49 protein-coding genes, 1 tRNA gene and 1 other RNA gene (1 of these 51 running past the window's edge) are annotated in these 57,671 nt (G+C 68.3%); 25 read left to right on the forward strand and 26 right to left on the reverse strand.

Annotated elements, in window-relative coordinates; translation table 11 throughout:
- Window positions 1-885 (reverse strand): LGFP repeat-containing protein (locus RZ1_RS30875; RefSeq protein ID WP_507763205.1); only part of this gene is annotated, 885 nt, incomplete at its 3' end.
- A gap of 429 nt (window positions 886-1,314) precedes the next feature.
- Between RZ1_RS30875 and RZ1_RS31465 the strand changes: the two genes are divergently transcribed.
- From RZ1_RS31465 to RZ1_RS23040, 3 genes are all read left to right on the forward strand, one after another.
- A complete protein-coding gene (locus RZ1_RS31465; protein WP_238071651.1) occupies window positions 1,315-1,419 on the forward strand; it encodes a hypothetical protein in 105 nt (34 codons plus the stop codon).
- 5 nt (window positions 1,420-1,424) lie between these two features.
- Window positions 1,425-2,432 (forward strand): RNA-guided endonuclease InsQ/TnpB family protein, encoded by a 1,008-nt coding sequence (locus RZ1_RS23035; protein ID WP_238071647.1) that lies wholly within the window; start codon window positions 1,425-1,427, stop codon window positions 2,430-2,432.
- Window positions 2,433-2,533: 101 nt separating this feature from the next.
- On the forward strand, window positions 2,534-3,508 hold the full coding sequence (locus RZ1_RS23040) for an endonuclease/exonuclease/phosphatase family protein (RefSeq protein WP_072814846.1): 975 nt from the start codon (window positions 2,534-2,536) through the stop codon (window positions 3,506-3,508).
- Between the two features lie 76 nt (window positions 3,509-3,584).
- On the opposite strand, the gene RZ1_RS23045 is transcribed toward RZ1_RS23040, so the two are convergent.
- From RZ1_RS23045 to RZ1_RS23055, 3 genes are all read right to left on the reverse strand, one after another.
- Complete coding sequence (locus RZ1_RS23045) at window positions 3,585-4,733, reverse strand: thiolase family protein (protein WP_072814847.1); 1,149 nt, start codon at window positions 4,731-4,733, stop codon at window positions 3,585-3,587.
- 33 nt (window positions 4,734-4,766) lie between these two features.
- Entirely contained in the window at window positions 4,767-5,186 is a 420-nt protein-coding gene (locus tag RZ1_RS23050; RefSeq protein WP_072814848.1) for a Zn-ribbon domain-containing OB-fold protein, read from the reverse strand.
- A 189-nt stretch (window positions 5,187-5,375) separates the two neighbouring features.
- Window positions 5,376-7,055, reverse strand: coding sequence for an MBL fold metallo-hydrolase (locus RZ1_RS23055; RefSeq protein ID WP_072814905.1), 1,680 nt, complete (start codon window positions 7,053-7,055; stop codon window positions 5,376-5,378).
- Window positions 7,056-7,258: 203 nt separating this feature from the next.
- Here RZ1_RS23055 and RZ1_RS23060 point away from each other — a divergent pair, with 203 nt between their 5' ends.
- The 3 genes from RZ1_RS23060 to RZ1_RS23070 all read left to right on the forward strand — a co-directional run bounded on the left by RZ1_RS23060 (window position 7,259) and on the right by RZ1_RS23070 (window position 9,860).
- A complete protein-coding gene (locus tag RZ1_RS23060) occupies window positions 7,259-8,386 on the forward strand; it encodes an NDMA-dependent alcohol dehydrogenase (RefSeq protein WP_072814849.1) in 1,128 nt (375 codons plus the stop codon).
- A gap of 35 nt (window positions 8,387-8,421) precedes the next feature.
- Window positions 8,422-9,249, forward strand: coding sequence for a serine hydrolase domain-containing protein (locus RZ1_RS23065; protein WP_072814850.1), 828 nt, complete (start codon window positions 8,422-8,424; stop codon window positions 9,247-9,249).
- Window positions 9,250-9,353: 104 nt separating this feature from the next.
- The gene (locus RZ1_RS23070) at window positions 9,354-9,860 is read left to right on the forward strand and encodes a DUF3145 domain-containing protein (protein WP_072814851.1); all 507 of its coding nucleotides are present in this window, start codon (window positions 9,354-9,356) and stop codon (window positions 9,858-9,860) included.
- Between the two features lie 144 nt (window positions 9,861-10,004).
- Here the strand turns inward: RZ1_RS23070 and RZ1_RS23075 are convergent, their stop codons facing one another.
- The 6 genes from RZ1_RS23075 to aceE form a co-directional block, all read right to left on the reverse strand.
- The gene (locus RZ1_RS23075) at window positions 10,005-11,438 is read right to left on the reverse strand and encodes an acyl-CoA carboxylase subunit beta (RefSeq protein ID WP_072814852.1); all 1,434 of its coding nucleotides are present in this window, start codon (window positions 11,436-11,438) and stop codon (window positions 10,005-10,007) included.
- Between the two features lie 98 nt (window positions 11,439-11,536).
- Entirely contained in the window at window positions 11,537-12,778 is a 1,242-nt protein-coding gene (locus RZ1_RS23080) for a KasA/KasB family beta-ketoacyl-ACP synthase (RefSeq protein ID WP_072814906.1), read from the reverse strand.
- A gap of 8 nt (window positions 12,779-12,786) precedes the next feature.
- Window positions 12,787-13,065: a meromycolate extension acyl carrier protein AcpM gene (gene acpM / locus RZ1_RS23085; protein ID WP_068162700.1), complete on the reverse strand. Its 279-nt coding sequence runs from the start codon at window positions 13,063-13,065 to the stop codon at window positions 12,787-12,789.
- A gap of 119 nt (window positions 13,066-13,184) precedes the next feature.
- On the reverse strand, window positions 13,185-14,102 hold the full coding sequence (locus RZ1_RS23090) for an ACP S-malonyltransferase (protein ID WP_072814853.1): 918 nt from the start codon (window positions 14,100-14,102) through the stop codon (window positions 13,185-13,187).
- A 128-nt stretch (window positions 14,103-14,230) separates the two neighbouring features.
- Entirely contained in the window at window positions 14,231-15,544 is a 1,314-nt protein-coding gene (locus RZ1_RS23095; RefSeq protein WP_072814854.1) for a PucR family transcriptional regulator, read from the reverse strand.
- A gap of 49 nt (window positions 15,545-15,593) precedes the next feature.
- Window positions 15,594-18,449 (reverse strand): pyruvate dehydrogenase (acetyl-transferring), homodimeric type, encoded by a 2,856-nt coding sequence (gene aceE / locus RZ1_RS23100; RefSeq protein ID WP_072814855.1) that lies wholly within the window; start codon window positions 18,447-18,449, stop codon window positions 15,594-15,596.
- A 355-nt stretch (window positions 18,450-18,804) separates the two neighbouring features.
- Here aceE and RZ1_RS23105 point away from each other — a divergent pair, with 355 nt between their 5' ends.
- From RZ1_RS23105 to RZ1_RS23120, 4 genes are all read left to right on the forward strand, one after another.
- On the forward strand, window positions 18,805-19,227 hold the full coding sequence (locus RZ1_RS23105; RefSeq protein ID WP_072814907.1) for a DUF3052 domain-containing protein: 423 nt from the start codon (window positions 18,805-18,807) through the stop codon (window positions 19,225-19,227).
- A 63-nt stretch (window positions 19,228-19,290) separates the two neighbouring features.
- Window positions 19,291-19,755 (forward strand): peroxiredoxin, encoded by a 465-nt coding sequence (locus tag RZ1_RS23110; RefSeq protein ID WP_072814856.1) that lies wholly within the window; start codon window positions 19,291-19,293, stop codon window positions 19,753-19,755.
- Between the two features lie 31 nt (window positions 19,756-19,786).
- Window positions 19,787-19,861, forward strand: a tRNA-Val gene (locus RZ1_RS23115).
- Between the two features lie 660 nt (window positions 19,862-20,521).
- On the forward strand, window positions 20,522-21,793 hold the full coding sequence (locus tag RZ1_RS23120; RefSeq protein ID WP_139281943.1) for a hypothetical protein: 1,272 nt from the start codon (window positions 20,522-20,524) through the stop codon (window positions 21,791-21,793).
- Window positions 21,794-21,917: 124 nt separating this feature from the next.
- On the opposite strand, the gene otsB is transcribed toward RZ1_RS23120, so the two are convergent.
- On the reverse strand, window positions 21,918-25,571 hold the full coding sequence (otsB, locus tag RZ1_RS23125; protein ID WP_072814858.1) for a trehalose-phosphatase: 3,654 nt from the start codon (window positions 25,569-25,571) through the stop codon (window positions 21,918-21,920).
- Between the two features lie 277 nt (window positions 25,572-25,848).
- On the opposite strand from otsB, the gene ppsA reads away from it, so the two are divergent.
- Genes ppsA through RZ1_RS23140 form a run of 3 tightly spaced genes read left to right on the forward strand, consistent with a single transcriptional unit; the run spans window position 25,849 to window position 29,773 of the window.
- The gene (ppsA, locus tag RZ1_RS23130) at window positions 25,849-28,134 is read left to right on the forward strand and encodes a phosphoenolpyruvate synthase (protein WP_072814859.1); all 2,286 of its coding nucleotides are present in this window, start codon (window positions 25,849-25,851) and stop codon (window positions 28,132-28,134) included.
- Window positions 28,135-28,138: 4 nt separating this feature from the next.
- Complete coding sequence (locus RZ1_RS23135) at window positions 28,139-28,723, forward strand: hypothetical protein (protein WP_083583862.1); 585 nt, start codon at window positions 28,139-28,141, stop codon at window positions 28,721-28,723.
- A 51-nt stretch (window positions 28,724-28,774) separates the two neighbouring features.
- Window positions 28,775-29,773, forward strand: coding sequence for an Acg family FMN-binding oxidoreductase (locus RZ1_RS23140; protein WP_072814860.1), 999 nt, complete (start codon window positions 28,775-28,777; stop codon window positions 29,771-29,773).
- A gap of 14 nt (window positions 29,774-29,787) precedes the next feature.
- Here the strand turns inward: RZ1_RS23140 and RZ1_RS23145 are convergent, their stop codons facing one another.
- The 4 genes from RZ1_RS23145 to RZ1_RS23160 all read right to left on the reverse strand — a co-directional run bounded on the left by RZ1_RS23145 (window position 29,788) and on the right by RZ1_RS23160 (window position 33,570).
- Entirely contained in the window at window positions 29,788-30,540 is a 753-nt protein-coding gene (locus tag RZ1_RS23145) for a pirin family protein (RefSeq protein WP_072814861.1), read from the reverse strand.
- Window positions 30,541-30,628: 88 nt separating this feature from the next.
- Window positions 30,629-30,982, reverse strand: a complete 354-nt coding sequence (locus tag RZ1_RS23150; RefSeq protein WP_238071648.1) for a type II toxin-antitoxin system Phd/YefM family antitoxin — start codon at window positions 30,980-30,982, stop codon at window positions 30,629-30,631.
- Window positions 30,983-31,063: 81 nt separating this feature from the next.
- A complete protein-coding gene (locus RZ1_RS23155) occupies window positions 31,064-32,791 on the reverse strand; it encodes a SulP family inorganic anion transporter (protein WP_072814863.1) in 1,728 nt (575 codons plus the stop codon).
- A 140-nt stretch (window positions 32,792-32,931) separates the two neighbouring features.
- A complete protein-coding gene (locus RZ1_RS23160; protein WP_072814864.1) occupies window positions 32,932-33,570 on the reverse strand; it encodes a TetR/AcrR family transcriptional regulator in 639 nt (212 codons plus the stop codon).
- Window positions 33,571-33,709: 139 nt separating this feature from the next.
- Here RZ1_RS23160 and RZ1_RS23165 point away from each other — a divergent pair, with 139 nt between their 5' ends.
- Window positions 33,710-35,188 carry a DHA2 family efflux MFS transporter permease subunit gene (locus tag RZ1_RS23165; RefSeq protein ID WP_072814865.1) on the forward strand — a complete coding sequence of 493 codons (1,479 nt, stop codon included), beginning with the start codon at window positions 33,710-33,712 and terminating at the stop codon, window positions 35,186-35,188.
- 59 nt (window positions 35,189-35,247) lie between these two features.
- Here the strand turns inward: RZ1_RS23165 and RZ1_RS23170 are convergent, their stop codons facing one another.
- The 4 genes from RZ1_RS23170 to RZ1_RS23185 are packed head-to-tail and all read right to left on the reverse strand — an operon-like array spanning window position 35,248 to window position 37,663.
- Window positions 35,248-35,607, reverse strand: coding sequence for a DUF5655 domain-containing protein (locus RZ1_RS23170; RefSeq protein WP_072814909.1), 360 nt, complete (start codon window positions 35,605-35,607; stop codon window positions 35,248-35,250).
- A 41-nt stretch (window positions 35,608-35,648) separates the two neighbouring features.
- The gene (locus RZ1_RS23175; RefSeq protein WP_072814866.1) at window positions 35,649-36,479 is read right to left on the reverse strand and encodes an SURF1 family cytochrome oxidase biogenesis protein; all 831 of its coding nucleotides are present in this window, start codon (window positions 36,477-36,479) and stop codon (window positions 35,649-35,651) included.
- Window positions 36,480-36,507: 28 nt separating this feature from the next.
- On the reverse strand, window positions 36,508-36,975 hold the full coding sequence (locus tag RZ1_RS23180; RefSeq protein WP_072814867.1) for a low molecular weight protein-tyrosine-phosphatase: 468 nt from the start codon (window positions 36,973-36,975) through the stop codon (window positions 36,508-36,510).
- Entirely contained in the window at window positions 36,965-37,663 is a 699-nt protein-coding gene (locus RZ1_RS23185) for an HAD hydrolase-like protein (RefSeq protein ID WP_072814868.1), read from the reverse strand. The genes RZ1_RS23180 and RZ1_RS23185 overlap by 11 nt, the downstream gene beginning before the upstream one ends.
- Window positions 37,664-37,718: 55 nt before the next feature.
- Between RZ1_RS23185 and RZ1_RS23190 the strand changes: the two genes are divergently transcribed.
- The 3 genes from RZ1_RS23190 to RZ1_RS23200 all read left to right on the forward strand — a co-directional run bounded on the left by RZ1_RS23190 (window position 37,719) and on the right by RZ1_RS23200 (window position 40,794).
- Window positions 37,719-38,876 (forward strand): Nif3-like dinuclear metal center hexameric protein, encoded by a 1,158-nt coding sequence (locus RZ1_RS23190; RefSeq protein ID WP_083583863.1) that lies wholly within the window; start codon window positions 37,719-37,721, stop codon window positions 38,874-38,876.
- Window positions 38,877-38,962: 86 nt separating this feature from the next.
- Window positions 38,963-39,697: a zinc ribbon domain-containing protein gene (locus RZ1_RS23195; protein WP_072814870.1), complete on the forward strand. Its 735-nt coding sequence runs from the start codon at window positions 38,963-38,965 to the stop codon at window positions 39,695-39,697.
- Window positions 39,694-40,794 carry a bifunctional RNase H/acid phosphatase gene (locus RZ1_RS23200; protein ID WP_072814871.1) on the forward strand — a complete coding sequence of 367 codons (1,101 nt, stop codon included), beginning with the start codon at window positions 39,694-39,696 and terminating at the stop codon, window positions 40,792-40,794. The genes RZ1_RS23195 and RZ1_RS23200 overlap by 4 nt, the downstream gene beginning before the upstream one ends.
- A 30-nt stretch (window positions 40,795-40,824) precedes the next feature.
- Here RZ1_RS23200 and RZ1_RS23205 read toward each other — a convergent pair whose 3' ends face one another.
- Both RZ1_RS23205 and RZ1_RS23210 read right to left on the reverse strand, forming a co-directional pair.
- Entirely contained in the window at window positions 40,825-42,096 is a 1,272-nt protein-coding gene (locus RZ1_RS23205; RefSeq protein WP_072814872.1) for an alpha/beta fold hydrolase, read from the reverse strand.
- 88 nt (window positions 42,097-42,184) lie between these two features.
- Entirely contained in the window at window positions 42,185-42,703 is a 519-nt protein-coding gene (locus RZ1_RS23210) for a DUF1697 domain-containing protein (RefSeq protein WP_072814910.1), read from the reverse strand.
- 56 nt (window positions 42,704-42,759) lie between these two features.
- Between RZ1_RS23210 and rnpB the strand changes: the two genes are divergently transcribed.
- The 4 genes from rnpB to RZ1_RS23230 all read left to right on the forward strand — a co-directional run bounded on the left by rnpB (window position 42,760) and on the right by RZ1_RS23230 (window position 45,716).
- Window positions 42,760-43,181: RNase P RNA component class A (gene rnpB, locus RZ1_RS23215), an RNA gene on the forward strand.
- 252 nt (window positions 43,182-43,433) lie between these two features.
- Complete coding sequence (locus RZ1_RS23220; RefSeq protein WP_072814873.1) at window positions 43,434-43,613, forward strand: hypothetical protein; 180 nt, start codon at window positions 43,434-43,436, stop codon at window positions 43,611-43,613.
- 52 nt (window positions 43,614-43,665) lie between these two features.
- Window positions 43,666-45,099 (forward strand): RNB domain-containing ribonuclease, encoded by a 1,434-nt coding sequence (locus tag RZ1_RS23225; RefSeq protein ID WP_072814874.1) that lies wholly within the window; start codon window positions 43,666-43,668, stop codon window positions 45,097-45,099.
- A gap of 68 nt (window positions 45,100-45,167) precedes the next feature.
- Entirely contained in the window at window positions 45,168-45,716 is a 549-nt protein-coding gene (locus RZ1_RS23230; RefSeq protein ID WP_238071653.1) for a CHAP domain-containing protein, read from the forward strand.
- 16 nt (window positions 45,717-45,732) lie between these two features.
- Here RZ1_RS23230 and pip read toward each other — a convergent pair whose 3' ends face one another.
- From pip to panB, 4 genes are all read right to left on the reverse strand, one after another.
- On the reverse strand, window positions 45,733-46,695 hold the full coding sequence (gene pip, locus RZ1_RS23235; RefSeq protein ID WP_072814875.1) for a prolyl aminopeptidase: 963 nt from the start codon (window positions 46,693-46,695) through the stop codon (window positions 45,733-45,735).
- Window positions 46,695-47,123, reverse strand: a complete 429-nt coding sequence (locus RZ1_RS23240) for a hypothetical protein (RefSeq protein ID WP_072814876.1) — start codon at window positions 47,121-47,123, stop codon at window positions 46,695-46,697. The genes pip and RZ1_RS23240 overlap by 1 nt, the downstream gene beginning before the upstream one ends.
- A 78-nt stretch (window positions 47,124-47,201) precedes the next feature.
- Window positions 47,202-48,827: a GMC oxidoreductase gene (locus RZ1_RS23245; protein ID WP_072814877.1), complete on the reverse strand. Its 1,626-nt coding sequence runs from the start codon at window positions 48,825-48,827 to the stop codon at window positions 47,202-47,204.
- 175 nt (window positions 48,828-49,002) lie between these two features.
- Window positions 49,003-49,851, reverse strand: coding sequence for a 3-methyl-2-oxobutanoate hydroxymethyltransferase (gene panB / locus RZ1_RS23250; protein WP_072814878.1), 849 nt, complete (start codon window positions 49,849-49,851; stop codon window positions 49,003-49,005).
- A gap of 188 nt (window positions 49,852-50,039) precedes the next feature.
- Between panB and RZ1_RS23255 the strand changes: the two genes are divergently transcribed.
- The 3 genes from RZ1_RS23255 (at window position 50,040) to RZ1_RS23265 (ending at window position 56,180) form a co-directional block, all read left to right on the forward strand.
- Window positions 50,040-51,596 (forward strand): alpha/beta hydrolase, encoded by a 1,557-nt coding sequence (locus tag RZ1_RS23255; RefSeq protein WP_072814912.1) that lies wholly within the window; start codon window positions 50,040-50,042, stop codon window positions 51,594-51,596.
- An 84-nt stretch (window positions 51,597-51,680) separates the two neighbouring features.
- Window positions 51,681-53,018 (forward strand): glutamine synthetase family protein, encoded by a 1,338-nt coding sequence (locus RZ1_RS23260; protein WP_072814879.1) that lies wholly within the window; start codon window positions 51,681-51,683, stop codon window positions 53,016-53,018.
- An 87-nt stretch (window positions 53,019-53,105) separates the two neighbouring features.
- Window positions 53,106-56,180: a bifunctional [glutamine synthetase] adenylyltransferase/[glutamine synthetase]-adenylyl-L-tyrosine phosphorylase gene (locus tag RZ1_RS23265; RefSeq protein ID WP_083583864.1), complete on the forward strand. Its 3,075-nt coding sequence runs from the start codon at window positions 53,106-53,108 to the stop codon at window positions 56,178-56,180.
- Here RZ1_RS23265 and RZ1_RS23270 read toward each other — a convergent pair whose 3' ends face one another.
- A complete protein-coding gene (locus RZ1_RS23270; RefSeq protein WP_072814880.1) occupies window positions 56,181-56,870 on the reverse strand; it encodes a GntR family transcriptional regulator in 690 nt (229 codons plus the stop codon).
- A 70-nt stretch (window positions 56,871-56,940) separates the two neighbouring features.
- On the opposite strand from RZ1_RS23270, the gene RZ1_RS23275 reads away from it, so the two are divergent.
- On the forward strand, window positions 56,941-57,671 hold the 5' portion of the coding sequence (locus RZ1_RS23275) for a sulfurtransferase (protein WP_238071649.1). 166 nt of this gene lie beyond the right edge of the window; 731 of the gene's 897 nt are visible here — the first part of the coding sequence; its start codon is at window positions 56,941-56,943; the stop codon falls past the right edge of the window.

Here is a 57,671-nt window from a genome sequence, read left to right on the forward strand (position 1 = left end):
TTCGCCGACCCCGTCGGGGTTGACGATGTTTCCGCTGGACGGGTAGGACAGGAAGCTCGACGGTCCACCGAGGCTGTTGTACTTGTCGCGGATATCTCCGCACACGCTGTACGGGGACGGCCAGTAGGTCTGGCAGGTTGCCAGCAGAGACATCCGTGAGGTGCCCGCGGTGGAGCGTTGCTGGGCTTCGAGCATCTCGGCCTTGTCGGCATCTTCCTTGGTGAACGGCGCGGGGATCTCTTCCCGATCCGAACGCATCTGGCCGGGCACGATCGTCGACTTCGGGTTCTCGGTCGGCCGCCAGTCCAGGTCGGGTTCGGCGGTCTTCGACGACAACTTCGGGTCATCCGGGGCGATCGGCTGATCCGCGGCCGGAGCGGCCGGCATCAACTCCGCCGCAAGCGGCGCGACCGTCTCGGCCGGTGGTGGGGTGGCCGTGTCCTGCGCCGGTACCACCGGTGGTTGCTCCGGTGCGGGAGCGGACTCGGACGCCGGGGCCGGTACGGGACCGACCTGCTCCCGCGCCACCGATGCAGGGGTGGGATCACAGGGTGGGGCCGGGGCCGCGGTGGTCGTGGTGACCGGTGGCGTGGTGGTTGTGGTCGGCGGGGCCGTCGTGGTGGGCACCGCGCACGGATCGACGGCGTCCTCGGCCGGTGTCAGTGCTGGAACGGCGTCCGAGGGGACCGGCGCGGTCGTGGTGGTCACGGGCGCCGGGGACGGCGTGGGTGTGGTCGAGGCGGGCTGGGCGAGTGCTGCCGACCCTCCGACGGCAACCATCACCACCGTCGTGCCGGCGACCACACATCGATGCCACCATCTGCTGCGGGGCACGATGGAACCCCGCTGGGTGTGCGAATTCATCTGGTACCTACTGTCTTTCATGCGGACAGGGGTAGTGGTGGCGCCATCGCTACTTCAGAACTTAAACCTTTTCCCAAGAACCACAAACGCACCAGATAACACCTCAGTCACAAAAACCATTCGGTTGGTTTGTTTTTGATTCGAGGGGCAAACCGGACTTTCCGGTGATACACACAAGACGCGGACCGTGCCTGTCCCCCTGTTGCGGCGCCGTGTTCCCTACCGCTGTGCGGTGTCCTTCCACCCCAAGAAGCAACCATGAACCTGCATACCCATCCCACGTCCGGTAGTGCGATGCGGCGGCGGATTGCCGGCGGCGAGTTGCCAGTCGTACTGGCCCTCGCCGTATCAGGTGTGTGACGAGATCAAGGACCTGTACGCCTCACTCGGCGAGCCCGCCAGCGGGTTGGGTTTCCCACCTCGCCGCAGCAGCCGTTCGGGGTCGACGGGCTGCGGCAGAGCTTCATCGGAGGCGCGATCGTCTGGACTCCTGCCTCTGGTACGAAGCCGTCCACCAATCCAAGACCGACGGGAAGCCGACGTTCGCGAAACTGAGCAAGTTGTTGACCGCAGCCCGGGCCCGCTGGTCGTGGCTGCGGGACGGCTCCCAGGTCGCCCAGCAGCAGACGCTGCGCACCTACGGTCGAGCATTGGACGCCTCCTTCACGGTGAAGGGGCGGGGCCGACCGACGTTCAAGGCGCGGAAGAACACCCTGCCGTCGCTCGAATACACCCGCCGCGGCTTCCGGATCTGCGACGACCGATTGGTGTTGCCCAAGGGCGTGAGTGTCCCGGTGGTGTGGTCGCGGGAGTTGCCGACCGAGCCGTCGAGTGTGCGCATCTTCCGCGACTCGCTCGGGCACTGGTACGCCTCCTTCGTCGTCACCCGCGACAGTAACCCGACACCGGGCGCTCCCGAAGGGTCGGCCATCGGGATCAACTGGGGCGTGACCCCGGACCGCGACCACCACCGACGAGCGGTTCGATCTGCCGCACCATGGACACCGGAGCCGGTGTGCGGCGGAGCTGGCGAAGGCCCAACGCAAGATGGCGCGCCGCCGCCGGAAGAAGGGACATCCACCTCGAGGGGATACAAGGATGCCCGCACGGCCGCGGCGAAGGTGCACAAGAAGGCGGCCCGGCAGAACCTGCACGACGGCCGGGTCTGGGCCAAGACTGTCGTGGGCGCGCATCGGGTGATTGCGGTGGAGGATTTCCGGCCGCGGTTTCTGGCGAAGTCCAGCATGGCGCGCAAGGCCGCGGATGCCGCCGTCGCAGCGGTGAAACGGGAGTTGGTCGAACGCGGCAGGCGGGCCGGCCGGAAGGTGGTGGTGGTGGTGCGGCCCGCGTACACGAGCATGACGTGTTCGGGGTGTTTCGCGAGAGCCAGGCAACGCCTCGGACTCGGCGAACGTATTTTCCGGTGCTGGGCGTGCGGGCACACCGCGTGCCGGGACCGGAACGCTGCCGGGGTGATTCTGGCTGTGGCGGAGCGTGGCCACACCGGTGTCGACGATGTCAGTCAGTCGAATCACCTCCCTCGCGGTGGTGGTGCGGTTGCGGTCTGAGCCGGGAATCTCCTGCCTTCAGGCAGCGGAGGCGTTAATCCGAAAGCGAACGGGGCGGGGCCTACAGCCCTCGACGCCGTCACCGTGATTGGCTGGTCGGCATGATGACGAAGTGGGTACGGCGCGGCGCCGGGGTCCTTGCGTGGATCGCCACGACGATCGGAGCGGCCGGGGTCGCCTTGCATGCCAGTCCGTCGTCGTCGCGTCTGCTCGTGCTCGCGGCATCGGGTGCGCTGTACCTGATGACCGGTGCGCTGATCGGGATTGTCGTCTTCGCGGCCCTCGGGCGCTGGATCGGCGTGGCGGTCGCGGGTCTCGTCGTGATCGGCGCGGCCGTGACACAGGCGCCACTCCATGTGGGCGGGGCGGACCCTGGCGGCTCGGACACAGCCGACGTTGCGGTGCGGGTGATGCAGACGAACATCCTGTTCGGGGGCGCCGACCCTGCCGCCGTGGTGGCCGAGGTGCGCGACCGGAACGTCGAGATTCTCACCGTCGACGAACTTTCGCCGGAGGCCGTCGACGGGTTGAGCGCGCAAGGCCTCGACGGACTGCTGCCGCACCGGTATCTCGCGCCCGCCGCGGGCGCGAACGGAACCGGAATCTGGAGTGCCTACCCGCTGTCCGAGACTGTCGAGTACGACGGGTTCGTGATGAACCAGCTCTCGGCGAACGCGCATGTTCCCGGGGTCGGGCCGGTGGCCGTATATGCCTTCCATCCTGTGCCTCCGGTCTTCGGTACGCACGTGTGGGCCGCCGAACTGTCCCGTCTGCGCGACATCCTCGACCGAACCCCGGCGACGCACCCGGCGATCGTGGGCGCCGACTTCAACGCGACGTTCGACCACGCGCAGTTCCGCGCGCTGCTGGCCGGACGTTTCGGCGATGCGGTCGAACAGGCGGGTGCCGGAAACCTGGCCACCTATCCGACCGACAAGAAGTTCCCACCTGTGGTCGGCATCGATCGCATTCTCGTTGCGGGTGGGCGCGCGGCAGAGGTGACGGCCGTGGACATACCGGGCGCGGACCACCGTGCGGTGGTGGCGCGCCTTCACCTGGACGTCGAGCGGCCCTAGAACCGGCGATGCCGCCCGCCCCGGGATGGGAACCCGGGAGCAGGCGGCAGGGTGCGCGTCGGCGTGTGACGCTCGATCAGAGGGACAGGATCGACGCCGCGGCGGTTCCCGGCGCGCCGTAGACCTGCGCGAGACCGACCTGCGGGTGGTTCGGCACCTGGCGGTCGCCCGCCTGGCCGCGCAACTGCAGCACGAGCTCGTGGACCTGGCGGATACCGGACGCGCCGATCGGTTCACCGTTGGCGATGAGACCGCCGTCGGTGTTCACCGGCAAGGTGCCGCCGATCTCGGTGGCGCCCTCGGCCAGCAGCTTCTCCTGGTCGCCGTCCGCGCACAGACCCGTCTCGGCCATGTGGATGACCTCGGCGCCCGCGTCGGTGTCCTGGAGCTGTGCGACATCGACATCCTCGGGACCGATGCCGGCGGCCTCGTACGCGGCCTTCGCCGCGTACACCGTCGGCGAGACGTCCTCGTCGATCGCGGCCCACGTCGCATGCACCTCGTAGGCGCCGTACGTGCGGGTGCGAATCGCGGTGGAGCGCAGGTACACCGGCTTGTTCGCGCTGTACTTCGGGGCCAGGTCGCCACGGCACATGATGACCGCGGCGGCACCCTCGTCGGGGGCACAGAACATCTTCGCGGTCAGCGGGTAGTTCAACATGGGTGAGTTCAGGATCTCGTCGAGGCCGAACGCGGTGCGCCGGAACGCCTTCGGATTCAGGCCGCCGTTGCGGTAGTTCTTCGCCGCAACCCGGGCCAGCGTCTCGTGCGAGATACTGTGGTCGATGCAGTAGCGGTTGGCCTTCATGCCGAAGAACTTGGTGGTGACGAACTGGCCGTTCTCGGCGTACCAGGCCGGCAGACCGAGCATCGCGGGGTCGGCGGTGAACGCACCGCGCGGATGCTTGTCGGTGCCGACGGCGATGCCGATGTCGTACTTGCCGGAGCGGATGCCGTCGGCGGTCTGTTCGATCGCGCTGGCCGAGGTGGCACAGGCGTTGAACACGTTGGTGAAGGGGATGCCGGTCAGGCCCACCAGGCGTGTCACGGCGTCGGTGTTGTCGACCTCGTAGCTGCCGCCGATTCCGAACTGGATGTCCTTCCAGGCGACGCCGGAGTCGGCGAGTGCGAGCTGGATGGCGTCGGCGGCCATCTCGATGGCCGACTTCGTGCCGAACCGGCCGAACGGGTGCAGGCCCACCCCGATGATGGCAACGTCGTTCATGTTTCTCGGAACTCCTCGATCAGGGTGTGGTGGTCAGATCGGCTCGAACGCCCAGGTGACGATCTCGGTGCCGTCCTGGTCGGTGTAGAACGGGACGAACCGGAGCTCGAGCTCCATGCCCGGCCGGAGCTTGTCCGGATCGTTCTCGGTGAGGCGGGCCTCGACGCGCACCACGTCGCCCAGCTGGACGAGTCCGAATGCGAAGGGCGTGAACGTCTCTGCGGTTTCGCTGCCGGCGTAGGGCTGCTTCGGGACGAAGCCCTGTGTCGTCCACGCGACGAGCGTTCCGCGGCGGGGGAGCAGCAGTTCGGACATGTTCGGTCCGCTACACCGCGGGCAGCGTGGCTGCTGCGGCCAGGTCGTCGCGGCACAGTCGTCGCAGTGACTGCCGATGAGCTGCGGATTGTCCGCAGGCCAGGTTGAAACGTCGGGCGCGAGCGCCTTCGTCGTCATGAGCGTGTCCTCCGTTGTCCGATGCCGTCGCGGCGGCTTGTTACCGCATTCCGGCATGCCGCTCACGTTAGACGGAAATAACATTCTCTACAACGAGAGTAATATATCCGCATGATGTGCGGGCATGAAGATGTGACTGCCTGGCCGCCCGGTCGGTCGCGAGGTTCGGGAATCAGCGAGGCTCGGGAATCAGCGGCGCGTGCGCCGGCGGCGCCGCGGGACCCGCTTGCGGCGCTTGTGTCGCGGCTCGTCGTCACGGTGGTGCGCCGAGCGGTCCGCCTCGGGCCGAGGACGGACCCCTGGGGAGAGGTAGTTCTCGAGCACGGCGTTCATGTCGGCGATGGCCTGTTCCCTCGCGCGACGGTCGTCGATCCGCAACAACTTCTCGCGCAGATCCACGGCGAAGGCGGCGTACTCGTTCTGCCAGTCCCGGCCGATCATGTGCGCGCGCGGCTCGACGGTACCGAGCGGTTCGGCGGGGCCGCCCGCACGCAGGCGGTACCGCGCCCCGAGATCGGGGGTGACCACGGCGGGTATCGAATCGAGTTCCTCCACGTCACCCGCGAGGACGGCCACGGCCTCGGGTTCGCCGTGGTCGAGGAACACTGCTCCCGTGATGGGTCTGCGTTCGCGCAGCCACTCGAGCAGTTCGTCGTGGTCGGCGTGTGCGGAGTAGCCCTCGATCCGCCGGATCTGTGCCCGCACGTCGACGTCGGACCCCGAGATGCGCACGCGCTGGGCGCCGTCCAGGATGATGCGGCCGAGCGAGCCCTGCGCCTGGAACCCGACGAACAGCACCGTCGAGTCGCGGCGATGGAGATTGTTCCGGAGGTGGTGGCGGATACGTCCCGCCTCACACATGCCGGACGCGGCGATGATGATGGCGCTGGAGAAGGTGTCGATGCGCATCGACTCCTCGGCATCCTGCGTGTACCGGAATGCGGGATGGCGGAAGATGTTCCGGCCGTCGAGATCCTCGAGTTCCCCGGAGTATCGGGCGAAGACGCTGGTGGCACGAATCGCCAACGGCGAATCGACGAACACCGGTACCTGGGCGATGCGGTTCTCGTCGACGAGGTGGGCGATGTCGAGGAGCAGTTCCTGGGTCCGCTCGAGAGCGAAGGAGGGAATCACCAGATTCCCGCCGCGGTCGAGGGCGCGATTGATCTCGTCCTCGAGTACTGCCCGGCGTTCCGCGATGGTGCACCGCGTTCGTGTCCGGTCTCCGTACGTCGATTCGCACACCACGTAGTCCAGATGCGACGGCCCCTCCGGATCGGCCTGGAACGCTTTGTGTTCGGGTCCGAGGTCCCCCGAGAAGAGCATGCGCACACCACCCACCTCGAGCTCGACGGATGCCGAACCCAGGATGTGGCCGGCGTTCCACAGGCGGGCGCGGAACCCGGGGGCCGGCTCGAACCACTGCTCGAGCGGCACTGGCTCGGTGCGCCGCCAGGCCTCGAGTGCGTCGGCCTCGGTATAGATCGGCGCGAACGGTTCGTGTCCGGCGCGGTCTCGTCGCCGGTTCCGGCGTTCGGCCTCGAACTCCTGGATGCGGCCGGAGTCGGCGAGCATGAACTCGAGCAGATCGGCGGTCGCGGCCGTGCAGTGGATCGGGCCTTCGAAGCCCTGTGCCACCAGTTTCGGCAGGAGTCCGCAGTGGTCGATGTGGGCGTGCGTGAGGACGACGGCGTCGACCGAATCAGGACCGAACGCCCACTCCCCGAGGTTGAGTCTCTCGAGGCTGCGTGAGCCCTGGAACAGACCGCAGTCGACGAGTATCCGTCGGTCGCCGAAGGTGACTTCCGTGCACGAGCCGGTCACGGTCCTCGCGGCACCGTGGAATGTGATCTCCGGAACTTCGGCCACGGGTTCCTCCACCGCCGGGGATTCGCGGGACATCGCGACTGGATTCTCCACGCTATCCGATCGGGAACCGCGCCGCCCGCAGACCGGGACGACGTGTGTGGGAAGTCGAGTACCGGAGAAACCCTCTAGAACCTGTTCCAATTCCGTCCGAATGTGGCTATCGTCACGTGCGAACGTCGAAATGTGATGGAGGGCGATGTCAGATGAAGACCAAGGGTGCACTGCTGTGGGGTGTCAACGAGAAGTGGTCGGTCGAGGAGATCGAGCTCGGTGATCCCGTCGCCGGCGAAGTGCAGATCCGTATGGAAGCGGCCGGCATGTGCCACTCCGACCATCACATCGTCACCGGCGCGACGCCGATGCTCGCCTACCCGGCGATGGGCGGTCACGAAGGCGCCGGCGTCATCACCAAGGTCGGGGAGGGCGTCACCGACCTCGAGGTCGGCGATCACGTCGTGCTCTCGTTCGTTCCCGCCTGCGGCAAGTGTCCGTCCTGTGTGACCGGACACTCCAACCTGTGCGATCTCGGCGCAGGTCTGCTCAGCGGTCAGGCCATCGCCGACGGTACCTACCGTGTCCAGGCGCGCGGCCAGAACGTCATCCCGATGGTGCTGCTCGGCACCTTCGCGCCGTACATGACGGTCAACCAGACCCAGGTCGTCAAGATCGCCGAGGACATCCCGTTCGAGCTCGCCGCGCTCGTCGGCTGCGGTGTCCCGACCGGCTGGGGATCGGCCACCCACGTCGCCGACGTGAAGGCGGGCGACTCGGTCGCGATCATCGGCATCGGGGGTGTCGGCATGAGCGCGCTGCAGGGCGCCGTCGCGTCCGGCGCGCGCCACGTCTTCGCGATCGACCCGGTGCCGTGGAAGCGTGAGCAGGCCATGAAGTTCGGCGCCACGCACACCTTCGCCTCGATCGAAGAGGCCATCGTCCCGATCATGGAGATCACCTGGGGCAAGATGTGCCAGAAGACGATCATCACCGTCGGCGAGATGAAGGGTGAGTACGTCGACCCGTCGCTGACCCTCACCTCGAAGGGCGGCACGTGTGTCGTCACCGCGATGGGCTTCATGTCCGACATGGACGTCACGCTGAACAACTTCATGTTCTCGATGCTCCAGAAGACCCTGAAGGGCAACATCTTCGGCGGGTGCAACGCCCGCGTCGACATTCCGAATCTGCTGGACCTCTACAGGTCCGGTCAGCTCAACCTCGCGGACATGGTCACCCGCACCTACACCCTCGAGCAGGTCAACGAGGGCTATCAGGACATGCTCGACGGAAAGAACATCCGTGGCGTGATCCGCTACACCGAAGCCGACTGGTGACGCTCGGACTCGCACCGGTCTTCTAATCTGGACCGGTGCGCAGTCTGGATCTGATCTCTCAATGGCCTGTCGACCACGCCGCCGCCGCCGTTCTGACGCGCGGCGGCGTGGTCGGCACCGTCGGTGACACCGTCGCGGTGTATCCGCTGGCTTCGGTCACCAAGCCCCTCGTTGCGTACGCGGCGCTCGTCGCCGTCGAGGAAGGCGCGATCGAACTCGACCAGCCGGCGGGACCGCCCGGATCGACGGTCCGCCACCTGCTCGCTCACGCGTCCGGTCTCGCGTTCGGCGAACGCACCGCCCAGACCGAACCCGGCCGCAAGCGGATCTACTCGAGTGCCGGGTTCGAGGTGCTCGCCGACCTGATCGCTGCCGAAACGGGGATCGCGTTCCCGGACTATCTGACCGAAGCGGTGTTCGAGCCGCTGGGCATGCGCGAATCGACACTGCCCGGGCCCGCCGGGCACGGCGGACACTCGTCGGTTGCCGATCTGGCCTACTTCGCCGCCGAACTGCTCGCCCCGACCTTGATCTCGGGGGAGACATTCGCTGCCGCAACGTCCGTCCAGTTCCCGGGGCTCGACGGTATCGTGCCCGGCTACGGCATGCACAAGCCCAACGACTGGGGGCTCGGTTTCGAGATCCGCGGGCAGAAGAGTCCGCACTGGACGGGATCGGCCAACTCGCCGCGTACCTTCGGGCATTTCGGACAATCCGGCACGTTCCTGTGGGTCGATCCCGAGCCGGGTATCGCGTGCGTCGCGCTGACGAACCGCGCCTTCGGGGACTGGGCGAAACCGCTGTGGCCCCAGTTCTCCGACGCTGTTTTGGGTGAGATCACAGAAACCTCTCCGGTTCGCTAGCGAAACACCGGTCACAGAGGCAGACTGATTCGAGTGTCGCCGGGTGCGGCCACCGTGGACGACGTTCGTTGGGGAAGACGTTCTCGTCGAACACGGAGGTGTGTATGCGCGCGTCGAACCAGTTCGCGGATGCGGCAACGGGAGTGGTCTACATCCACTCCTCGCCCGCTGCTGTGTGCCCTCATATCGAGTGGGCGCTGGCTGCCACCCTCGACAGCCGGCCCGATCCGACCTGGATCGGGCAGCCCGCGGATCCCGGCCTCCTGCGCACCACCGTCAACTGGACCGGCCCCGTGGGCACCGCCGCCCGGCTCGTCGACGCGCTGCGTGTGTGGCAGATGCTCCGGTTCGAGGTCACCGAGGATCCCAGCGAAGGCGTCGACGGCGAGCGCTACAGCTACGCCCCCGGACTCGGCTTGTGGCGCGGCAACACATCGGCGAACGGCGACGTTGTGGTCGGTGAGGGTCGCCTGCGCGCACTGCTCGCGTCGGGCAACCTCGCCGCCGAACTGCACCGAGCCCTCGGCACGGCGTGGGACGAGGTGCTCGAGCCGTACCGCAGCGGCGGTGACGGCGCCGAGGTCACCTGGTTGCGCCGCAACGTGGGCTGACCGGTTGCGCCGCAACGGGAGCCGACCGGTTGCGCCGCAACGGGTCGAGTGTCGCAAGTACGAAGAGCGAACCTCCACCGGGCGAACACGCCGAAGCCCTCCCGGATCGACGAGATCCGGAAGGGCTTCGTGCCGTACCGCCCCCTACAGTGGGATGTTCTTGTGCTCCCCGCGGCCCGGCGTCGCGCCGGCGAGTGCCGCGGTCAGGGTGCTGCGGGTCGTGGCGGGGTCGATCAGTTCGTCGACGACACCGATCGACATCGCCCGGCCGACACCGCCGGCGATCGCCTCGTGTTCGGCCGCGAGACGGTCGTGCAGCGCTTCGCGTTCCTCGTCCGGGGCGGCCGCGAGGGCACGCTTGTGCAGGATGCCGACGGCGGCCTTGGCGCCCATCACGGCGACCTCGGCTTCCGGCCACGCGAACACCGCGGTCGCGCCGAGCGCGCGCGAATTCATGGCGATGTAGGCGCCACCGTAGATCTTGCGGGTCACCAGCGTGACGCGGGGAACGCGCGCTTCGGCGAAGGCGTGCAGCAGTTTCGCGCCGCGGCGCACGACCCCCTCCCATTCCTGTCCGACACCGGGCAGGTAGCCGGGCACGTCGACGAGGACGACGAGGGGCACACCGAACGCATTGCACATGCGCACGAAACGCGCGGCCTTCTCGGCGCTCTCCGAGTTGAGGCATCCGCCGAGCCGCAGCGGGTTGTTGGCGATGACACCGACCGTGCGACCGCCGAGACGGCCGAATCCGGTGACGACGCTGCGCGCCCAGTTGCCTTGGAGCTCTTCGAAACTCGATTCGCCTTCGACGTTGTCCAGCAGTTCGTGGACGATCGGCCGCACGTCGTAGGCGCGCCGCGGAGATGCGGGCAGCAACGCCCGCAGGTCGGTGTCACCGCGAGCGGCGACGGCCGCGTCGAACTCGCCTTGGTCGGCGAGCATCGACACCAGGCGCCGCGCGCGATGCAGGGCGTCCTCTTCGTCCTCGGCGGCGATGTGCGCGACACCGGACTTCTTGGTATGTGTGTCCGGGCCCCCGAGCGACTCCATATCGACCTGTTCACCGGTGACGCTGCGCACCACATCGGGTCCGGTCACGAACACCCGTGCTTCCGGCGCCATGATGACGACGTCGGTGAGCGCGGGACCGTAGGCCGCGCCGCCCGCGGCGAAACCGAGAACGACGGAGATCTGGGGGATCCGGCCGGAGGCGCGGACCATGGCCTCGAACACGAGGCCGACGGCGTGCAGGGCCTCGACACCCTCGGCGAGACGGGCGCCTCCGGAGTGCCAGAGGCCGACGATCGGCAGGTCGAGATCGATCGCGGTGTCGATCGCGGTGACGATGTGCTTGCAGCCTTCGACACCCATGGCGCCGCCCATCACGGTGGCGTCGGAGCAGTAGGCGACGGTGCGAATCCCGTCGATGTCGCCGATCGCGGCCAGGACGCCCGACTTGTCACGCGGATGCAGGGTTTGGGCGGTGCCGGCGTCGAACAGATTCTCGAGCCGCGTCAGCGGGTCGCGAGGGTCCACCGCGGTGTTCCGAGTATCGGCAGGATCCAGAATGGTCATCGGTGCTCCTCGGGAAGGGCGGGTGGTGGGGTGAACGTGGTGGAGGTGCCGAGAGGGATGGAACCTCCACCACGAACATCGAGCGGGCGTCGGACGGGTCAGACCCGGCCGAACGCGAGCGCCACGTTGTGCCCACCGAATCCGAACGAGTTGTTCAGCGCGAAATCGAATTCGCCGTAGCGCGGTTCACCCTTGACCACGTCGAGATCGATTTCTGGATCCTGATTCTCGAGGTTGAGCGTGGGCGGAATGACTCCGTCCCGCAGGCTCAGGACCGTCAGTACTGCCTCGAGCGCACCGACCGCGCCGATCGAATGTCCGAGCGCGGACTTCGGTGCATAGATCGCGGCGTGCTTACCCACGGCCGCACCGATCGCCTTCGCTTCGGCGATATCGCCGATCGGGGTGGCCGTTGCGTGCGCGTTGACGTGGGCGATGTCGGACTTGGTGAGTCCGGCGGTCTCGATTGCCCTGGTCATCGCGCGGGCAGCACCCGTGCCCTCGGGGTCGGGAGCCACGATGTGGTATCCGTCCGAGGTGATTCCGGCGCCCAGGACGCGGGCGTGGATCGTCGCACCACGTGCCTTGGCGTGCTCCTCGGATTCGAGGACGAGCATTGCGCCCGCCTCACCGAAGACAAATCCGTCGCGGCCCGTGTCGAACGGGCGGGACGCGCCCTTCGGGTCGTCGTTGCGGGTGCTCAGCGCGCGCATCATCGCGAAGCTGGCGGTGGCAACCGCATCGAGCTGACCTTCGACACCACCGGCGACGATGATGTCGGCGTCACCGAGCGCGATCATCCGGTACGCGTGGGCGATTGCCTCGGAGCCGGACGAGCACGCCGACACCGGCGTGATGACCCCGGCGCGGGCGCCGAGTTCGAGGCCCACCGTGGCCGAGGGACCGTTCGGCATGACCATCTGCACTGCGAACGGTGACACCTTGCGGTAACCACCGGCGCGCAGCTTGTCGACGGCGTCGATGAGGCTTTCCCCACCGCCGAGACCGGTACCGATGACGACACCGAGCCGCTCGTGCTCGACCTCCGGGCTGCCGGCGTTCTTCCACACCGTGCGCGCGAGAGTCAACGCGAGCCGCTCGACGAAACTCATGCGGCGGATCTCGACGCGGGAGAGTCCTTCGTCCGGGCTGACCTTCAGGGTTCCGCCGATGCGGACCGGAAGGTCGAACTCTTCGACGAAGCCGCCGGTGAGTGCGCCGATGCCGCTTTCCCCGGCGAGGAGTCCCTTCCACGTGGCATCCACATCACCGGCGATCGACGTCGTGGCCGCAAGGCTGGTGACGACGACGTTGCGCAACGTACGAGAGGCGGAAGTCACGGTCGGGCTCACTCGTTGTCGTTCGAGATCTGAACGCCCTCGGCCTCGAGCTTCTGGATGTAGGCGACGATGTCACCCACCGTGCGAAGGTTCGCGAGGTCCTCGTCCGGAACCTTGACGCCGTACTTGTCCTCGGTCTGGACGGCGATCTCGACCATGGAGAGGGAGTCGATGTCGAGATCGTCGACGAAGGACTTCTCGATGGTCACCTCGGAGGGCTCAATACCGGTGACCTCTTCGATGATCTCCGCGAGACCGGCGATGATTTCTTCCTGGCTGGTGGCCACGTCGTGGCTCCCTTCATGTGTTTCAGTGTGGAGGTCTGTCATCCGGCCGGACGTTCCGGCCGGGCCCGGGTGCCCGGATCGGGCGTACCCGTGTTGCTGCGCGGTGCGCGCGCAGCAACCTAGCCGAGTCCGGGCAACTCGGCCAGTGCCGTGAAATCGTCCGCGGACTTGAGCGCCAGGGTGGGGGTGCCGCGCATTTCGCGCTTGGCAATACCCACCAAGGTGTTCGCCGGGGGCAGTTCCACGACGGCCGTGACCTGGGCGGTGCGCAGATGCGCGGTGCACAGGTCCCACCGCACAGGCCGGGTCACCTGTGCGGCCAGCTTGGAGAGTGCGTCCGTTCCGGACGCAACCGGTGCGCCGTCGAAGTTGGACAGCAGGGTGCGGGTCGGTTCGCTGGGAGCGATCTTCGCCGCGGCGTCGGCGACCGCTTCCTGGGCGGGCACCATGAATCGGGTGTGGAAGGCGCCGGCGACCGGCAACTGCCGGATACGCGCCTTCTCGGGCGGGTTCGCGGCGAGTTCCTCGAGAGCCGAGATCCGGCCGGCGGCGACGATCTGTCCGGCCGCGTTCACGTTGGCCGGAGTCAGGTCGAGCTCGGCGAGCCGTGCGAGAACCTCGTCCTCCGCGCCACCGAGGACCGCGGACATGCCGGTCGGCTCGAGGGCACATGCCTTGGCCATCTCCGCACCGCGGATCGCGGCGAGGGTGACGGCGTCGTCGGCGGTGATGACGCCGGCGATCGCAGCCGCGGCGAGTTCACCGACCGAATGTCCCGCGACGATCGTGTCCGCCGGGACGAGGCCGCGGGCTTCGAGTTCTTCGTGGGCGAGCAGGGCCGTGGCGACGACCAGCGGCTGGGTCACCGCCGTATCGGTGATCTCCTCCGCCGTGGCGGTGGTGCCGAGGCGCTCGAGGTCCAGCCCGGCCGCCTTGGACCAGACCTGGACGCGATCGCGAGCGCCGGGCTGCTCCAACCAAGGAGCGAGCATGCCGGGTGTCTGGGAGCCCTGACCGGGGGCGAGCAGCGAAATCACGAAGATCAGGGAACACCCTACAGCGCCCTCCTCGAGATGTCGGCGGGAATGAAGTCTCGCGCAGGGATTTGTAGGGTTTCTACAAAAGCCCAAGTGGGCCGTCTCTATCGATCGACCGCCGACCTGTGTTACGTGCCCGAATCGCGAAATGTGAACCGTGTGACTGATGGGGACGGAGTTCGGAGTTTGTTATGACTTCGAGCCAACCGACCCACTGTCGCAGCGATTCGGAGAACGTAAGCATCACGGGGATTCGTGGGGTCGCGACCGGTCACCTCTGTGATCCGCTTCAAGCGATACCGGACGGTATTTGGATGAACAAACAGCTTTCGTGCGCAGGTCTCGACAGCACCCCCGCTGTCGAGATATGCGTCGAGCGTGTTCGACAGCGCCGAACCGGCCGCGGCCAGCGGCCCGACGATGTAGTCCTCGAGTGCCTCGATCGCCGCCGTGTCGCCCAGCAGCGCGCGTTCGGGCAGCAACTCGGTGGCGTGCACGGGGCGCGGGGCGCCGGGCCATCCCGCCACCGCTTCCATCGCGGCCATCGCCTCGACCGCAGAAACATGCGCGGAGCCGAGCGCAGGGGTGGTCGGACCGATCACGACCGCGTCGTCCGAGAACGCCCGCATCAGTTCGTCGCGGAACGCCACCGCGTCCGGTGCGCCGTGCAATATCCCGCTGACGACCATCACGAGCCGCTCACCCTGCACGACCGCCAGTGCCGCGCGCCCGTGCTGCTGGGCGATGGTGTGCACCGTCGTCACCACCGACACGTTCTCGTCCGGCGGCGGGGTCCCCACGATCACGGTTGCGGGGGCCGTCGCGTCCCAGTTGAGGGTCGCCGCGCGGGACTGCATGTCGGCACCGGTGTCACCGCGCACCACGGCGTCGACGACGAGCGCCTCGAGCCGCGTGTCCCACGCGCCGCGTGACTCGGCGGCGCTCGCGTACACCGACGCGGCCGCGAAACCCAGCTCGCGGCCGTACCGCAGGATCGCCTCCGTCAACGCCACCAGTTGCTGCTCGTTGCGAGCGAGCGCCGGCAGCCATTGCTCGAAGAACTCCATCGCGGCCCGCACCATGTCGACGGTCTGCCGCAACGTCAGCCGCCGCGCCAGGTCCTGCGGGATCACCTGGTACGCGTCGGTGCTGAACCGGATGTCGATCTCCGGGTCGCGCACCCACTCGATGAAGTCGACGACCGACGACTGGATGACCAGCTGCACCGTCGCCCGCTGCGAGGCGTCGAGGTCGGAGAAGAACGGCAACTGCTCCTGCATCACGTGCACGGCCTCGGTGGACAGGCGGCCGGAGAACTGTTTGACGCGACGCAGCAGTGCGTCGGGCAGCGGCGCGCGCTCCGGACGCGCCGGCGGCACCGGGCGCCCCGTGGGGGTGCCCGGTGCCCGTGTCAGCCGCGGTGCCGCGGAGTCCTCGACCATGGCACGAAACTACGCCCGTGGCCGATCGCCCGTCGCAGGACGTGCACGATCAGGCGACACCCGGATCCGACGTCTGCTCGGGTGCGGCGGTGACATCGTCGATCCGGTATTTCGTCGCCGCCTCGACGGCCCGCGCCCGATCGACCGCACCCTCGCGGCCGAGCGCGGCGAGCACCGCGACGACGGTCGATTCGGCATCGATGTTGAACACGCGGCGCGCGGCCGGACGGGTGTCGGAGAATCCGAACCCGTCGGCGCCGAGCACCGTGTAGTCGCCGGGCACCCACTGCCGGATCTGGTCGGGAACCGCCCGCATCCAGTCGGAGACCGCGACGAACGGGCCGGCTGCATCGGACAGCACCCGCGCGACGTAGGGGACCGGTGCCTCCGAACCCGGATCGAGCAGGGCGCGGCGATCACACTCGATGCCGTCGCGGCGCAGTTCACCCCACGACGTCACCGACCACACGTCCGCAGACACCCCCCACTCGTCGGCGAGCATCTGCTGGGCGCGCAACGCCTCCGGCATGAGCACACCCGACGCGAGGATCTGCGCCTTCGGTCCGGACGCCGCACCCGTCCGGTACAGGTACATGCCCTTGAGCAACCCGCTCACGTCGAGGTTCGCGGGCTCGGCCGGCTGCACGTACGGCTCGTTGTAGAGGGTGATGTAGTAGAAGATGTCCTCGCCACCGAATCCGTCGACTCCGGGGGTTCCGCCGTACATACGGCGCAGACCGTCGCGCACGATGTGGGCGATCTCATAGGAGAACGCCGGATCGTAGGTGACAGCCGCCGGGTTGGTGGACGCGAGCAGCAGCGAGTGGCCGTCGGCGTGCTGCAGACCTTCGCCGGTCAGCGTGGTCCGGCCGGCGGTCGCGCCGAGCACGAAGCCTCGGGCCATCTGGTCGGCGGCCGCCCACAGGCCGTCGCCGGTGCGCTGGAACCCGAACATCGAGTAGAAGATGTACACCGGGATCATCGGCTCGCCGTGCGTGGCGTACGACGTGCCCACCGCGGTGAACGATGCCGTGGATCCGGCCTCGTTGATGCCCTCGTGCAGGATCTGACCGACCGCGCTCTCCTTGTAGGCGAGCATCAGCTCGGCGTCGACCGAGGTGTAGAGCTGGCCGTTGCGGTTGTAGATCTTCAGCGACGGGAACCACGAGTCCATACCGAACGTGCGGGCCTCGTCGGGGATGATCGGCACAATGCGCTTGCCGATCTCCTTGTCGCGCAGCAGTTCCTTGAGCACGCGCACCAGCGCCATCGTGGTGGCGACCTGCTGCTTCCCCGAGCCCTTGCGCACCACGTCGTAGGTGCCGGCCTCGGGCAGCGTGAGCGGGGCGGCGGACGTGCGGCGCTCGGGCAGGAATCCGCCCAGCTGGCGGCGGCGGTCCAGCATGTACTGGATCTCGGGGGACTCGAAGCCGGGATGGTAGTACGGCGGCATCTTCGGGTTCGCCTCGAGCTCGGCGTCCGAGATCGGGATGCGCTGCAGGTCCCGGAAGTACTTCAGGTCCTCGAGCGTCAGCTTCTTCATCTGGTGCGTGGCATTGCGGCCCTCGAAGTGCTTACCGAGCGTGTAGCCCTTGATGGTGTGCGCCAGGATCACCGTCGGCTGGCCCTTGTGCTCCATCGCCATCTGGTAAGCGGCGTAGATCTTGCGGTAGTCGTGGCCACCGCGCTTGAGATTCCAGATCTCCTGGTCCGTCAGGTCCTTGACGAGTTCCTTCGTGCGCGGATCGCGTCCGAAGAAGTGCTCCCGGACGAACGCGCCGTCGTTGGCCTTGTACGTCTGGTAATCACCGTCCGGGGTGACGTTCATCAGATTGACCAGTGCGCCGTCCTTGTCGGCGTGCAGCAGCGCATCCCACTCGCGGCCCCACACAACCTTGATGACGTTCCAGCCGGCCCCGCGGAAGAACGACTCCAGCTCCTGGATGATCTTGCCGTTGCCGCGCACCGGGCCGTCCAGGCGCTGCAGGTTGCAGTTGACGACGAACGTCAGGTTGTCCAGGCCCTCGGTCGCGGCGACGTGTGCCAGGCCGCGCGACTCCGGCTCGTCCATCTCGCCGTCGCCGAGGAAGGCCCACACGTGCTGATCCGAGGTGTCCTTGATGCCGCGGTCGTGCAGGTAGTGATTGAACCGCGCCTGGTAGATCGCGTTCATCGGACCGAGACCCATCGAGACCGTCGGGAACTCCCAGAACTCCGGGAACAACCGCGGATGCGGGTACGACGGCAAGCCGCCGCCCAGCGAGGCGTGGCTGTGCTCCTGACGGAAGCCGTCCATCCGGTCGGGTGAGATGCGGCCCTCGAGGAACGCGCGGGCGTAGATGCCGGGGGAGGCGTGGCCCTGGATGAAGACCTGGTCGCCGCCACCGGGGTGGTCCTTGCCGCGGAAGAAGTGGTTGAAACCGACCTCGTAGAGCGCCGCCGACGACGCGTAGGTCGAGATGTGGCCACCGACGCCGATGCCCGGCCGCTGCGCGCGGGTCACCATGATCGCGGCGTTCCAGCGGATGTACGCGCGGAATCGTCGCTCGACCTCTTCGTCACCGGGGAACCAGGGTTCACTCTCGGTGGGAATGGTGTTGACGTAATCGGTGGAGGTCAACGCGGGAATCGATACGTGGCGCTCGCCGGCCCGTTCGAGCATCCGCAGCATCAGATAGCGGGCGCGTGAAGGGCCGGCGGCGTCGAGCATGCCGTCGAACGATTCGAGCCACTCGGTGGTCTCGGCCGGATCGATGTCCGGCAGGTAAGAGGCCACACCCTCACGAATGACGCGAACTCGGCTGTCGGTGGCCGGTGCCGTCGAACTCGGCGAGGGCCCCGATCCCGTGACGCCCGGAGTGTCGGCGCCGTCTAGGGATTGAGGTCCGTGGATCAGGTCTGTCAACGTCTGCTCCTCATCGTGGTGGGGCGCGCAGGTGTGGCGCCCGCTCCGTTGATCGGCTCTTGTGGGAGCCGACTCATCGACATCTGAACATGATGCACTCCTCATCTTCCCCCATTCGTGTCCGCGTGGCAGCGGCCGGTCGGCGGTTCCCCGCCGCCGACGACACCCGAGAATCGCCCGAACCGGACGGACCGGGTCCCGGCGGAGTAGCGTCAGGAAAGAAACTCGCGTCTTTCGTCGCGATTCGGCTTGCGCTGAGCGGTCGAACGATGTTCGCTTTGACCAATCGATGCAATCGTCGTCACACCGGCGGCCGGAGAATCCGGTGCCGGCAACCCAGGAGGAGGGAACCACCGTGGTCGCCGCGGCGGACGCCAAGAACTACGTTCAGAAGCTCGGTATCACCCACGACCACGTGGTTCAGGAACTCGGATGGGACGAGGACGTGGACGACGAGATCCGCGTCGCCATCGAGGAAGTCACCGGGTCCGAACTGCTCGACGAGGACTCCGACGAGGTCGTCGACGTGGTTCTGCTGTGGTGGCGCGACAGCGACGGTGATCTCGTCGACACGCTGATGGACGTGATCAGCCCGCTGTCGGACGACGGCGTTGTGTGGGTGCTGACGCCGAAGACGGGCCGGCCCGACCATGTCGAGCCCAGCGAGATCGCCGAATCGGCGACCACCGCCGGTCTCACCCAGACGTCCGCCGCCAACCTCGGCGACTGGACCGGTAGTCGGCTGGTGCAGCCGAAGGCCGCCCGCCCGAAGCGCTGAGCTCCGCTCACATCGACGCTGAGCTCCGCGCATTCACCCACCAGCGAAGGATCGAACTGCCCGATGGCTATCGAGGTGGGCGCCGAGGCGCCCGATTTCACCCTGAAGGACCAGAACAACCAGGAAGTGTCGCTGTCGAGCTTCCGTGGCGAGAAGAACGTGCTGCTGGTGTTCTACCCGCTCGCGTTCACCGGTGTGTGCCAGGGCGAGCTGTGCGCGGTGCGCGACGACCTGCCCACCTTCGAGAACGACAACACTGCGATCCTCGCGGTGTCGGTCGGCGCGTCGCCCACGCACAAGATCTGGTCTGCCGAGCAGGGCTACACGTTTCCGCTGCTGTCCGACTTCTGGCCGCACGGCGAGGTCGCGCAGGCGTACGGCGTGTTCAACGACAAGCTCGGCTTCGCGAACCGCGGCACCTTCGTCATCGACAAGGCCGGCATCGTGCGTTTCGCCGAGGAGAACCAGCCCGGAGAGCCCCGTGACCAGGGCGCTTGGGCGAGGGCGCTCGCCGCGCTAGAGTCCTGAGTCGACTCCGGCGGAACTCCGCCGGAGATCGGGGCGTGTAGCTCAGTGGTAGAGCTCTGGTTTTACACACCAGCGGTCGGGGGTTCGAAACCCTCCGCGCCCACCAGTGTTAATGCGGCAGGCGAACGGTGGCTCACGCCGTGGGCGTGAACCTGATGGGCAGGCGCATGCAGCCGCGGACCTGGCTGGCGTGGAGAACCGGCGGATCCTCGGCGATCAGCGAGTAGTCCCAGGTCAAGACTTTTTCGGGGGCCTGCAGGCGGACCTCATAACCTGCCGGGTCTGAAGTGAGGCCACAGCGTCTCTGTTTCGGCTTGCTTCGCGGGGCTCGGCGCGGGTCCGGGAACGTCCCGCTCAGGCGTCGACATCGTCTCATCGGTCACCTCTCTTGTCGGGTGTGCGGCGTCGGGCTTGTCTGTCGCCGGCGTGAGGCTTTCCTCGAAGTTGTAGTCGAAGATGTCGAGGGCGATCGACAGGGCGCGTGCCTGGTTGCCGCCGTACCACGTAGATGGGTGGGCCCGGTCGGGGCGGCGTGGCAGTGCCGTGGGTCGTGCGTGGTGAGCGGCAGAGTCCTCACTTGTCCGCACGACATTCTGGCACGCGACGTAGTGCGGCCGAGCGCTGCGCCCAGCGCTATACCGCAACTGCGACGAGCGGATTCGACCCCGGTTCGCGACACGAGGCTCTCCTACTACGAGATAATTGGGCGAGGGAATGTCCTGACGAGGGGGATGCCATGACATGCGAACCATCGCAATTCTCCACCATGATCACGTTCACCCGCGGCGAATTAAATGCCAGCAAAGAGTCGAAATCGAAGGCGGGCGACTGGATTGTGCCTGCTTGGCAGACGCAGAAAAAATATGCAGAAGAATACTCCAAGTATTACAAGGAACTGGCGAATTCGATTCGAACGCGCGGTGACGCGTGGGGGAAAGCGGCACTCGGCATAGGTACTGCGGTATTGGCTGCCGTGGGAATCGGAAACATTGCAAACCTATTCTCAGTCCGAGACTTTGAAATATTGCAACTTATCCCTTTTGTCGGGATAGTTGTTTCCGGAATCGGAGTCTACATTGTCTCTCGTCAGTTGGCTCTGGTGAATGAGCCTTTGATCATGTCGGCGAACCCTTTGGCGATACAGACGCTTAGGTCAAAGCGGTGGTTCCAGGGGAGGGGGTTGAAGTCGGAGGGTGATCTCGTGAGAGGAGCTTACGCGAGATTCGCGTCTCTGAACTGGCATGAAGAAGCGCAGGAGGGCATGGTTCCTCTCCAGCGTCGCGCGCTTTTCCTTGAATTGGCGGCCTCGAGGCGAGCTATGGGATTGGATCTGGCAGAAAAAGATCTCGAAATAAAGGCGATAGAAGATCATATCGTCCGATTTCAACGCTGCGAGGGTGCTGATGCGACTGTCGCCGATGAGCCATCCGGCGCTACGTCCAGCTCCCGTCGCCAGACCTCGGCCGTCCCGTCCCCGTCAGGTGGCAGTGAGAAGAATTCGGAAACTGAAGCCATCACCGATCTGATCGACTCGCGTCTGGATTTGCGCCTCAATGCTATTGATGATCGGTTGGGAATGTTGGAAAGGTCGGGGATTGAAACCGATGATACGAAATTTGATTGTCAAGGACTGGGGGCCGAGGCGAATAAATGGCTCGATTACGCAATTGCAGATCCCGGTCGAACGGCAAAACTGGCGGCGCTGTTTCAGGCGGAACTGAACGCCACGATGGATCGAGCCAAGGCCCTTGTCGTGAGACAGCGGATGGTCCAGGCTACAACCGGCGGATTGACGATCGTCGGAATCGCCCTCATTATCGTGGGGTTGTACGGAGCGTTAGTCGCCGCGGATTGGGTATCTGGCGCAGAATCGGCGGACTACTCGGTACACAAGACCTGCGCCGAGATGGTTGCCCAGGCGAAAGCGGGCGGATACACGTTCGGCGAGGACGTGCTCAGCGAATGCGGATTCACGTCGACAGCTCCCGTGTCCGACACAACGAGTCCGGCGGCCACGGGAAGCACTCAGGGGCCGTAGCCAGTCGATGCGAGTGGCGACGGGGTGCTTCGGGAGCTGGTCGTCGCCCGGATCCTCGAACTATCTGAAGACCGACTTCATGCGCGTCGCCCCACCGGAGAGCACTTCCCGCGCCGCCGCCGCTTCAGCACAGCGTGACGGTGCACCCGGGGTCCAGGGTCACGATCCTGTCCCGGCACATGATCTCGATCGATTGCTGATTCCCGGGCTCGGCGCTGACGTCGACCTTGCGTCCGCTGACCGTCAGCCACAGCTTGCGGCCGCGATAGTAGATCGGAAACTCGAGGGCGCCCAAGCTGTCCGGCCATTGCGGACCGAGTACGAGGCGATCGCCGCGCACTTCGAGTCCGGTGAAGCACCGCTGCAGCAGGTCGATGCTGCCGGCCATGGCCGCGAGGTGGATGCCTTCCGACGTCGTGCCGCCTTGAATGTCGGTGATGTCCGAGGCGAGTACCTGCTCGAAGTACTCGAGCGCCCGGTCGCGATGGCCTCGTAGGAGCACCCAGGAGTGCACCACGGCGCTCAGCGTCGAACCGTGGGACGTGCGGGCCAAGTAGTAGTCGATCGTTCGTGGGATGGTCTCGGGTTCGAGGCGGTACCCCAGTTGGTCGAAGAGTTCCCGCAGTTCGTCGGAGGACAGGAGATAGAACAGCATCACGACGTCGGCCTGTTTCGAAGCCTGATAGCGATTGACGTCGTCGCCTTCTGCTTCCAGGATCCGATCGAGGCGCCTGATGTCCGCGTACCTCAGGCGGTAGTCGTCCCAGTCGAGTTCGGCCAACTCGCCGTAGCCCTCGAACTGGCTGATGACGTGGTCGTGGAACGGGACGAACATGCGGTGGCCGAGATCCGCCCACAGCGTCATCTCGTGGGCGTCCAGATGCAGGCGGTCGACGAGTTCGGCGCGGTTGTGGTTGGGGATGGCGGCCAATGCCTCGATGGCACGATTGATGACCCAGACGGCCATGACGTTGGTGTAGGCGTTGTTGTCGATGCCTGCGTACGGCGCGTCCGGGTAGCCGGAATGGAACTCGTCCGGTCCCATGGCCCCGCGAATGACGTAGCGGGATCGGACCCGGTCGTACGAAGCCAGGCTGGCGAAGAACCGCGCGATCTCCACCAGCATCTCCGCTCCGAAGTCGCCGAGGAACTCCACGTCCCCGGTGACCTGGTAGTAGTGCCACACGTTGTAGGCGATGGCGATGCCGATGTGGTACTGGCGCCAACTCGGATCGGGCAGCCATCGTCCGGAATCCGGATTGAGATGCAGCTGCTGGCTTTCCTCCCGGCCGTCACTGCCGGACTGCCACGGGTACATCGCACCCCGGTATCCGGCTGCGGCCGCGGCACGACGGGCCTCGGGCAAGCGGCGGTACCGGTACTGCAGCAGCGACCGCGTCAGGGCGGGCTCGCGCAGATTCAACACCGGGAAGACGAACAACTCGTCCCAGAAGATATGGCCGCGGTATGCCTCGCCGTGCAATCCGCGCGCCGGCACTCCCACGTCGAGGTCGGCGGTGTTGCGGGAAACGGTCTGCAGCAGGTGCAGCAGATGGAACCGCACGATTCGTGACGCTTCCTCATGGCCGGCGAGGTCGATGCCGACCCGGTCCCACAGGTGTTCCCACGCCAGGACGTGACCGTCCAGGATCTCCTCGAACCGTCCCAACCCGGTGAGCAGACGGGAGGCCGCCTCGGCCGGGCCGGAGACCGCGTGGTCACGACCGGTGAACACGGTCACCGTCTTCTCGACGGTGATCGAGCAGCCGGCCTCGACGTCGGCGGTGAGATGGTGGCCGACGCTGCCGTCGGCGTCGAAGAATCGGTAGCTGCAGTCGCAGCGGTGCCCATCGGTCCAGACCGCGGTCCGTGCCGCCGCCGCGACCGGGATGCGGGACTGGTTCGTCTGTACCGTCAGGACCACCGAGTCGGGTGTCACCTCCGCCGCCTCCACTCGGTCGAGGTGGTCGCTGGCCAGATCGCGATATCGTTCGACGAGCGTGTTGCGGACCGCACCGTCGAGCGCCGAACGGATCTCCACGGTGCCGTTCCAGTCGTGAGCCACGATCGTGGTCTGCAGCGCGCCCACGTGGGGCAGGTGCATTGCGACGAACCGACGTTCGATCACCGTTGTCGTCCGGCCCTGCTCGTCGCGACACCGCAGCCGACGGGTGAGGACACCGCGACGCAGGTTCAGATATTGGCTGTAGTCGAGCAGTTCGACGGTGTCGACGTCGAACCACGGGCCGCCGTCGATGCGAAAGGTCATCGGCAGCCAGTTGGGGGCGTTCACCAGGCTTTCGTTCACGATCGTCGTACCCGAACGGTCGTCGTGCAGACGGTTGTACAGCCCCGCGATGTACGTGCCCGGGTAGTGCCGGCGTCCGGCCGAGGCTTCCGGTGCGCATCCGCGGGTGGCGAAGAAGCCGTTGCCCACGGTGCACAGTGCCTCGCGGAGCTTTTCGCTGGGCGGATCGTAGCCGTCGAAATACAGGATCCATCCCCCCGCGCGGGACGGGCTCGCAGGGTCGCGGTCGACCAGATCCGCAAGTCGCTGCAGCAATTCGTGCACCTGCTCCGGGTCGTTCACCGCGAACCGAGCCGCCGACCGGCGATTCCCGGATTCCTCGCTCCGGACCACGATCCCGATTCCTTCGGGAGCCAGCGCGTCGAATGCGTCCTCGTCGGCGAGGTCGTCGCCGATGTACATCGGCAGCAACCCCTCCGCGTGGGTGACGTGCCCGAGCACCCAGCGCAGGGCCCGTCCTTCGTTCCATGCCACGATCGGCCGCACCTCGAGCACGTTGCGGCCGCCCACGATCCGGAGGGAATCCTCGGTGCCTGCGATCTCGTGCACGGTGGCGCAGATTTCGTCCACGCGGTCGGGTGCGGCGCGGTAGTGGACGGCGATGGAGAAGCGTTTGTGCTCGACCAGCACTCCCGGCACGGCGTCCAGATGTTCCTCCAGCAGCCGGGCCACCCGGTCGAGGGCGGGGGTGGCGGCGAGTACATCCGGATTCTCGTACCGCTCGCCCGCCGGCCCGACGAGTTCGAGTCCGTGGCTGCCCACGTACCAGATCCCCGGTATCCCCACCCGTGTCTGCAGATCCGGGAGGTCGCGCCCGCTGACCACGGCTATCGGGCAGACGACGGCGAGCCGGCGCAGAACCTCGTCGATGCCGTCGGTGAGTGCTGCCGCTGCCGGGTCCGGCACGATGCTGGCCAGCGTGCCGTCGAAGTCGAGGAACAGCGCCGGCGTGCGCACCCGCAGCAGCGCTGTCAGCTCGTGTCGGGAGGTCAGGGCATCGGGAATCTCCGAAAGGCGGCGATCGCCTGCGCGAAGGTCGATTTCGCCCGGATCCCGCACCACCACGTCCGCGCCGCGGCGGCGCAACTTGTCGGCGTCGTCGCCGCGGTCCACAGCGATCACCAGGGCGAACCCGGCTCGGTGCGCGGCGGCCACGACGTCCTCGTCGGCGGTGACGATCACAGCGGCTGTGAGTGGTGTATTGAGTCGGGCGGCGACGTTTTGAGGCGAGCCGTCGGTGACCCCGACCAGGAACGATTCACCGAGCCCGACCGTGTCGAGGACCGCCTGCGCGTCGCCGGTCTGCGAGAACACCGCGACCTGGACGCCGAAATCGTGCAACTGGTGCAGGAGCGCAACAGCGGAGTCGACGGGCCGGACATCGACCACCACGCCCAGGTCGATGACGACGGCGCCGTGGTGACGCAGGTCGATCAGCGGCTCGGTAACGGTTTCGTGTTCCGACTCCACGGCGCCTCCCGGGCGAGCGAGCACAACCTCTCGATCCCGTTCCGCTGCCCTCGTTCACCGGCGGACCGGTCGTTGTGCTGCGTGAATGCTCTTCGGGAGGCCGCGCGATGGTGACCTGCTGCTCTGATGATGGCATCCGGGAGGCCCGGGCAGTGGATACTTCGCGCAACACCCCGATGCCGGCGCGGCAGATCTCCGATCCGGTCCTGCACGGCACGAAATCGGTTTACCGTGCACAAAGGGTGGAGTCGATCTGCTGTGGACGAGGGAGTCACCGATGGGTGAACACAACGTGTGGGTACGACCGATCGAGACGGTGAGCGCCGACGACGCGCCCACGGTGGGTGGAAAATCCGCCAACCTGGGCGAGCTCACTCGGGCAGGTTTTCCGGTTCCTGCCGCGTTCGCTCTCACGACCGATGCCTATATCGACGCGATGCAGGCGGCGGGTGTGCGCGCACGGCTGGCCGCCGAAGCGGTGCCGGCCGCCGATATCGACGACGCCACCCTCATCCGCACCTCCGCCGAACTTGCGGCGCTGGTGACCGATTCCCCGGTCCCCGACGACATGCGGGCGGACATCGTGGCGGCGTACGAGGCCCTCGGGGTGAACCTCCCGGTGGCGGTGCGGTCGTCGGCGCCCGCCGAGGACGCGGCGGACACCTCGTTCGCCGGCATCCACGAGTCCTACACCAACATCATCGGCGCGGATGCGCTGGTGCGCGCCGTGCAGGCGTGCTGGGCGTCGCTGTGGTCCGAACGGGCCCGCACCTACCGCGGGCTGCGCGGAGTGACCGACGAGCCGTCCATCGCCGTCGTCGTGCAGGTGATGGTCAAGTCCGAGTCGTCCGGCGTGGCATTCACGGCCGACCCCCGCACCGGCGAACTCGATCGCATCGTGATCGAGGCGGCGCTGGGCCTCGGGGAGGTGGTCGTCGGGGGCCAGGTCGAGCCTGACACCTACGTCGTCGCCAAGGACAGCTTCGAGGTGCTCGACGTGCACCGCGGGCATCAGGAGTTCCAGATCGCCTCGACGGACGCCGGCGACAGCCGCGTCGCGGTCGACCCGGCCCGCGACACCCGCGTGCTCGACGACGATCAACTCGACCGCGTCGCGCGCCTCGCCGCGGGAGTCGAGCAGCACTACGGCCGCCCGCAGGATCTCGAGTTCGCCTTCGCGGAGAACGAGTTGTGGATCGTGCAGACCCGCCCGATCACCACGCTCGACACGTCTCCGGTGACCGCGCCGTCCGGCAACGGTGACGCGACGCCTCTGCTGACCGGACTCGGCGCCGGTCCCGGTGTGGCGACCGGTCGGGTGCGGGTGCTCCACGAACTCGTCGACGGGAAGCGCCTGACCGACGGCGAAATCATCGTCGCGCCCATGACCCGGCCGGATTGGCTGCCGATTCTGCGGCGCGCGGGTGGCATCGTCACCGATGGCGGCGGCATCACCTGCCATGCCGCGATCGTCGGACGGGAACTCGGCAAGCCGGTGGTGGTCGGCGCCCGCACCGCCACCACGGACCTGCGCGACGGGCAGGTCATCACCGTCGATGGCGACGCGGGCGCAGTGTTCGAGGGGGAGGTGCACGCCGCGCCCCGGCCGTCTGCGACCGCGACAGCAACCCCGACGGTCGTGGGCGGCGCTCCGACCGTCACGGCGACGGCGGTGTACGTCAACCTCGCCACTCCGGATGCCGCGGAGGCGGTCGCTGCCACCGACGTCGACGGTGTCGGATTGTTGCGGGCCGAGTTCATGATCACCGAGGCCCTCGCCGGGGAGCATCCGGCGCGCCTGATCGGGCAGGGCCGGCGCGAGGAGTACGTGACGAAGATGTCCGACGGTGTCGGCCGGATCGCGGCGGCGTTCGCGCCACGGCCGGTCGTGTACCGGGCGATCGATTTGCGTAGCAACGAATTCGCGGACCTCGAGGGCGGCGAGATCGAGCCGGAGGAAGAAAATCCGATGATCGGGTATCGCGGGTGCTTCCGCTACGTCCGCGACCCGGATTTGTTCTCGTTGGATCTCGATGTGCTGCACCGCGTTCGGGATCAGCATCCCAACGTGCACCTGATGATTCCGTTCGTGCGCACCAGGTGGGAGCTGAAGGAGTGTCTGGCGCAGCTCGACGCGCATCCGCTCGGCGCGGATCGCCGGATGCTGCGCTGGATCATGGCCGAGGTGCCGTCGGTGGTGTACTGGCTGCCCGAATACGCGAAACTCGGCATCGACGGGGTGTCGATCGGCAGCAACGACCTGACCCAGCTGATGCTCGGTGTGGACCGGGACTCGGAGGTGTGCCGCGACCTGTTCGACACGCTGGATCCGGCGGTGCTCGACGCGATCGACCACATCATCGAGCGTGCCTCGGCGGCCGGCCTGACCACGTCGCTGTGCGGCCAGGCCGTTTCGACGAGCACCGCACTCGCCGAGCACCTGGTGCGGCGCGGCATCACGTCGGTGTCGGTGACTCCCGACGCGGCTGCGCGGACCCGGCGGACGGTGGCCCAGGCCGAACAGCGGATTCTGCTCGACCGCGCGCGCGGGACCGAGCGGTGACGACGTGACCGGTGCCGGCCCGGCGGATCTGCTCGATGCTCGTCTGCCGACCTACGACGTGGCCCTCACCGAACATCTGACGGTGGAGGCGGATGTGCCCGCCGTCTTCCGGGCTGCGCACGACCTCGACTTCCTCACCGTGCGAACACCGTTGCTGGCCACCGCCTTCTTCGTGCGCGGGTTGCCTGCCCGCTTGTCCGGCAAGCCGTCGCCCGAACTACCGGCGTTGCGGCTGTTCGCCGATCCGTCGTCGAGTGGGCTGCCGGGCTGGCTGGTTCTCGGGGAGGTTCCCGACCGGGAGATCGCCTTCGGTGCTGTCGGCAAGTTCTGGCAGGCCGACATCGAATGGCACGATGTTCCCCTCGATCGTTTCACCGAATTCGACGAACCCGGCTGGGGAAAGATCGGATGTCATTTCCTGATTCGGGCCAACGGACCCGGCCGCAGCGTCGTCAGTTACGAATGTCGTACGGGAACAACCGATCCGGAATCACGGAAGAAGATGATGCGCTACTGGTGGATCATTCGGCCGTTCGTCGGACACATCATGCGCGCGACGCTGCGCACCATCGCCGCCGACGCACGGTGATGTGAGCAACTGCCGCGGCTCCCGGACCTGACGAACGAACCCGAGCACGTGATGGAGGCACCAGCGGAGACGATGCCGGACCGCCGCACCCTCGAGTCCGCGGTCGCGCTGGCCAGCCGCGCACCGTCCCTGCACAACAGCCAACCGTGGCGGTGGATTCTCGACACGGCCACGCTGAGGCTCTTCAGCGACAACGACCGTATCCTGCCGGCCACGGACCCGTCCGGTCGGCAGATGGTGCTCTCCTGCGGAGCGGCACTGCATCACCTGCAGACAGCGCTGGCCGCGCAACGGTGGGCCTCGACGATCGAGCGGTTTCCGCTTTCGCCGGACCGGCAGTGTCTCGCGACCCTCCGTTTCCACCGGCTGCGCGGCTCGTCCGACACCGAGATCCGGCTGGCGGCGGCGATCCACCGCCGACGCACCGAGCGATTGCCGATGGACGCACCTCCGGAGTGGCAGCGGACCGTGGCGGCACTGCGGAAGCTCGCCGAGCGCGCCGGCGCGTATCTGGACGTGATCGGCGAGCACGAACGACCTGTTCTCGACGACATGTCCCGGCGAATCAGCCGTGTGCGCCGCGCCGACCTCGCCTATCAATCGGAACTGCGCTGGTGGACCGGACACGCGGTGTACCCCGACGGTGTTCCGGCCGACACGCTGCCGGCGGGCGGGCGGGCGGTAGCGACCGAGCGAGAGTTCCCTCCCGGTCGCGCGACGGGCGAGACTGCCGCCGAGGAGGACCGCGCGGCGATCCTGCTGCTCTCGACCGCCACGGACGGGCGACCGGACTGGTTGCGGTGCGGTGAGGCGCTGTCGGCGGTGCTTCTCGCCTGTACCGACCGCGGACTGGCGACCTGCCCGGTCACCCACCTCACCGAATCCGCGGCTTCTCGCGGGTTTCTCCGCGGACTCGCCGGCAGCGACGGCGTCCCCCAGGTGCTGATCAGGGTCGGTGTCCGCCCGCCTCCCCGCTCGGACACGGCAACTCCGAGACGGCCCCTTTCGGAGATTCTGTTCAGGGAACACCCGGGAGCCGGGGTCGGATAGTGGATCGGGTCGGGCTACGGACGATCGAAGCTCGCGTGCATTTCCCAGATCAGGATCTCCGCGGCGGTGACAGCCGTGACCCGCTGACCACCGGAGTCGGTCAGCCGCAGCGCATCGCCGTGTTCGAGTCGGCCCGATCCCTCGATGTCGACGCTGCCGCGTGCGACGAACAGGTGGCCGAACGGCGCGTCGGGGATCGTCACTGCCTGGCCCGGCTGCAACCGGGCGGCGTGCAGGCCGGCGTACCGATTGTGCAGTCCGATGGCCGCATCGTTGCGGTGGTGCGGCAGGCCGGACGCGACGACGACGAGCGCGCCCGCGTCGAGTTCGGCGTCGATGGGCAGTTCTTGGTAGCCCGGGTCGATGCCGGGTTCGTCCGGGGGAATCCACATCTGGACCACGTGCACGGGTGCGGCGATCGCCGTCCCGTCCGCGCGGCGCCGGTCGTTGCGTTCGGAGTGCAGGATGCCTCGGCCCGCGCTCATCCGCTGCGCGAGGCCCGGGTGGACGATGCCGCTGTTGCCCTGGGAATCCTGATGCACCAGCGACCCGCTCACCACCCACGTGACGATCTCGACGTCCTGATGCCGGTGGGTGTCGAATCCGTGGCCGGCGTCGACGATGTCCTCGTTGTTGACCATCAGGATGCCGTGTGCGTGCTCGGTGAGGTCGAAGTTGCCCGCGAACGGAAAGCTCTGCGCGGTGTCGATCCAGCCGAGGCGCTGGCGGGCGCGATCGCCGGAACGGTGGATCACTGGCTTGGACACGGCTGCTCCTCGGGAGGGTGGAAGCACTCAATATAGTTGACTATGCAACTATATCCGAGGTGGTCCTATCCGGTCGGCCCGGCCGCCTTCAGCGGCGTCTCGAACGCTTCTTGTTCTTCTTGCGCTTCTTCCGGCCTCGGGATTTCGGCTCGGCCGGCGGTGTCACCGGCGGTTCCGCCGTCGCCGCGGCGTCGGTGGCCGCGGGGTCCTCGCCCGCGGCGATCGGGGGCAGCGATCGGGCGGCCTCCCGGCGCAGGCTGTCCATGAGTTCGGGGGAGCGCAGCAGGAACGTCGCCTCCCGCAACGCGGTGTACCTGGCCAGCGAGATGAGCACCGCATTGTCCTGTTCGCCCACGATCTCGACCGCGACCGTGTCCCCGTTGACCTCACGGACCAGGCTCTTCAGGTTCTTGCGTGCGGATTTCACCGTGGTCGCTGGCACCGACGTCGACTCCTCTCGCATTCTTGTCCGAGTTCGCATCTTCGCATCGACGGGGCGCGTTGCGGGCGGGGACACGGCAAATCAGGAGTCAGTGGTCCAGTGGACCCCGGTGTGCTCGATGTAGCCGGCGACGGCCTCCTCGACGGTGCCGAAGAAATGCGCCGGCTCGATGGCCTCGGCCAGGCCGTAGCGGTCGATCTTCATCCGAACCGGATGCTTGAGCTCGGCGAACACCAGCGACGTGCCCTGGGCATCGAGCTCGTGATCGAGTTCGAACAACACGTCCGCCGCGGTGGTATCGACATCGGTGATGGGCTCGGCGGCGATCAGAATCCACCGGGGTTTCGGGTCGGTCCGGGCGAGGCGGCGCACGTTGTCACGGAACGTCTTGACGTTGGCGAAGAACAGCGGCGCGTCGAACCGGTAGATTGCGAGACCGGGCAGGTGCCGCGCGTCGGGGTGCACCGTCACGTCGTGGAATCCCTCGAGGCCCGGCACCCGGCCGAGCACCGTCTGATAGGGCCACCAGGCCCGCCGGAAGATGTTGAAGACCGACAGCAGCACCGCCACGGCGATGCCGGGCAGCACGCCCAGGACCGCGACACCGAGGAACGCGACGATCGACAACGAGAACTCGGTCTTTCGCTGGTGCCACAGCCGGGCGGTCCCGGGAATGTCGGCGAGCGACAACGAGGCGGTGATGACGATCGCGGCCAGTGCCGGTTGGGGGAGATTGCGGAACAGGCCCGGCAGCAGCACGATCATCACGAGGATCAGCACCGCGCCCGTGACGCCGGTGAGCTGCGTCTTCGAACCCGAGCGTTCGGCGACCGCGGTCCGCGAACCGCTCGTGCTCACCGGGAAACCCTGGAAGAGGCCGGCGGCCAGATTCGCGGCCCCGATCCCGATCATCTCCTGATTGCCGCGGATCTCCTGGCCGGTGCGCGCCGCGAACGACGAGGCGGTCGAGATCGTGTCGGTCAACGACACCAACGCGATCCCCAGCGCGCCGGCGAACAGCAACGCCAGATCGTCCGCACCCACGTGCGGAATCGTCAGGGGCGGGAAACCTTGCGGAAGTTCCCCGACGAGCGAGACATCGCGGTCGGCCAGCCCGAACGCCGACGCCGCCGCGATCGCCAGTACCACCATCACCAGCACCGCCGGGATCTTCGGAACCCACCGTTGCATCACGAGGATCAACGCGATCCCGCCGACGCCCACCGCGACCGCAGCCCCGTTCGCCTTGCCCTCCGCCACGCCTGTCACGAATCCGGTGACGTCACCGAAGAAGTTGTCCGAGTCCACCGAGAACCCGAACAACTTCGGCAACTGACCGACCAGGATGGTCAGGGCCAGGCCGTTCATGTAGCCGATCATCGTGGGCTTGGAGATGAGGTCGGCGATGAAACCGAGCTTGGCGACCGACGCGAGAATCATGATGACGGCGACCATGATTGCGAGCATCGAGGCGAGTGCGACCGCGCGGGCCGGGTCGCCGCCGGCCGCGACGAGCGGCAGTACCGTCGCGGCGATCATCGGGCCCAGCGACGAGTCCGGACCCAGCACGAGAATGCGTGACGGGCCGAACACCGCGTAGGCGAGCAGGCACAGGATGCTCGTGTAGAGGCCGGTGATCGGGGGCAGTCCGGCCAGTTCGGCGTAGGCCATGCCCTGCGGGACGAGCAGCGTGGACAGCACGATGCCGGCGACGATGTCCTTCGCGAGCCAGCTTCTGCGGTAGGTGGCGGCGGCTTCGAGGCCGGGCATCACACCGAGCAGGGAGTCCGTCCTTCGCCGCTGCGCCATCGTCACATTGTGCGGTCCGGCGGCGGCGCGCTCGGGTGGAATCCGCAGTATTCCAGTCTGTCCCTGCTCGGCCCCGTTCCGGGCATGGTGACATTCTGCTGAACGCCTCGGGGACGAGCGCCGGACACGGGCCTCGAACTTCAGCCGGCGACGACCTCGCGGAGTTCGCGGCGGGTCGTCCGGTAGATCTCCACCAGGTCGGCGTCCTCGCCGGCCTCGGCGCGTGCGACCCACGTGTCGAAGGCGATCCGTCTGGCGACCGCTGCGGCTTCGACCAGCAGCCGCGCGAACGACGCAGAGCGCACGGGAGTCACCTTCCGCGCGACCTGCTCGGTGACGCGGCACACGGCGATGGCGTCGGATGTGAAGGCGGCCGCGCGCAGGTGATCGTCCGAGAGGATGAGCCGGCGGGTGCGGAGCATCCGGTCCTTCGCGTCGTCGGAGCCGGTCATGAGGCGGCACAGCGACCGCTCGTACAGCGCTTCGAGACCGTCGAGGTCGACGTCCTCCGGAGCGACGGACTCGAGCCAGGCGGTGATCTCGGCCTCGAAGTCGCGGTCGGATCCGCAGACCGAGTCCTCCTTGGTCGCGAAGCAGCGGAAGAACGTGCTGGGGGAGACCCCGGCACGGCGGGCGATCTCGTCGACCGTTGTCGCGGTACAGCCGTGCAGTTCGAACAGTTCGATCGCGGCGCGGTTGATCTCGAGGCGCGTCTCCATCCGTCTGCGTGCCCGCAGGCCGAGGACGGGTGGGTGCGATGTGGTGTTCGGTTGGCTCATTCTCGCTCCAGTGGCCGCCTGAAAGTCGACGCCCATTAGACCCGAAATTAGTTTGACAGTCACTTCCACATCGGGAGAAGCTTTCACCTCCGTCGCGGCTGCGCCGTGCCCGCCATCCCATCGAAAAGGTTCCTCGGACATGCAGACATCACCGGTGCACGAGCATCAGGACGCCCACGCCGAGGAAGAGATGGCACCCGGAAGCGGGCTGCTTATCGGCGTGCTGGTCGTCGCGACGTTCGTCATGATCCTCAACGAGACGATCATGAGCGTCGCGTTGCCGCGGCTCATGGTCGACCTCGGAATCACCGCGAGCACCGCCCAGTGGCTCACCACCGGGTTCCTCCTGACGATGGCCGTCGTCATCCCGACCACCGGTTACCTGTTCCAGCGCTTCCCGCTCCGGCAGATGTTCATGGCGTCGATGGGCGTGTTCAGTCTCGGCACGCTGTTCGCGGCGTCCGCGCCCGGATTCGAACTGCTGCTGGCCGGCCGGATCACCCAGGCGGTGGGCACCGCCATCATGCTCCCGCTGCTGATGACCACCGTGCTGCGCGTCGTCCCGGCGAGCCGTCGCGGACGGATGATGGGCGTCATCTCCATCGTCATCGCGGTCGCGCCCGCGATCGGCCCCACGATCTCCGGCATCGTCCTTGACGCGTTCGACTGGCGCTGGATGTTCTGGATCGTCCTGCCGATCTCGCTCGTCGCGTTCGCCGTCGGATCGGTCCTGGTCAAGAACGTCACCACCACCGGTAGGGCCCCGCTCGACGCGATTTCGGTCGTGCTGTCGGCGCTCGCGTTCGGGGGCATCGTCTACGGCCTGAGCAGCATCGGCCACTCGGCGGAGGAATCACGCGTTCCGGTCTGGATCCCGCTCGCCGTCGGGGTGGTCGCGCTGATCGTGTTCGTCCTGCGGCAGATTTCCCGGCAGTCCGACGGCCGCGCCCTGCTCGACCTGCGCCCGTTCTCGACGCCGGCGTTCAGCCTGGGTCTCGGAATGCTCGTCATCAGCATGATGGCGCTGTTCGGCGCCCTGATCCTGCTGCCCCTGTACCTGCAGAACGTCCGCGGCATCGACATCCTCACCACGGGCCTGCTGTTGCTGCCCGGCGGCCTCGTGATGGGTGTGCTCTCGCCGTTCGTCGGCCGGATCTACGACCGCATCGGTCCGCGCGTGCTCGTCATCTCCGGAGCAACCGTCGTCGCCGCGGCGCTGTGGCTGATGGCGCTGCTCGACACCGAGTCGCCGCTGCCGATGGTCGTGCTGATCCACTCGCTGCTGATGGGTGGACTCGCATCGGTCATGACCCCGCTGATGACCTCGTCGCTGGGATCGCTCCCGGACGAGCTCTACTCGCACGGCAGCGCGATCTTCAGCACGATGCAGCAGCTTGCCGGTGCCGCCGGCACGGCGCTGTTCGTGACGGTCATGACGTACACGGCGGCCGCCCGCGTCGCGGACGGAGCCACCGAGATCGACGCCGCTCAGGCCGGTATCCACACCGCGTTCCTGTACGGCGGGATCGTCTCGCTCCTCGCGGTGGCAGTGTCGTTCTTCATCGGACGGCCCGCCCGCGGTCGGCTGACCGAGGTGCAGGCAGCCGCCGCGGAATAGCGCGCGATCGTGCGAGGACCGGTCGCGCCGCGTGCGTCGGTACGACCGGTCCGCGTGCGTCAGTGCGAGTCGGTACCCGCGGTCTTGTACGCCTCGGCCAGCAGCGTCGCGATGTGGTCGTCGAGCTGGTCGGGGGAGATGATGCTCAGCCGATGTGTGGTCACGGTGTCCGTCGTCGGGAACGCTTCTCGCAACTGCGGGTGATGGATCCGCCGCTGCAGATCGATCGCGACCTCGAGTCGCGTCGAGTACACGAACGCCGCCGCGAACACACGGTCGCGTGCCCACGCGACATCCGACCGCCGCACCCGCTCGTCGACATCGGGACCGAGCGCCAGCACCATGTCACGGAACCGGAGGAACCCTTCGATGCCGGCAGGATCCTTGTCGGCCAGATAGTCGTCGACGGACGCGTACATCGGGTGCTCCTCGTGCGTTTCGCGGTTGTGGTGCGGTGCGTTCACCGCGACCTGCCGTAGCGGTCGGCGAGTTTCTCTTCGGTGGTGCGCGGCGCCGGTGGGGTCTCCGGGTCCGGCGCCGCGGCGGTCTGAGCCTTGGCCTTGCGTCGTTCGCGCAGCTCCGCCCACACGACGTAGCCCAGCCCCAGCGGGGCCATGATGCCGAATGCCAGCCACTGCAGGCCGTACGACAGGTACGGGCCGGCGTCGAGTTGCGGCAGCGCGATGGTGCCGAGACCCCCCGGCTGGCCGTCGGCGAGCTGCAGGTAGCCGCCGGCCAGGTCGATGCCGGTAGCGGCCGCGACCTGCGGGGTGTCGATGTAGTACACCTGCAGGAACCCGGCGTCCCGGAACGGTTCCTTGCCCAGCACCGTGCCCTCCGACACGCGGATGCGTGCCTCGAGAGTCACCTGCCCGGTGGGGGCCGCCTCGATCGGCGGAACCTCGGTGCCGAGCACTGGGCGGACGAAACCACGATTGACCAGCATCGTGCGCCCGTCGTCCAGGACGAACGGGGTGAGCACTTCGTAGGCAGGCTTGGAATCGACGCTGCGCAACCGCAGCAGCACATCCGAATTCGGCAGGTAGCTGCCGGTCGCGGTGACCCGGCGCCACTCGTCGTCCTGCGCCGGTTCCCCGTCGCCGATCAGGTCTCCGACCGGGACCGGATCCCGCGACAGCGATTCGGCGATCCGGTCGTTGCGTTCCCCGGTGCTGGTGTTCTTGCCGAGCTGCCACGGCGCCAGGACCGTGAAGCATGCGTAGGCGAAGCCGACGACCACCAGGGCCAGCAACAACCAGCTCGGGCGCAGCAGAAACTTCAGACGTCGCACGTGTCCACGGTAGACGGTGAGCCGGGCCTCACCGTTCCCGCACCCATGCGAGCAGGCCCGGAATCGCCGCCTCGATCTGCTCACACACCAGCTCGAACTCGGGCAGACCGCCGTAGTACGGATCCGGCACCGACTCGGTGTCGGCGTCCGGATCGAAGCTGCGCAGCAGGGCGCGACGCTCGGTGGGCACGCCCAGCTCCGTGAGCACCCGGTCGTGCCCGGTGGCCAGCGCCACCACGAGATCGGCCTCGAGATGGTCGGCGCCGAGCTGCGCAGCCCGATGACCCGTCGGATAGCCGTGGCGTTGCAGCACGGCATTGGTCCGCGGATCGGCCTCGGCGCCGATGTGCCAGCCGTGCGTGCCCGCGCTGCTCACCCGCACCCGGCCGTCGAGACCCGCCCGCCGCAGATGGTCGGCGAAGATCTTCTCGGCCATCGGGGACCGGCAGATGTTGCCCGTGCACACGAATGTCACGTGCGGAACGTCAGCGTGCACCGGTGAGGATCCTCCCGAGTTCGGAGACGCTGCCGACCGCCGTATGGGCGTGCTCGGATTCCTCGGCGGCGCCGTAGCCGTACTCGACGAACACCGTCGGAATGCCGAACCGGCCTGCGCCGTGCACGTCGTGCTCACGGTCGCCGACCATCAGGACACCGGCGGTGCCGCCCGCGGCAGCCTCGACCGGGTCGATCCCCAGCGCGGCCAGGCTGTGCGCGACCACGTCGTCCTTGGCCCGGCGGTTGCCGTCGGGGCTGGCCCCGCCGATGAACTCGAACGCCTCGGCCACCCCGAAGTGCCGCAGGATCCGTTCGGCGAACACCTCGTTCTTCGAGGTGGCCACCGCGAGTCGGCTCCCGGCGTCGCGCACCTCCTCCAGCATCGTCTCGACGCCGTCGAACAGGGCGTTCTCCGCCCAGCCGGTCGCCGCGTAGTACTCGCGGTACGCGGCGGTGCCCCGGTCCACCTGCGCCTCGTCGAGGCCGAGCGCGCGCAGCGAATCGGTCATCGGCGGACCCAGCAGCCGCACCAGGTTGCCCGCCGGCACGTCGACGCCCAGCGTCGCCAGCGCGTGCCGGTAACCGTTGATCACCCCGGTCGCGGAATCGGTGAGGGTGCCGTCGAGATCGAACAACACCACCGGTGACGGCAGCATCGGCGGGCGGGTGTCGACGAGGAGAGTCACCCGCACATTGTCGCTGCTGCCCGCCGCGGCCGCCGCGTAGGGTCGGGGCGGAACGATGGTGGACGGGCGAGGAGGGCATGTGTCGGCGGTGACGTTGCGTGAGGTGATCGACGTACTGGAGGCGGCCTACCCGCCGTCGCTGGCCGAGTCCTGGGATTCGGTGGGGCTGGTCGCCGGTGACCCCGACGATCCGGTGAACAAGGTGCTCCTGGCCGTCGACGCCACCGCCGCGGTCGTCGACGAAGCGCTCGCCTGGGGTGCGCAACTGCTGGTCGTGCATCATCCGCTGCTGCTGCGAGGCGTCGACACCGTCGGCGCCCACACCCCGAAGGGCGCCTTGATCCACAAGCTGATCCGCGGTGGCTGTGCCCTGTTCACCGCCCACACGAACGCCGACCGTGCCGACCCCGGCGTGTCCGACGCGCTCGCTCAGGCACTCGGCCTGACCGGCCTGCGTCCCCTCGAACCGAAGCCGGAACCCGCCACCGACAAATGGGTGGTGATGGTCCCGTCCGATGCCGCCGACACCGTGCGCGCCGCACTGTTCGACGCCGGAGCCGGAGCGATCGGCAACTATCGCGAGTGCTGCTGGACGGCGTCGGGCACCGGGCAGTTCCGGCCGCTCACGGGCGCGGACCCGGCGATCGGCGGCGTCGGGGAACTCGAACGGGTCGCCGAGGACCGCATCGAGGTCATCGCCCCGCGTCGAGCCCGCTCCGCGATCCTCACCGCCCTGCGCTCGGCGCACCCCTACGAGGAACCCGCCTTCGACGTGTTCGAACTCGCCGAACTTCCGAGCTCCCGGGGTCTCGGCCGCGTCGGGGAGCTGCCCGAACCGCAGACGCTGCGCGCCTTCACCGAGACGGTCGCGGCCGCGCTGCCCACGACCGAATGGGGTGTGCGCGGCGCCGGCGACCCGGACCGGCAGATCCGCACCGTCGCCGTGTGCGGCGGATCCGGCGACTCCTTCCTCGGCGCGGTCGCCAAGCTCGCCGTCGACGCCTACGTCACCGCCGACCTGCGGCACCACCCCGCCGACGAGCATCTGCGCGCCGGCGGCCCCGCGCTGATCGACGTCGCGCACTGGGCCAGCGAATACCCGTGGTGCGACCAGGCCCGCGGTGTCCTCGATGCCGCACTCGGTGACCGCCCCGGGTGGGTCACGCGGGTCACCGCGTTGCGCACCGACCCCTGGACGACCGCCGCCCGATGACGCACCTCCGCGCGGTACCGTAAGCAGCTACGACCGTCCCCTCCGAAGCCCCTTCGCACAAGCTCTCGAAAGCAGGAACCACCCGCGTGAACGTCGAACCCGCCGTGCAGTCCAAGCTTCTGTCCCTCGCCGCCGTGGACGCCGAGCTGAACCGTCTCGCACACCGGCGTCGCACCCTGCCCGAGCAGCAGGAGGTCGATCGTCTCGAATCCGAGCGCACCAGCCGCAAGGATGCGGCCGTCGCCGTCGAGATCGTTCTCGACGACCTCGACCGGGACATCCGCAAACTCGAGGGGGAGGTCGACGCGGTCCGCCAGCGCGGTGACCGCGACCGCAAGCTGCTCGAGGGCGGAACGATCGGCGCGAAGCAGCTCACCGAACTGCAGCACGAACTGGGCAGCCTCGACCGCCGTCAGTCGGCACTCGAGGACGAATTGCTCGAGGTCATGGAACGGCGCGAGGCCACCAAGGCCGATCACGATCACGCCGGCGCGCAGGTTTCGAAGATCGACGAGGAGATCGCCGTGGCCGAGCGGCTGCGCGACGAAGCCCTCGCCGACATCGAGGTTGCCGAGCAGCGGTGCCGCACCGACCGCGCCACACTCGTCGACGCGTTCCCCGCCGAACTGGTCTCTGCCTACGACACGCAGCGCGAACGCAGCGGCATCGGCGCGGCGCTCCTGCAGGGCCGTCGCTGCGGCGCGTGCCGCCTCGAATTGGACCGGGGTGAGATCGCCCGCATCAGCGGGACCGCACCCGACGTGCTCGTCCGTTGCCCCGAGTGCAACGCGATCCTGGTCCGCAAGGAATCCGGGCAGTGACACCGGTCGTCGTCGAAGCCGACGGCGGCTCGCGCGGCAACCCCGGGCCGGCCGGCTACGGCGCGGTCGTGTTCGACGCCGACCGTCGGACGGTACTCGCCGAACGCAGCGAGGGCATCGGCATCGCGACCAACAACGTGGCCGAATACCGTGGACTGATCGCGGGTCTGACCGCGGCGCGGGAACTCGGTGCCGACGCTGTCGACGTGCGCATGGATTCGAAGCTCGTCGTCGAGCAGATGTCGGGACGCTGGAAGGTCAAGCATCCGGACATGATTCCGCTCGCGGCCCGGGCGCGCGAGCTGGCGGCCGGGTTCGAGCGCGTCGAATACTCGTGGATCCCGCGCATACAGAACGCCTACGCGGACCGGCTCGCGAACGAGGCGATGGACGCCGCGGCCGCGCCGGCTGAGGCCCCAGCGCCGAACAGCGCAGCACCGAACAGCGCGGCAGCGAACACTGCACCCGGCTGGACCGGCGCGACCGGCTCACCCACCCGGTTCCTGCTGCTGCGGCACGGCCAGACTCCGCTGTCGGTCGAGCGGCGCTACTCGGGCCGGGGCAACCCTCCGCTCACCGATCTCGGCCGGGCACAGGCCGCCGCTGCCGCCGCGCGCATCGGGGAGCGGGGCGGTATCACGGCGATCGTCTCGTCCCCACTGGACCGGGCCCGCAGCACCGCCGCGGCCGCCGGGCAGGCCCTGGGTCTGCCGGTGGTCGTGCACGACGATCTCACCGAGACCGATTTCGGTGCCTGGGAGGGCCTGACGTTCCGGGAAGCGGCGGACCGGGACCCGGACCTGCACCGCGCGTGGCTCGGCGACACCTCCGTGCGGCCACCACAGGGGGAGAGCTTCGACGAGGTCAACGCGCGCATCGGGAAGGTTCGTGACGAGCTGATCCGCGAATATCCGGGACGGACGGTGCTGCTGGTTTCGCACGTCACACCGATCAAGACGATGCTGCAGTTCGCGCTCGACGCCGGGCCTTCGCTGCTGTACCGGCTGCACCTGGATCTGGCGTCATTGTCGATCGCCGAGTTCTTCGGCGACGGCGGATCCTCGGTGCGGCTGGTCAACGACACCTCCCACTTGTGACGGTGCCTCGGTGAACCGGGCCGGCTGAGGTCAGGAGCCGCAGTTCCCGCCGGTCGGTCCGCCGGCGAACCGGGCGTCGAGCCACTGCAGGCCCTCCGCGGCGGCGGGCGGTAGTCCGATTCCGTGCCCGATGCCGGTCTTCGTCAGGACCGGCGGCAGTGGATACCGTCGATAGTTGACGGAAACCCCTGTGGCGCACCACTTCCCGACCATCTTGTCGACGCCTGAGACGAGCACGAAATCGTCGGCGGAGTTCTGCGCTACGAACATCGGAACGGACGGTGGGGTGTTGCCCAGCTCCTGACGTTTCACCGCGGTCGCCCACGGCTCCGCCGACAGATACTCGGCGATGGGTCGCCCGTCGAGCGTGTATCGCGTGGTGGGCGAGAACGGATTCAGCAGCGGGAAGTCGTACACGCAGGAGATCGCGGCACGGTCGAGGACAGCGCGTCCCTCGGGGTTGAACACCGCCAGCATCTCCTCGGCGTAGTCCGGGTAGGCGGCGACGAATCCGTTGACGACCCATCCGATGCCGCCGGAGAGGGTGGAGCCGTCACCGGCGACGGCGAGATCGGCCAGCGAGGCGGGTGGTGATCCGGCGACCGCCGCGACCACCGGCAACTCGGGCGCGTAGCTGTCCTTCAATTCCGCGGCGGCCGCCGAACTCATCCCGCCCTGCGAGTATCCCCAGAAGGCGAACCTGGTGTCCCCGGCGATGCCCCGGTCGGTGAGCGACCGTGCGGCCCGCGCGAGATCGAGCATCGCGTATCCCTGGGATTCGCGGTTCAGATACGGATGGATCCCGGGGGTGCCCAGGCCCTCGTAGTCGGTGACGGCCACGGCGTAGCCGCGTGAGAGCAGCGGTGCGATCTGCAGATACTCGTACTCCTGGCCGAACGTCATCAGCTTCGACGGCGCGCACTGGTCGCCCATGCCCTGCGTTCCCGGGCCGACGACGACCGTCGGCCGCGACCCGGCGCCGCTCCACGGTGCGGTGGGCACGAGCACGGTGCCCGTGACGGCCACCGGGTCACCGGCCGCGCCCACGCTCCGGTACATCACCCGGGCGACGGTCGCGTCGATCGCGAGGGGCGTGCCGGGCACGATCGCCGCCACCGACGGCTCGACCCGCAGGACGTCGCCTGGCGAACCCGCCGGTAGCGGATCGGGTGGCAGGTAGAAGTCCGCGTAACCGCCGGAGTCACCGACGGGGTCGGCTGCGGCCACCGGTGTCAGGAGCGATGCCGCGACGACGGTTCCCGCCGCCATGATCATCGCGAGTCTGCGGAGGTTCCGTGGCATTCGCAAGTCCTGTCGTCACGTGGTGTCGTCATGGCCGCGCCACCACCGATGGCCGAGAGAGCGGAGTTCTCCGATGTAGGAAGTGGGATTACTGCAGCTTGCGGATCGTACGCAAATTTCGCGTCGTCGTCACGGACTTGTATCGCGCGCGGCCCGTTGCTTTTCCGAACGGGCTGCTCAGCGTCGATCCCCTGAGGACGTGCCAGTAGACGACGCCGTCTCCCGGTGCGATCTCTTCGACCCGCGGGTCCACGGCGATATCGAGCAGCTCCTCGCGCACGGCAGGGTCGGCGACGAACACGACGTAGGTGTGCCAGCCGTCCCGGTCCTCCTCGAACGGGCAGGCGTCGGCGAGACCGGCGAACCCCGCTTGCTCGAAGACGAACACGAACGCCTGGTATCCGAACCGGGATTCGAGGGCCGCCTCGATCTCGGTCTTCGATGCGCCGGGATCGGTGCTGCCGGCGTCGAACACGACATTGCCGGACGCGAGCACCGTCCGGACGTTGCCATAGCCGAGGCCGGTGAACACGTCCCTCAGGTCGGCCATCCTGATGGTGATGCCCCCGACATTGATACCTCGTAGCAGAGCCACATAACGCGCCATGGCGGCACCGTAGTTCGCGCCACCGACAGTCCGGGCAGTATGGTTGTCGACGCGGACGAGTTGACCGGGCGGCCGCGGATCAGGGAACCGGCACCACACGGTGTCAGGCCCCGAGCCGAGGAAAGTCCGGACTCCACAGAGCAGGGCGGTTGCTAACGGCAACCCGAGGTGACTCGCGGGACAGTGCCACAGAAAACAGACCGCCTGCCCTTCGGGGCAGGTCAGGGTGAAACGGTGCGGTAAGAGCGCACCAGCACCCCGGGTGACCGGGGTGGCTCGGTAAACCCCGCCCGGAGCAAGGTCGAAGGCCGCACCACCACCCCTCGGGGCAGTGGTGCGGCTGCGCAGGTGTTCGAGGGCTGCTCGCCCGAGCCTGCGGGTGGACCGCTCGAGGTACCCGGCGACGGTGTGCCCAGATGGATGGTCGCCACCCCGCCTCGGCGGGGGACAGGATCCGGCTTACAGGTCAACTCGTCCGCCCTCGTTCGACCCCTTCCTGGACCACCAGGAACCGAAAGGGTCGGTCAGAGCGGACTGACCACCAGCAGCTGGGCCCAATACGCGGCGGCATCGGCACCCAGGTAGGGCAGCAGGTTGTCGAAGATCAGGTAGGACACGCGGTTCTCCTTGCTCACATATCGGGATCGGGGGACCGGTCGCGACGGTACCAGCCACGCCGGACCCGCGGGTTCGCCCCGATGCCGCACACCGGTGGGGCAGACTGTCGGATATGAGTGACGACGGTTGGTACTACGACGTGAGCACCGGCGAGGTCTCCCAGGGCAAGGACCCCAGCGCCCTGAATCGGATGGGTCCCTATCCGGACCGTGCCACCGCCGAGCGTGCGCTCGAGATCGCGGCCGAACGCAACAAGGCAGCGGACGACGCCGACGACGAGTGGAACGGCTGAGACGGATGGAACGGCTGATACGAGTGGAACGGCTGGGGGCTCTGTCACACCTGTGGTGAACACACGTATCGTCGTCGCGCCTGCGATCGACTTCGGTGCCGTTCGCGCCGAGTTCGCGCTCGACGACCGTCACCCCGCGGCCTCCATCGCCGAAGCGAGGAAGGCGACCGACCGTTTCGCGGCCGAGCGGGAGGACCGCACGGACCTGCCGCTGGTGACGATCGATCCGACCGGATCGATGGATCTCGACCAGGCGCTGCATCTCGAACGCACCGTCGACGGCGGGTTCGTCCTGCACTACGCGATCGCCGACGTGTACGCCGTCGTCGAACCGGGCGGTGCCGTCGACGCGGAGAGCCATCGGCGTGGTCAGACCTACTACCTGCCCGACGGCTCGGTACCGCTGCATCCCCGGGAGCTGGCGGAGGGCTCGGCGAGTCTGTTGCCCGGCGAGCCCCGGCCGGCGGCGCTGTGGCGGATGGAACTCGATGCGGCAGCCGAGCCCGTCTCCGTGACGGTGCGGCGGGCTCGGGTGCGTTCGGTAGCGCGCCTGGACTACGCCGGGGTGCAGGCCGACGCGGACGCCGGGACGCTGCATCCGTCGATCGCGGCGCTGCCCGAATTCGGGCGCCTGCGTCAGGCGGCCGCGCGGGCGCGCGGCGCGATCGAGTTGCGATTGCCGGAGCAGGACGTGGTCGCCGACGGCGCCGGCTGGACGCTGCGGATCGAACCGCGCACCGCGGCCGACGACTGGAACTCGCAGGTGTCGCTGCTGACCGGCATGTGTGCGGCGACGATGATGATCGACGCGAAGGTCGGTCTGCTGCGGACCCTGCCGCCTGCCGATCCGGAAGCGGTCGCCACGCTGCGGCACACCGCCGCCGCCCTGAACGTTCCGTGGCCGGCCGAGGTGCCCGTCGGCAGCTTCCTGGCGGGCCTGGACGCGAACCTGCCCACCACCTTGGTGCTCATGAGCGAGGCACCGGCGCTGCTGCGCGGCGCGTCGTACGGACTGCTCGACGGGTCGCTGCCGGAACTGCTCGTGCACGGCGCGATCGGGGCACCCTACGCGCACGTCACCGCGCCGCTGCGCCGGTTGTCGGACCGCTACGCCACCGAGGTGTGCCTGGCCGTGGGTGCGGGCGCACCGGTGCCGCAACAGATCCGGGACGAGCTGGCTGCGATGCCCGACATCATGTCGGCGTCGGATTCGATCGCGGGGAAGATCTCCCGCACCTGCATCGACCTGACCGAGGCGACCGTGCTGGCGCCGCGGGTCGGCGATCGGTTCGACGCGACCGTGATCAAGGGCGCGAACGGCCGCCGCGACGCGCAGGTGTTCGTCCCCTCGGAGACCGTCATCGCCCCGTGCAGCGGCGGTCCCGGCGACGGCACCCAGGTGCGGGTCATCCTCGACGTGGCGGACCCTGTGACGCGGAAGGTGCAGTTCGCGTACTGGCCTGGGACGGTACCGTCACAGGCGTGACCGACATCCGACCCGCCGCCACCCCCGGCTCCGGCCGATCCCGGAATCGCCGCCTCGCCGTCGTATCCGTGGCCGTCGTCGCGGTGCTCGCGGTCGCGGCCGGGCTCGTGCTCTGGTTCGCGCCGAGCCGCTATCTGCCGTGGGACACCGAACCGTTCCCGCAGATCGACGCGACGGCACTGTCGCCGCAGCAGGCCCGCGTCGTCGAGCTGCTCGAACAGGAACACGACTCGCAGCGGCCCGGCACGTTCTACTCCGAAGGCGTCGAGGAGCCATGGTGCGCCGACTTCGTGAGCTGGATCATGCGCGAGGCCGGTATGCCGCTGTCGAACCCGAATTCGGGGCACTGGCGGATCCCCGGCGTGTACACCCTGCAGGAGTACTACGAGCAGGAAGGCCGCTTCGAACCCGTCGGTTCCGGGCGGTCTCCTGAGGTCGGTGATGTGGTGCTCTACAACAACACCAGCTGGGTCGGTCAGCACACCAACATCGTCGTCGCGGTCGACGGCAGCACCGCGATCACGGTCGGAGGCAACGAGTTCGGCCGGATCCGGGTGCACCGCCTGGATTGGGCGTCGGACCCGGCCGTCGTCGGATTCGGGCTCCTGGCCGGCTGAGAGGGCCGAACCGCGATCACCGGAATCGGTCGGTGGCCTCGACGAGATGATGGGTGATGCCGGGCTCGTTCGCGGCATGCCCGGCATCGTCGACGATGCACAACGTCGACTCCGGCCACGCCCGGTGCAGCGCCCACGCGCTCGCCGCCGGGCACACCACGTCGTAGCGGCCTTGCACGATGACCCCCGGGATGCCGTCGAGCCGGTGCACATCCCGCAGCAACTGACCTTCGTCGAGGAATCCGCGATGGTGGAAGTAGTGGTTCTCGATCCGGGCGAACGCCAGCGCGAAACGCGGCTCGCCGGTCTCGGCGACGTGCTCCGGCCGCGGCAGCAGCGAGCTGGTCGCTCCCTCCCACGTCGACCACGCGACCGCCGCCTCGAGCGCGACGTCGGGGTCGGGGGAGTGCAGCAGGCGATGGTAGGTGTCCACCGGATGCTCGCCCGGCTCCGCGCCGGCCAGCGGTGCACAGAACTTCTCCCACAGGTCCGGGTAGATCTGCCCGGCCCCGCCGTTGTAGTACCAGTCGATCTCGCTGCGCCGCAGCAGGAACACCCCGCGCAGTACCAGCTCGGTGACCCGATCGGGATGGCGCTGCGCGTACGCCAGCGCGAGTGTCGATCCCCACGAGCCACCGAACACCTGCCAGCGCGCGATCCCGAGTCCGGTGCGCAGCAGTTCGATGTCGCGCAGCAGATGGTCGGTGGTGTTCGCCGACAGGTCCGCGCCGTCCGCGACGTGCGGCAGGGACCGGCCGCAGCCGCGCTGGTCGAACAGCACGATGCGGTACGCGGCCGGGTCGAAGAACTGCCGGTGCGTCGGGGACGTGCCGCCCCCGGGGCCTCCGTGCAGGAACACCACCGGCTTGCCGTCCGGGTTTCCGCTGACCTCCCAATACACCTGCTGGTCGTCGCCGACCTCGAGCATGCCCTGGTCGTACGGCTCGATCGGGGGATAGGGCTCGCGCAGCGCCGTCATCAGTAGCCCACGAGCGACGACGCGAAGTCGGGGATCTCGAGCGCTTCGAGCGCCTGTTCACGGATATCGGGGCACTGGGCGGCGGTGATCTCGTCGACGCGGGCACGGTTACCGGCCAAGGCGATCAGATCGACGCCGTTTGCGGCCGCCCACTCGCCGACGAGCAGGTTCAGGCCCGGCTTGTTCATCGACGGGGTGTAGGTGCGCCAGCTCTGCAGTTGCCCCTCCATCCGTGCGCACAGGTCCGCCGCCTGAGTTTCGGTGACCCCGCCCGGAAGCGCAGCCGGGGCGGTCGTGTCGGCGGGAGCCGGCGCGGGACTGTTCGATCCGCTGGGTGCGGGTTCGGATCCGGGCGCGCAGGCACCGAGCACGGTGATCGTGGCAGCAGCGACGACGGCCGCGGTCAGTGTGCGTCGGAGTCCGGTCATGGATTCACCTCGGGGGTCGGGGGTCGATGTCGCCACCGAGTGTGCCACCCGCACACCGGACGGCGGTGGTGCCGTCAGTCACCCTCGGTCGGCGATGATCCGCGCGATGTTGCGTTCGGCGAGCGCGGCGATCGTCAGCGACGGATTCGCCGTGCCGGTGCTGCCCGGGATCAGGGCGCCGTCGACGACGTACAGGCCCCGATGGCCGTGCACACGACCGTACCCGTCGGTGACGTCGCCCAGGACGGCACCGCCGAGCGGGTGGGCGGTGAACGACGCGTTGACGTCCGGAGCCATCGGCTTCGCGCCCGGCACGGTGCCGCCGGCCGCGGCCATCGCGTCGTGCACGACGCGCAGCGCGTCGACACTCTCCCGTTCGCCGCCGGCGGGCCAGTTCACGACCGCACGGCCCGCGCCTGCGTCGTAGATGACATCGGCGCGGCGCGGGTCGAGGGTCATGCCGAGCGAGGCGAGCATGCCGACGTCCTTCGCGGTACCGGCGACGAACCAGTTCTCGAGACTCAGCGGCATCCCGGCCTCGTCGACGATGCGGGAGGCGGACGGGGCGCCCTGGTCGCCGGCGAACCCGTCGGTGATCGCGAAGGAGCGGACCAGCACGGCGTCGCCGTTGGTGCCCCAGCCGCGGCCGACGCGCTCGTCGAGGTTCGCCAGCGCGCCGGTGTGACGGGCGCGCAACAGCAGTTCGGTGGTGCCGATCGACCCGGCGCCGAGCACGAGCTTGTCGCAGGTGAGCGTCTGCGTGCGCAGTACCGCGCCGAAGGGGTCGACGACCTCGACGTCGACGAAATAGCGACCGTCGGGTTCCTGGCCGACGGCGAGCACGCGGTGCGCGTGGCACACGAGCGCGCGCCCGGTGGCCTCGGCGGCCGGGATGTAGTTCTGCGTCAGATCGAACTTGGCGCCGTTGGAGTTGCCGAGGTTGCTCTCGCCGGCGATCGCCGAGCGCCGGACCCGACCGGCGAGCTCGTCGCGCACGACGTCCCAGTTCCAGATGCCGTCGATACGGTGCGGGGTGTAGCCGGCGGCGCGGGCGTCCTCGTCCCACCGGCGCGAGTGCGTGAACTCGGAGGCACCGTAGATGTCGTCGGGCATCGCATCGAGGCGCAGCATCGAACGAACCTTCGGATACCAGGTGGAGGTCATCTCGCGGTAGTCGAGCCGCGAGCCGAACACGTGCTCGAAGAAGCGCTGCTCGGGGGCGATCATGACGCCGGTGAACACGACCGAGCCGCCGCCGACCGCGGCCCCGCGCCACACCGACAGGTTCGGGTAGTCGACGACGTCGAGGACACCGGCGAAGTCGTCGCAGATCAGCGGGACACCGGTCGGGCCGATGAGCCCCTTGCGGTGATACAGACCGCGACCGTCGGCGAGTAGGTCGGTGGTGAAGATCTCCCGCTGCGGGTCGCGCGGCCAGCGCAGGCCGCGTTCGAGAACCGTGACGCGGCTGCCGGATTCGGCCAGGCGCAGCGCCGCGGCGCTCGCTCCGAAACCGGATCCGACGACGATGACCTCGGAGTGGTCGGGTGCGGTGGGGGGAGCGGCGAAGAGTTCGGGCACCAGACGCAGGTAGGTGTCGGACCCCACCGGCAGGGCAGATGCATGCCGGGTGCCGGCGAGCCCCGGCCCGAACACGGCGGCAGCCGCCAAGGTCGATGCCTGCAGGAAACGACGTCGCTTCATCCCAAATCCCCCACGGATGCCCGGTGATTCCCCCGGACGTGACCTCTGGGCCCGCCCGCTACCGGCGGCTACTGTAACCGGCGGACCGCCCGGAGGCCATCCCAGGTGCCGGCCGGACCCGGCCGCCGACGACGGGTGCCACGGCGGCGCCGCGACACCCGTTCGTGTCGATGGGTCAGAAGGAGTGCTCGGGCCCCGGGAACGTGCCCGCGGCGACCTCGGATGCGTAGTCCACTGCGGCACGGCGCAGTTCGTCGCCGACGTTGCCGAACTTCTTGACGAACTTGGCGGTCCTGCCGCTGGTGTAGCCGGCCATGTCCTGCCACACCAGCACCTGCGCGTCGCACTCGTTGCCCGCGCCGATACCGACGGTCGGGATGGTCAGCTTGCGGGTGACCTGACCGGCCAGCTCCGCCGGAACCATCTCCATCACGACCGAGAACGCACCGGCCTCCTGGACCGCGATCGCGTCGATGACGAGCTGCTCGGCGCCGTCGCCGCGGCCCTGCACCCGGAACCCGCCGAGCGTGTTGACGGACTGCGGGGTGAAACCGATGTGGGCCTGCACCGGAATGCCGGCCGCGGTGATCGCCGCGATCTGCGGGGCGACCCGTTCGCCGCCCTCGAGCTTCACGGCGTGGGCGCCGCCCTCCTTCATGAACCGGATCGCAGTCGCCAGCGCCTGTTCGGGGGACGCCTCGTACGAGCCGAACGGCAGGTCTGCGATCACGAGCGCGTGCGGTGCGCCGCGGACGACGCCGCGGACCAGCGGCAGCATCTCGTCGACGGTGACCGGGACGGTGGTGTCGTAGCCGTAGACGACGTTCGCGGCGGAATCGCCGACGAGCAGCACCGGAATGCCTGCATCCTCGAAGACGCGTGCGGACGAGTAGTCGTAGGCGGTCAGCTCGGCCCAGCGTCGGCCTTCGGCCTTCATCGCCTGCAGGTGATGCACGCGAGTCTTGCGCTTCGGGGCATCGGGCGCGGCAGCGCCGCCGTACACGGAAGTCATGTTGTCGGACATCGCTGTCCCTTTCTGCCTCGAGGCCCGTACGGGTCCCCGGGTTCGGTGATGACGGTCTCGAGTCTGCCACCGTGCGCACCGCGGGTGTACCGGGCCGGTCGGTGCGATTGGTCACAATCGAGCTCGTCGGAGCCTTGCGTGCGGCTGGTCGCGGCGCCGGCGGCCGGCACGTCGCTAGCATCGCTGCCGTGCCGAACCACACCACCGGACTCCGATCCCGCGTCCTCGCCGGTCTGGCGGTCGCCGGTCTCGCGCTGGCCGCCGCGTGCAGCGCCGAACCGGACACCACGACGGCGCTGCCGGCGGACCCGGTCGGCGTTCCCGGCGGATTGGAGCGCTTCTACGAGCAGCCGGTGACGTGGGAGTCCTGCGCGGACTACGGCGCCGACGGCAGCTACCTCGAGCGCGAGGGCGCGCAGTGTGCGCGCGTCACCGTTCCCCTCGACTACGACGACCCGGACGGCGCGACCGCCAGGATCGCGATCTCCCGCATGCCTGCGAGCGGCGACAGGATCGGATCCATGCTGGTCAACCCGGGTGGGCCGGGAGCGTCCGGTCTCGGTATGGCCACTGTTGCCACGTCCACCGAACTCGCGGACCGCTTCGACGGGATCGGATTCGATCCGCGGGGCGTCGGCGAGTCCGAACCTGCGGTGCGCTGCCTGACCGACGCGGAGGCCGACGCGGAGCGGGCCCTCGATGACGGTGACATGACCCCCGAGGGCATCGCCGCGAGCGAGAAGCGCAACCGGGAGTATGCCGACGCGTGCGCCGAGCGGTCCGGCATCGACCTGCTCGCCCACGTCGGTACCCGCGAAGTGGTTCGCGACATGGACGTCATCCGCGGTGTGTTGCGCGACGAGAAGATGACCTACCTGGGCTTCTCGTACGGCACTCGGTTGGGCACGGCGTATGCCGAAACGTTCCCGGACCGGGTCCGCGCCCTCGTCCTCGACGGCGCACTCGACCCCGAGCAGGAGCCCGTCGAGGAGGTGGTGCTGCAGGCCGCCGGATTCCAGAGGGCGTTCGACGCGTTCGCCGAGGATTGCGCCGGCTACGACACCTGCGCGCTCGGCGACGATCCGACGCAGGCGGTCGCGCGGTTCCGGGCGCTGGTGGATCCGCTGATCGCCGCCCCGGCCCGCACCACGGATCCGCGTGGGCTCAGCCATCGGGATGCGATCACCGGTGTGCAGCAAGCCCTGTACTCGCCGAGCCTGTGGGGGTCGCTGCGCGGCGGCTTGAAGTCGCTGGCCGACGGCAACGGCGACACGCTGCTGTTGCTGGCCGACATGTACGAGGGCCGGGGTGAGGACGGCACCTACAGCAACATCAACGACGCGTTCAACGCGATCCGGTGCGTCGACGACCCGCGGATCACCGACCGGGCCGTGGCCGGGGAGGCCGACACGCGGTTCCGGGAGGTCGCGCCGTTCCTCGACGACGGCCGCGGAACCGGGCAGTCGGCGCTGGATCTGTGCGCGTTCTGGCCCGTGCCGAACACCGGCGAGCCGCACACACCGGACGTCCCGGGGCTGCCTCCGGTGCTGGTCGTTTCGACCACCGAGGACCCCGCGACCCCCTATCAGGCCGGGGTGGATCTGGCTCGTCAGCTCGGCGGCGCGCTCATCAGTTTCACCGGAACCCAGCACACCGTGGTTCTCGACGGGGAGCGGTGCGTCGACGAGCCGGTGATCCGATATCTGGTGTCGCTCGACGTGCCGGAAACCGACCCGCACTGCTGATCCGTAGCGGGTGTGAGCGACACGCCGCAGCGATAACTCGCGGATGTAACACGGAGTTAACTCCCGGTGCCTAGTCTCGCCCCTATGGATCGCCAGAAGGAGTTCGTGCTCCGCACCCTCGAAGAGCGCGACATTCGGTTCGTGCGCCTGTGGTTCACCGACGTCGTGGGCACACTCAAATCCGTGGCGATCGCGCCGGCCGAACTCGAAGGGGCCTTCGAGGAGGGCATCGGGTTCGACGGCTCGGCCATCGAGGGCTTCTCCCGCATCTCCGAGGCCGACATGGTCGCGCGCCCCGACGCCACGACCTTCCAGGTGCTGCCGTGGATGGACGATCGGGGCCATCAGTACTCGGCGCGGATGTTCTGCGACATCACCATGCCCGACGGCACCCCGAGCTGGGCGGACCCGCGGCACGTGCTGCGTCGACAGCTCAACAAGGCCTCCGATCTGGGTTTCAGCTGCTACGTGCATCCCGAGATCGAGTTCTTCCTCGTCGAGAACGGTGAGCCGGGCGCGCTGCCGGTCCCCGCCGACGACGGCGGCTACTTCGACCAGTCCGTGCACCGTTCGGCCCCGCACTTCCGCCGGCACGCGATCGACGCGCTCGAATCGATGGGTATCTCGGTCGAATTCAGCCACCACGAGACCGCGCCGGGTCAGCAGGAGATCGACCTGCGCTACGCCGACGCGCTGTCGATGGCCGACAACGTCATGACGTTCCGCTACGTGGTCAAGGAGATCGCGATGGCGGAGGGTGTGCGCGCGACCTTCATGCCGAAACCGTTCCGTGAGCACGCCGGTTCCGCGATGCACACGCACATGAGCCTGTTCGAGGGCGAGAACAACGCCTTCCACGACCCGGACGATCCGCTGCAGCTCTCCGCGACCGGCAAGGCGTTCATCGCCGGAATTCTCGAGCACTCCAATGAGATCAGCGCCGTCACCAACCAGTGGGTGAACTCCTACAAGCGCATCGTGCACGGCGGGGAAGCCCCCACCGCCGCGTGCTGGGGCCCGTCGAACCGTTCGGCGCTGGTGCGTGTGCCGATGTACACCCCGAACAAGGCGTCCTCGCGTCGCGTCGAGATCCGCACCCCGGACTCCGCCTGCAACCCGTACCTGACGTTCGCGGTTCTGCTGGCGGCCGGCCTGCGCGGCATCGAGAAGGGTTACGAGCTCGCACCCGAGGCAGAGGACGACGTGTGGGCGCTGAGCTCCGCCGAGCGTCGCGCGATGGGATACCGGGAGCTGCCGACCGATCTCGACATCGCCCTGAGGGAGATGGAGCGGTCCGAACTGGTCGCCGAGGCGCTCGGTGAGCACGTGTTCGACTACTTCCTGCGCAACAAGTGGCGGGAATGGGAAAACTACCGCAGCCAGGTCACCCCGTTCGAGCTGGAGCAGTACCTGGGCCTGTAGGCGGCGTGAGAGAGTGAATGGCGTGCGGTCGCGGGCAGCGGTAGAGGTCGAGACGGAACCGGTCGGAAACGAGCCGGGGGTGGGTGCGTGGTGAAACCGCCGCCCGCCCGCTCCGCGATTCCGGGGCCGGGCCGGCTCGGGCTCGTCGAGCGCACCGCCGCCGCGGAACTCGAACAGCTCGCCTGGAACGACACCGACAGCATCGAACTGCTGTGGTCGCTGTCGCGGGCACCGAACGCCGACCTCGCGTTGCGGACCCTCGCGCGACTGCAGGAAGCGCTCGGGGAGGCCGAATGGGCCGAACTCGACGCCGCGCTGCGGATCGACAAGGGATTGCGGGGACGACTTTTCGCGTTGCTGGGTGCGTCCGCGGCGCTCGGCGATCACGTCGTCGCCCATCCGGACCGCTGGAGGATGCTGGCCGGGAAGCTGGAACTGCCGGACCGGCACACGTTCACGGCCCGCATGCTGGATTGCGTCGAAGCGGTCGCCGGACCCGGAGGTGGCGACAACCCACTGGTCCATCGGGCCGGGATCACCGGTCCGGCCGCGATCCCGGCGCTGCGCACCTGTTACCGCGATCAGCTGATGCTCATCGCCGCAGCGGATCTGGCGGCGACCGTGGAGAACGAGCCGGTGCTGCCGTATCTCGAGGTGGGCAACAAGCTCGCCGATCTCGCCGACGCGGCGCTGACCGCGGCGCTGGCTGTCGCGGTCGGCACGGTCGTTCCCGACGGGCCGTGCCCGGTCGACATCGCGGTCATCGCGATGGGCAAATGCGGTGCGCGCGAACTGAACTATGTCAGCGACGTCGATGTCGTGTTCGTGGCCGAGCCCGCCGATGCCCGCGCGAGCCGCATCGCCGGGGAGATGATGCGGATCGGCACGGCGGCGTTCTTCGAAGTCGACGCGGCGCTGCGGCCCGAAGGCAAACGCGGCGAACTGGTCCGCACCCTCGACTCGCACATCGCGTACTACACCCGCTGGGCCAAGACGTGGGAGTTCCAGGCGCTGCTCAAAGCCCGGCCGATGACCGGCGATCTGGAACTGGGCCGCCGCTACATCGAGGCACTGAGCCCGATGGTGTGGATCGCCTCCGAACGCGAGGCGTTCGTGCCGGAGGTGCAGGCGATGCGCCGGCGCGTCGAGGAACTCGTGCCCGCGGAGCTGCGGGAACGCGAACTCAAGCTCGGACGCGGGAGCCTCCGCGACGTCGAGTTCGCCGTCCAGCTCCTGCAACTCGTGCACGGCCGCGCCGACGAGTCGTTGCGGGTGCCCAACACGGTCGAAGCGTTGTCCGCGCTCGCGGACGGCGGATATGTCGGGCGCGACGACGCGGCGAACCTGCGGGCGTCGTACGAGTTCCTGCGACTGCTCGAACACCGGTTGCAGTTGCAGAAGCTCAAGCGCACGCACACCCTGCCGCCCGCCGACGACCGGGAGGCGCTGCGCTGGCTGGCGCGTGCTGCACACATGCGGCCGGACGGGCGCAACGACGCGCTCGGCGTGCTCGAGGCGGAGATCAAACGGAATTCGGCGCGGGTACGCAAACTGCACGCCAAGCTGTTCTACCGTCCGCTGCTCGAATCCGTGACGCGTATCGACGCGGAGGCGCTGAGGCTGTCCCCGGAAGGTGCGGTCCGGCAACTCGCGGCGCTCGGCTACAGCGCACCGGAACACGCGCTCGGGCACCTGACCGCCCTGTCCGGAGGCGCCTCCCGCAAGGCGCGGATCCAGGCGCTGATTCTTCCGCAGCTGCTCGAATCACTCGGCGACACAGTCGATCCCGATGCCGGATTGCTGGCGTACCGGCGTCTGTCCGATGCGATGTACAACGCGGTGTGGTTCCTGCGGACGCTGCGCGACGAGCCGTCGGTCGCCGAACGGTTGATGACGGTGCTCGGTTCGTCCGCGTTCGTGCCGGACCTGCTCATCAACGCCCCCGACGTGGTGCGGTTGTTCGCCGACGGCGCGAACGGGCCGCGTCTGCTCGAACCGCAACCCGAGGAGGTCGCCAAGGCGATCGTCACGTCGTCGGCGCGGTACGACGATCCGGTGCGCGCGATCGCGGCGGCCCGATCGCTGCGACGCGCGGAACTCGCCCGCGTCGCGAGCGCCGACATCCTCGGCATGCTCGACGTTCCGGAGGTGTGCCGGGCCTTGTCGAGCGTGTGGTCCGCGGTGCTCGAGGCGGCGCTGGCCGCGGTGGTCCGTGCGTCCGTGCAGAAACAGGGCCCGGCGCCGGCGCGCATGGCGGTGATCGGCATGGGCAGGCTCGGCGGTGCCGAACTCGGCTACGGCTCCGACGCGGACGTGCTGTTCGTGTGCGAACCACTGCCGGACGCCGACGAAACCGTGGCCGTGAAATGGTCCGTCCAGATCGCCGAGCAGGTCCGCAAGCTGCTCGGCGCACCGAGCACCGATCCGCCGCTCGAGGTGGATACGGGTCTACGGCCGGAGGGCCGTAGCGGACCGATGGTGCGCACGCTCGGCTCGTACCAGGCGTACTACGCGCAGTGGGCGCAGGCGTGGGAGGTGCAGGCGTTGCTGCGGGCGCATCCCGTCGCGGGCGACCCGGATCTCGGCGCGCGGTTCCTGCAGATGATCGACGCGGTGCGTTATCCGGCGGGTGGGGTGTCGCAGGTTGCGGTGCGCGAAATCCGGCGGATCAAGGCGCGTGTCGACTCGGAGCGGCTGCCGCGCGGTGCGGACCCCGCGACGCACACCAAACTCGGTCGCGGCGGTCTGGCGGACATCGAATGGACGGTGCAGTTGCTGCAGTTGCAGCACGCCGATCGGATTCCCGCCTTGCACAACACCTCGACGCTCGAGACGCTCGATGCGATCGGTGCCGCCGAGCTGGTCGGCGAGGAGGACGTCGCGTTGCTGCGGGAGGCCTGGATCACGGCGACCCGTGCCCGCAATGCGCTCGTGCTGGTGCGGGGTAAACCCACCGATCAACTCCCCGGCCCGGGCAAGGTGCTGACGGCCGTGGCGCGGGTCGCGGGATGGACCGGGGACGCCTCGGAATTTCGGGACCACTACTTGCGGGTCACCCGGCGTGCCCGGGCCGTCGTCGAGCGGGTCTTCTGGGGCACCGAACACGGGCACAGCGGCGGGACCGAGAGCGGATACGGCAGCGCGTACGGGTACGACGGCTGATCAGCTCTGCGCGAACAGGCGGATCCGCTGCTCGCGGCTGCGTTCGAGGTGCGCGCGCATGTGCTCACGCGCGGCGGTCTCGTCGCGTGCGCGCAGCGCGACCAGGATCTGCTCGTGCTCGGCGTTGAGCAGATCGGGTTCGCCGTAGTTCGACGGCGGGCCGGAGTCGTAGATGCGCAGCTGGGTGGTCAAGCGCACCAGTAGTGCGGTGATGGTCGAGTTGTGCGCGGCCTGCCACAGGGCTTCGTGGAAGCGGAAGTTTCCGCCGCGCACGTCGGCGTCGTCGGTTGCAGCGCAACAGAATCCGTGGAGCTGTTCGAGCCGTGCCAGGTCGAGTTCGGTGTGCCGGATCGCGGCGGCGCCGGCGGCTTCGGATTCGAGCGCGACGCGCGCGGCGTAGATCTCGATGACGTCCTCGGCGGTGCCGGAGCGCACCCGGAAGCCGCGGGTTGCCCGTTCGAGTAATCCGTCGTGGGCGAGCCAGTTCAGTGCCTCGCGGATGGGGGTGCGAGAGGCGCCGTAGGTCTCGCTGAGTTGGGTTTCGTGCAACGCGGCACCGCGGGGAAATTTTCCGGCGAGGATGTCCGCGCGCAGACGCAGGTACTGCTTCGACGTCTGGTCGTCGCGTCCGGTCGGTGGCTCTGTGAGCAGGGAACCGGTGGGGTCCGCGGTGGTGTCGCCGTGGGTCATGGATCCGATTATGCCATCGACGACATTCGAATACTTGCGTATACGTTATTCGTCGTTTAGCGTCGCTGCGGTGAGTGGCGACAGGCGAGATGTACTGATCAGCGCCGAGGACCTGGCCCGGAATCCCGGTGCCTATGCGATCCTCGACGCGACCGTGTCGTTCCCGAAGCCGCGCTTCGACGGCGACTACCGGCCCGAATGCGGTTTCGCGGAATGGGAACGGGCCCACATTCCCGGTTCGGTCCACGCGGATCTGCTCGTCGACTTCAGCGCCGCCGACGCGAAGCTGCACTTCTCCCGCCCGGCACCCGAACAGCTTGCGAACGCTCTCGCGAAGCTCGGTGTCGCACCCGGTACCGAGATCGTGGTGTACGACCAGGGCGCGAACACCTGGTCCGCGCGCCTGTGGTGGATGCTGCGCAACATCGGGATCGCCGCGCGCGTTCTCGACGGCGGGTTCGAGCGCTGGGTCGCACTCGGCCTGCCGGTCGAAACCGGGGCCGGTGACCGGCGGCCGGCGGTGGATCCGTACGCGGCGCCGACCGACCGCGGACTGTGGCGCGACCGCGACGACGTCCTCGCTGTGAGCGCGGGGGAGGCTTCCGGCACGCTGGTGTGCGCGCTGGACCCGGAGCAGTTCGCGGGCACCGCAACCACCCGGTATTCGCGGCGCGGACACATTCCGGGCAGTCGCAACCTGCCGGCCAAGAGTCTGCTCGACGGCGGGCTGCTGCGTCCGGTCGTGACGGTGTCGGCGCACGTCGATGCGGTGCTCGGCGACGCGGAGCGTCCCGTGATCCT

This window comes from Rhodococcus zopfii NBRC 100606 = JCM 9919 (genome assembly GCF_001895025.1).
Taxonomy (GTDB): domain Bacteria; phylum Actinomycetota; class Actinomycetes; order Mycobacteriales; family Mycobacteriaceae; genus Rhodococcus; species Rhodococcus zopfii.

Bases quoted from the DNA above. Each gene is read 5' to 3' on its own strand.
- RZ1_RS23040 (WP_072814846.1), top strand. From the start codon at position 2,534: ATGATGACGAAGTGGGTACGGCGCGGCGCCGGGGTCCTTGCGTGGATC.
- RZ1_RS23045 (WP_072814847.1), bottom strand. From the start codon at position 4,733: ATGAACGACGTTGCCATCATCGGGGTGGGCCTGCACCCGTTCGGCCGG.
- RZ1_RS23050 (WP_072814848.1), bottom strand. From the start codon at position 5,186: ATGACGACGAAGGCGCTCGCGCCCGACGTTTCAACCTGGCCTGCGGAC.
- RZ1_RS23060 (WP_072814849.1), top strand. From the start codon at position 7,259: ATGAAGACCAAGGGTGCACTGCTGTGGGGTGTCAACGAGAAGTGGTCG.
- RZ1_RS23070 (WP_072814851.1), top strand. From the start codon at position 9,354: ATGCGCGCGTCGAACCAGTTCGCGGATGCGGCAACGGGAGTGGTCTAC.
- RZ1_RS23075 (WP_072814852.1), bottom strand. From the start codon at position 11,438: ATGACCATTCTGGATCCTGCCGATACTCGGAACACCGCGGTGGACCCT.
- RZ1_RS23095 (WP_072814854.1), bottom strand. From the start codon at position 15,544: ATGGTCGAGGACTCCGCGGCACCGCGGCTGACACGGGCACCGGGCACC.
- RZ1_RS23110 (WP_072814856.1), top strand. From the start codon at position 19,291: ATGGCTATCGAGGTGGGCGCCGAGGCGCCCGATTTCACCCTGAAGGAC.
- RZ1_RS23120 (WP_139281943.1), top strand. From the start codon at position 20,522: ATGATCACGTTCACCCGCGGCGAATTAAATGCCAGCAAAGAGTCGAAA.
- ppsA (WP_072814859.1), top strand. From the start codon at position 25,849: ATGGGTGAACACAACGTGTGGGTACGACCGATCGAGACGGTGAGCGCC.
- RZ1_RS23140 (WP_072814860.1), top strand. From the start codon at position 28,775: ATGGAGGCACCAGCGGAGACGATGCCGGACCGCCGCACCCTCGAGTCC.
- RZ1_RS23155 (WP_072814863.1), bottom strand. From the start codon at position 32,791: ATGGCGCAGCGGCGAAGGACGGACTCCCTGCTCGGTGTGATGCCCGGC.
- RZ1_RS23160 (WP_072814864.1), bottom strand. From the start codon at position 33,570: ATGAGCCAACCGAACACCACATCGCACCCACCCGTCCTCGGCCTGCGG.
- RZ1_RS23165 (WP_072814865.1), top strand. From the start codon at position 33,710: ATGCAGACATCACCGGTGCACGAGCATCAGGACGCCCACGCCGAGGAA.
- RZ1_RS23170 (WP_072814909.1), bottom strand. From the start codon at position 35,607: ATGTACGCGTCCGTCGACGACTATCTGGCCGACAAGGATCCTGCCGGC.
- RZ1_RS23190 (WP_083583863.1), top strand. From the start codon at position 37,719: ATGGTGGACGGGCGAGGAGGGCATGTGTCGGCGGTGACGTTGCGTGAG.
- RZ1_RS23205 (WP_072814872.1), bottom strand. From the start codon at position 42,096: ATGCCACGGAACCTCCGCAGACTCGCGATGATCATGGCGGCGGGAACC.
- RZ1_RS23210 (WP_072814910.1), bottom strand. From the start codon at position 42,703: ATGGCGCGTTATGTGGCTCTGCTACGAGGTATCAATGTCGGGGGCATC.
- RZ1_RS23220 (WP_072814873.1), top strand. From the start codon at position 43,434: ATGAGTGACGACGGTTGGTACTACGACGTGAGCACCGGCGAGGTCTCC.
- pip (WP_072814875.1), bottom strand. From the start codon at position 46,695: ATGACGGCGCTGCGCGAGCCCTATCCCCCGATCGAGCCGTACGACCAG.
- RZ1_RS23240 (WP_072814876.1), bottom strand. From the start codon at position 47,123: ATGACCGGACTCCGACGCACACTGACCGCGGCCGTCGTCGCTGCTGCC.
- RZ1_RS23245 (WP_072814877.1), bottom strand. From the start codon at position 48,827: ATGAAGCGACGTCGTTTCCTGCAGGCATCGACCTTGGCGGCTGCCGCC.
- panB (WP_072814878.1), bottom strand. From the start codon at position 49,851: ATGTCCGACAACATGACTTCCGTGTACGGCGGCGCTGCCGCGCCCGAT.
- RZ1_RS23260 (WP_072814879.1), top strand. From the start codon at position 51,681: ATGGATCGCCAGAAGGAGTTCGTGCTCCGCACCCTCGAAGAGCGCGAC.
- RZ1_RS23270 (WP_072814880.1), bottom strand. From the start codon at position 56,870: ATGACCCACGGCGACACCACCGCGGACCCCACCGGTTCCCTGCTCACA.